This window comes from Geomonas sp. Red32, assembly GCF_023652955.1.
Taxonomy (GTDB): domain Bacteria; phylum Desulfobacterota; class Desulfuromonadia; order Geobacterales; family Geobacteraceae; genus Geomonas.
In genome coordinates, this window is sequence record NZ_JAKLOY010000007.1 from 288,358 (window position 1) to 330,565 (window position 42,208).

The window sequence follows — 42,208 nt, forward strand, 5'->3', positions numbered from 1 at the left end:
GATACCGCGCGGGTAAAAGCCGCCGAGCTCCTCCCCCGCATCGAGGCGCAGGCGCGCCGGTGCGAGCTCTGGCAGGGGATCTCCGAGGTCATCGGTTCCGCGGACGGCAAGAAGTTCCGCACCTACGCCCAGAGCCTCACCCTGGAGCTCCTGCTGGGATACGCCAACGAGCACCTGGCGTCCCTGGCCCCCCGCTACGCAGTAACCCGCGTCCCTTCCTCCGAGATGGAGCTGCAGATCGTCGACCGCGACATGGGGGACGAGATCCGGAGCGTCAACAGCCTCTCCGGCGGCGAGAGCTTCCTGGTTTCCTTAGCCCTCGCGCTCGGGCTCTCCTCGCTCTCCTCCGCCTCCACCACGGTGGAATCGCTCTTCATCGACGAGGGGTTCGGCTCCCTCGACCAGGACACCCTGGAGGTAGCGCTTGCCACTCTCGACTCCCTGCAGGCCTCCGGCCGCAAGGTCGGCATCATCTCCCACGTCCCCGGCCTCGCCGAGCGCATCGGCGCCCGCATCGAAGTCGTCCCCCTGGGGGGCGGCCGCAGCCGGGTGCAGGTGCGGTAAAGGGGGAGACTTTCGCCTATTGGGGGGAAGGGCGAGGGGATACTGGCTCTCTTCCGCCCCGTGGAGCGGGGAGAACAGAGGCGGAAACGAATACACTATTTAATTGGTAGGGAAAATCTATTTATTTTTGTTGACTGAAAAGGTTTGTTTTTGTATGGTGCTTCTACACCAAGACGCGGTGGTATGTCTGAAAGGGTGGATGCGCCATGAATCTCAATCTTAAGAAGCTGAAAAAACTGACCATTGACCCGCCGCCTCTCTCTTCGGCAGACGAGCTGCGCCGCGTGGACAATGTCTTCTTCGTGGGGGGAAACCTTCCTGAGCGCCCGACGCTGGAAACCCTTTACGACAGCCATTACCAGTCCAACGCCTCCCTCTTTCACCTGACCTTCGGTCCCGAGGAGAACTTCGCCGCAGGCGAGGCGCTCGCCCGGACCATCAAGAAGAACTTCCACGTCTACCTGATGGCCCGCTTCGACTACGCCGCGCCGGCCTCCTTTATCGAGCGGGCCTATGCCGCCGGGGTCGATATCGTGGAATTTGGCAGCCCCGAGGATAACTCCCCCTCCCTTGCTCATGCCCGCACCGTCTTTCCCCGCTGGTCGACGGTTTGCACCCTCGAAGCAGGCAACGAGAACATTTCCCATTCCATTGAAGCCATCGAGCGCCTTCTGGACGACGGCGTCGTCCCCCTGGTCCGTATCGCTCCCGGTGCCGGAGTGGTCCCGGCGGACGCCCTGGCCATGCTGTTCGAAACGCTGGAAGGAGGATGGCTGCAACGCAGGGTGACCCTGAAACCGCTCCTCCCCTTGATCTATCTCACCACTCCGTTTGCCCCTTCCTCCTCGCCCGGGGCGCTGCGCGGTTTCATCGACTTGATCGACGGCCGACGTCTTCTGGCCACCTCCGACCTCCGCCGGGTCTTAAGGGTGAAAGAAGTGGAAGCCTCCTTCTCGTCCTCCGGTCTCTAGCCGCACCCGAATCGCCCCAAGCAAAGAAGGATTCCCGCCATGTCTCTTCCCGACGAGCAGCTCTTCGACAAGCCCCTCAAGATCGACAACCGCCCGATGTGGCTGATACTCCTCGATCGCACGGCCCGCTACCAGGTGATGGCCGCCGCCGCCCTGGTGGTCGCCTTCTTACTGCGGCTGTCGCCTCCCGAAGGGCTCTCCACCGATGGCTACCGCTCGCTGGTCCTCTTCGGGGGGACGGTCTTCTTCTGGGTTTCGGGGCTCCTCCCGATTGCCGTCACCGCGCTCCTCTCCATGGTGATGCTCCCCCTGCTCGGGATCATGGACGCCAAAAAGACCTACGCGATGTTCGGCAACGAGGCGGTCTTTTTCATCCTCGGCGCCTTCATCCTGGCCGCCGCCATGACCGGTACCGGCATCTCCGCCCGCCTGGCGCGCGCCATGCTGGCCCGCTTCGGCCGCACGCCTACCAGCCTGGCCATCACTGTCTTTCTTCTCTCGGCCTTTCTTTCCTTCATCATGAGCGAGCACGCGGTGGCCGCCATGCTCTTCCCGGTGGTTTCCGAGATCACCACCGCGCTCGGGCTGGAGAAGGGGAGAAGCAGCTACGGACGGCTTCTCTTCATGTCGCTCGCCTGGGGATGCATCATCGGCGGGATCGCCACCTTCCTGGGAGGCGCGCGGGCGCCCTTGGCCGCCGGTCTTCTGAAGGAGGCCACCGGTCTTCACTTCAGCTTCCTGGAATGGACCGGCGCCGCCTGCCTCATCGTCCTCCCCCTCATGGTGGTCGCCTTCCTGCTCCTGATCCGCTTCTTCCCGGTCGACATCGGCGACGTCGAGGTGGGGAGGAAGTTTCTCAACCAGAAGCGTCTGGAGACCGGGAAGATCGGCTATGACGAGATCCTGACCGCGGTGGTCATGGTCGCCACCGTCGCCTGCTGGATCCTCTTCGGGGAGAAGACCGGGCTGGCCGCCATTGCCATCCTGGGAGCGGCCGCTCTCTTCACCTTCAAGGTGATCAGCTGGCAGAAGATCGAGGAGTACGTGAACTGGGGGATCGTCCTCATGTACGGCGGGACCATCGCGCTCGCCTCGGCGCTGGAGAAGAGCGGCGCCGCCCTCTGGCTGGTTAAAAAGGGGATGGGGAGCTTCTTCGGCCACCCGCTGGCGGTGATCGCCGTCATCTCCCTGGTGGCCATCGCGCTCACCGAGTGCATCAGCCACGCCGCGGTGGTGGCCATTCTCATGCCGGTCGGGATGGGGATCTGCAAGAGTACCGGGATGGACCCGAAGGTGATGACCCTCTCCATCGCGCTCCCCGCCGGTCTCGCCTACTGCCTTCCGATGGGAACTCCGGCTACCGCCATTGCCTACGCCTCCGGTTTTCTGAAGGGACGCGACATCATGGTGGCCGGCGCCGTGGTCATGGTTATTTCCTGGCTGCTTTTCATGGCATCGGTACTGTTTGTTTGGCCGTTGATAGGGCTAAAAATCTGAGTTACAGTCAGTAAAACCCATTACTGAGTCAGTCATCCATTCTTTTGATTCAGAAATATTCTGCTATCTCATTCTTCATTGTTGACAAAGCACCCTTCATACTGTAAACACAAGATGCTTTGAAGTAGGTTGTATAATAAATTTTATTTAATTTAGGAGGGAAGTATGAAGAAGCTTGTCTGTCTCGCCGCATTGGCACTGTTTGCCAGCACCATGGTCGGTTGCACCCAGAGGATCACCGACTTCACCATCATTTCCTCCAAAAACATCGATCTCTCCAACGCTGCCCAGTTCAAGAGGGACATCAACAGGATCGAAGGCACCGACACCAAGCCGATCATCATCTTCCCGATCGGTATTCCGAACGCCAAGGAAGCCATGGACAACGCCATTCAGCGCGTCCCGGGCTGCGTTGCCCTGGTCGACGGCGTGCTCGAGCACGAGTTCTTCAGCTTCCTGTTCGGCTACACCAGGTACCGCGTGAAAGGCACCTGCCTCATCGACCCGAGCCTGCTGAAGTAAGCTCCCTTTCTCCGTATAAGAAAGCGCCCCCACCCCAGGGGGCGTTTTTTTTTTGCCTGCAGTCCTCCCGTTTTCCTGTCTTGGCGAACAATTCACCCGGCTGTAACAAACTCTCCACAAACCTCCTGTAGGAAGAGGATCATTCCGATTCCCAGTCGAGGTAGCGATGGACACGATTCTGATAGTAGAAGACGAGCGGGACCTGGCCGAGCTGGTGGCCTTCAATCTCCAGCAGGAGGGGTACCGGACCCTGATCGCCTCCGATGGCGCTTTAGGCCTGGAGGAGGCCGCCCGGTCCCTCCCCGACCTGATCCTTTTGGACCTGATGCTCCCCCGCCTGCCGGGGACCGAAGTCTGCAAGCTCTTGAAGATGGGGGAGAGGACCTCCTCCATTCCGGTCATCATGCTGACCGCCAAGGGAGAGGAGATCGACAGGGTGGTCGGCCTGGAGGTGGGGGCCGACGACTACGTCGTGAAACCGTTCTCCACCCGGGAGCTCGTGCTGCGGGTCAAGGCGGTGCTGCGGCGCTGCCAGTCGAAGGTGGAGAACGATTCGGTGCTGAGCGTGGGGCCGCTCTCCATCGACCCGATCCGCCACCGGGTGATCATCTCCGGTACCGAGATCCCCTTCACCAGCACGGAGTTCAAGCTCCTCCATACCCTGGCCCAGCGGCTCGGCCGGGTGCAAAGCCGCGAGCAGCTCCTGCGCGACGTCTGGGGGTACAACTACGTGGAGGATACCCGCACCGTCGACACCCACATCACCCGCCTGCGGACTAAGATGGGGGACGCCGGGGAGCTCATCAAGACCGTGCGCGGCTTCGGCTACAAGATGGAGTCCGCCTGACTCCTTGCCATCCGGTTGCGACAATGATATGAATTGGGCAGCTTTGGAGGCTGGAAACGGGGAAGGGGAGGGGACGTGCTCAAAGAGAAAGTGGTCAACGCCGTGAAGACGGTACTCAAGCAGGGGCTTGGGCCTGAGCAGATCGCCCTTACCGTCTGCCTCGGGAGCGCGGCGGGCACCATCCCGGTGGTGGGGGGGACCACGCTTCTCTGCGTCCTTTTGGCCGCCCGCTTCGGATTGAACCAGGCCGCCATGCAGGCGGTCAACTACCTCGCCTACCCGCTGCAGATCGCCCTGTTCGTCCCCTTTTTCCAGCTCGGGGAGCGCTTTGTCCCCTGGGGCCCCGCCGTTTCCCTCTCCATGCTGAAGGCGCTTTTGCACGGCCAGTTCACCGTCGGCTTCGCCCTCATCGGGTGGATCACCCTGAAGGCGGTGGCCGCCTGGCTGGTGACCGTTCCTCCCCTGGCTGGAATCCTCTACCCGGTGCTGGTGAAGATCCTCAGGCGCAACCGGCCGGAGTGCCCGCAGTAACCAAGGATTCACCTCCCCGAAACACGATCTTCATATTGACGGCGTACAAGACTTCCCGAGACAAGGTAACAAGGTCTGACAGGAGGTTCATTTGTCGCGTCAGTATGCAGCCCCCCCCCGCAATTCTCCCCGGCCACCGTCACCGGCTACGATCCCCATTACCAAAAGAACATCATGCAGCGGCTCCTCGAGCCGGAGAGGGCGGGACAGCCGCTCCTGGAACGGCTCCCCTTCGCCTTGGGAGACTGCACCGCGGGCACCGAGACCGAGCTCCAGGCGGCGGTGGCAGGCTAGCGGGACACGGTCGACCTCCCCCGCACCATCGAGGAGTCCGAATACTTCGCCAACCTGGTCAAGCGGGCGGCCTCCGGCGACACCCACAAAAGCCGCATCGACTTTCTCCAGCGCTACCTGGCCGCCAACAAAGACAATGTCTGGGAGAACAGCTGGGTACGGTTTCCCCGCCGGCTCCTTTCCCCCTTCGCCCAGCGGGTGCTGGAGGCCGACCTCCTGGCGGACAAGGGCGATCCCACCGCGGGCAAACGCTCCGATGCCGGGCGCTTCTTCCTCTCCGGTCCCGGCGGCGAAGAGCTCTTGAGACTCCCCATCAGCTATCTCCTGAAACTCTCCCTGGCCGACCTGGTCGGCTCCCAGAAGCTCCCCGCCGAGCTTCGCGCCACCGGGGAGCGGCTCATGGGACATTACCTGAACGACAACACCTCGCCGGAGACCTTCTCCTTCCACGTGGTCCCGCTGACCAGGGAAGGGGGGATGGGGCGGGCGGTGGCCCGCGAGACCTCCAAGCGCTTCCTCTTCACCCAGCTCCTCGTCCAGTACGCCAACGAGCACCTCGGGCTCGCCGACAGCGGACAGCGGGCCCTGGTCCACTTCGCCCCTCATCCCCCCCTGCGCCAGAAACAGCTGAACGACCACATAGCCGACGCCTTCTACCGCGAGCTCTTCATGAGCCCCTGCCTGTCGGGATGGGACCGGGGAGAGGAGAAGTACCGGTACATGCAGCTATGCCATCAGGTGCTCTCCCGCAGCCAGCTGAACGCGGTGGCCAAGCTCAGGGAGGCGGGGATCATTACCAGCAACCTGGTGGTGCTCCCCAACGTCTCCAACGTGAGCCTCGCCAACAACGGCACCCACGTAAGCCTCGGGAGCCGCAAGCTCGGCCGCCTCCTCTCCGATCCTTCCTCCGGCTTCAGCCATCTCCACGAGAAGTACTGCGGCGATCTCGCCATCAAGATGGCGGAGCACTTCCTCCCGCTCTTCGTCGGGACCTACTCGGCGGCCCCCTATCGCCTCGGGTACACCGACTTCCACCCCGAGCGCGCGCTCGGCTACCTGCCTCACGAGCTCGATTTCACTCACCTGAGGATGCTCTGGCGGAGGTGGCAGAAGAAGGCCTCCCTCACCGTCTTCGGACAGCCGGTCACCCCGTTCGGCCCCCCCTGGATCGACCGGATGGTGAGCGCCGCCTGCGGGCTGAAAGGCGACTTCGTCCCGGACTTCCGGCTGATCGACTACCTGATCTGCCTCCTCTCCACCCCGCAGAGCCCCGCCCTGGACGGCCGCCCCGGCAGCAGCGAAAAGCTCAAGCGCGACTTGAGCGAAATGGGGGTATTCGACCGGCAGATGTCGCTGTATCTCCTCTACAAGCTCAGGGAGTTCAACGTGATGGGGTTCTCCGGCTTCGAGGGGAGGCACTACAGCCAGTTCGACAGCCTCGAACAGGATCTCGGGCGGGCCACCGACCTGCAGGCGCTCATCAACGCAGTCGCCTTCAAGTACTTAGCGGACGGTACCCTCAGCCGCTCCGAGATCCCGGACGGGCCGGCCCTGGAGAGCGAGCGGAGACAGATCTTCTTCGCCGCCGCCATCGGCGTCCCGACCTTCTACGTGAAGAAGAACACCGAGAACCGGTTCCTGATGCGGATCGTTTCCCGCACCCGAGAGGTGCGCGGCAGCGGCCGCTACCCCGGCTATCTCCGCGTCAAGGTGCATCACTACCGCCAGGCACTGGTGGAGCTCCTCAAGGAGGAGGCCGGCGATCTGATCGAGATGATGGGGCTTTGGGAGACCATCGGCGACCTGTCGCGGCGGCTCGCGGAGCCGGACGAGTATTCGGCGGCCGGGAAGCTGACCAGGGGGATCCTGGGGGAGATCGACGCCACCTCGCCGATGCGGGCGGCGGCCGACGACTTCAACCGGGGAGCGGAGCGCTACTACCGCGGCCCGCTCAGGCGGCGCCACATGGAGGAGGGGCTTCGCTTCCTGCGCGAGGACTTCCGCTCCCTCGACCGCCTCGCCGCCGGTGGGGACCAGATGGTGCGGAGCACCCTGGCGGCCCTGGAGGTTGAGGATGGCGCGGAGGCGCTCCTCGACACGGTGGGCGCCGACTTCCTCCACGACCGGCTGCGGGGGGAAGGGCTGCTGCGGCTGATCAACGTGGTCCTCCTCACCGTCGCCCGGGATAGCGGCGCGGGAATGCGACCAACCACAGGAGAAGAGCATGCAAACCATGCAGCACCAGTACATCGAGCGGGATAGCGGCGCGGTCCGCACCGAGCCTCTCTTCGGCGACCGGGTCGTTAACCTTCTCTATCACCGGGTGCGGGAGAGCGCCCCGTCCCTTTTCAGGCTGGTCACCAGCTCCCGGATGACCGATCTCCTCGGCTTCGTCAACTACGACCTTCCCTTCGTGGGGGGATCGGCAACTGCCAGGTTTTTAGGGGAGCTGCAGGTCGACCTTGGCGAGTGCCTCGATCCTCCCGGGGCGCTGCGAACCCCCCGCCAGGTGTTCGAGCGCCGGATCCGCTTCGAAACGTGCCGCCCGATGCCGGGCGAGCGCGGGGCCGTGGTCTCCCCGGCCGACGCCCGGGTGCTGGTTGGCTCCCTCTCCGATGACTCCCTGCTCCTCATCAAAGACAAGTTCTTCGCCTATCCGGAGCTCCTCGGGCACAAGCTCTGGATAGGCGCCTTCAGCCGCGGCGATTTCGCTCTCTTCAGGCTCACCCCCGACAAGTACCACTACAATCACGTCCCGGTCTCCGGCCAGGTGATCGACATCTATGCGATCGACGGCTCCTTCAATTCGTGCAACCCCGGCGCCATCGTTGCGGAGGCGACCCCCTATTCGAAAAACCGCCGGGTGGTGACCATTATCGACACCGACGTCCCCGGGGGGACCGGGGTAGGGCTGGTGGCCATGATCGAGGTGGTGGCCCTCATGATCGGGGATATCGTCCAGTGCTACAGCGAGGAGGGGTACTGCGAGCCGCGGGAGGTGAAACCGGGGATGTTCCTGAAGAAAGGGCAGCCGAAATCGCTGTACCGCCCCGGGAGCAGCACCGACATCGTCATCTTTCAGCGGGGGCGGGTGCGGTTCGCCGAGGACCTGGTAGCCAACCAGTACCGGATGGACGCGGCCAGCCGTTTCAGCCAGGGCTTCGGACGCCCGCTGGTGGAAACCGACATCAGGGTCCGCTCGCTTTTGGCAACTTCCACCAACTGACGTCTACATTCCCTCCCCCCCGGAGGGGGAGGGGTAGGGTGGGGGGGAGGCAGGCTTCGGCACTCTGTAGAAGCCTCCCCCACCCCCTGGCCCCCTCCCCCAAGGGGAGGGGGAAATCTCGAAACGCTGCTCGCAACTCGATTAACGGAGGAACGGTATATGACCCAATTCACCTTCATCACTCTCTTGGCCTTCGTCTCCGCCCTCTATCTCTACTGGGGGATCAAGAAACTCCCCCACGAGAGGATGCAGATCGCCGCCGCGGTCCCCTTGAAGAAGGATGCTGCCGGCCGCTGGCAGGGGCTCAACCTCACCTGGTACGGGATCCTGACCGCCAATGCCTACGTGGCCGCCGTCGTCGTGGCCCTCGTGCTCATGAGATCCGCCGGCATCTCCTTCAACGCCATCGCCGCCATCGTCTTCCTGCTCCTGGCCGTCTGCGTCCCCGCCTCCCGGCTCGTTGCCCAGGTGGTGGAAGGGAAACGCAACACCTTCACGGTGGGGGGGGCGGTCTTCGTCGGGACGCTGGTTTCGCCTTGGGTGGTCGAGCTGGTGAATCAGATCCCGGTCGGCGACGGGGGGCTGCTGGTCCCGGTGCTCCCCGCCCTGGCTGCCATCTCTATCGCTTACGCCTTCGGCGAAGGGTATGGAAGGCTCGCCTGCATCAGCTTCGGCTGCTGCTACGGCAAGCCGCTCTCCTCCTGCCGTCCCGCTCTCGCCAGGATAGCGGCCCCCTTCGCGCTGGTCTTCACCGGCAGCACCAAGAAGATCGCTTATGCCTCCGGTCTGGAAGGGGTGAAGGTCTTCCCGGTGCAGGTCGTCACCTACCTCCTCTATACCGCCACCGGCATTGGGGCCACGGCCCTCTTTCTCAACGGCTACTTCGGCGGGGCCTTTCTCCTGTCGCTCGCGGTGACGCAGTTGTGGAGGGTGGCTTCGGAATTCCTGCGCGACGACTACCGGGGGGGAGGGAGGATCTCCGCCTACCAGTGGATGGGTGTGATTGCGGTGGTCTACGGGTGCTGGGCCGTCCGGCAGTTTGAGGATGGCGGCCGCCTGCCGGATCTCGCCGCCGGGATGGACGGATTCTGGAGTGCCGGGGCGATGCTGCTGGTGCAGGTCGTCTGGGTCGCCATCTTCCTCTACACGGGGCTCAGCAGGGTAACCGCCGCCACCCTGAGCTTCCATGTGAAGGCGGAGAAGATTTAGCGATGGTAAGAGCGAGCCTCCCCCCGTCCCTACAGGGGAAAGGGGAGGCCTTTGCGGCGGCGGCCAAAGAGAGGGTTAAAGGTTTTCCGAAAGACGCCGATACTGCTCGCAAGAGTGTCGTTGAGGATCTGGAACTCTCCGGATCCTCTCAGTACTGAAGCCGGAATGAGTTTGCCCCGGGATGTAAGCTACCGGTCACACCCCTGATTGCATCGCCCGCCCCCTCAGACTCTACACTTCCAGTATCTGCCGCCATCGCGTACCAGTTGCATATCCGGGGGTGAGTATGACTATCGTGCTGGGATTGTGGAAACTTTTGAGGGGAATAGGTCTCTACTCCTTTATTGCCGTCATCGTCGCCTTCGTCCTGCTGATCTCCTTCGTGACCCGCCCCTTCGCCGGCGACGGCCTCACCGGCCGCCCCCACCATCGCCTCCCCGGCCAGGCATAACCGCCAAACCTGAGCCAACCGATTCCCCCCTCATCCGGCTCCCGGCTACCCCCGGCTTCAAATTCTACTTCAACACGGCTCCCGGCTACCCCCCGGCTTCAACCTGCTCTACTTCAACACCATGGCCCGCATTGCCCACGCAAAAAGGGCCCGTCCCGTGGGGGATAGGCCCTTCCATCTGCGCACAATCAGCCCCATCCTGGCGGCGGGCTGAAGCTGGTTACTTTCGCGCCAGCACCTCCGTCACTCTCCGGCGCAGGCCGGGAACGTCCCCTTTGCTGATGTAGCCGTGGACTCCGTGGATGGCGACCAGGTCTCTCAGCATCGCCTCGTCGTTGGAGGAGTAGAAGAAGATCGGAATCTCCCGCTCGACGCAGAAGGGTTTCAGGTGGTTGACCAGGTTGTTCCCGGACAGGGCCGGCATATTGATGTCCAGAAGGACCAGGTCCGGGTTGCAGCTCCTCACGAAGTTGGTGGCGCCGAAGGCCCCCTGGTAGGTTTCCACTTCCAGGTCCTCCGCTTCCAAAAGTGCCTTGGCGGTGTAAAGGTGCATCTGCTCGTCGTCTATTACCAGCACTTTCTTTCTCTTACTCACTGAAACTCTCCTTGGTGTCGGTTAGCGGCAGGGACAGCGTGAAGGTGGTTCCTTCCCCGTACCTGCTGGTTAGTTTGATCGATCCCCCCAACAGCCTGGCCAGCTGGTTGCTGATGGCCAGCCCGAGGCCGGTCCCCTCCCGAGTCTTGGTGGTCGCGTCCTCGATCTGCCCGAAGGCGCTGAAGAGAAGCGACAGGTCTTCGTCCTTGATGCCGATGCCGGTGTCGGCCACCGTTACCCGGAGCTCGTCTTCGGCAACCTCCGCGGCGAGGGATATCTCTCCCCGGTCGGTGAATTTTGCGGCGTTGCCTGCCAGGTTCAGGAGGATCTGGCGAAGCTTCATTCCGTCGGTGACCACCATCAGCCCGTCCGGCGCCGCGAGGCGCACCTCCACCGGCTTCTCTCCCACCAAAAGACGCGCGGTCTCGGCCACCTCCTCCAGCAGCGGCCCGATCTCTACCTCCTTGTGCGATACTTCCATCTTCCCCGCCTCCATCTTGGAAAGATCGAGGATGTTGGTGATCACCGTCCTCAGGTGGGACGCGGTCGACATCAGGAAGGTGAGCCGCTCGCTGATCTGCTCGACCGATCCGGCGTCGGCGGCCATCTTCATGAGGTGGGTGAGGGCGACGATGGCGTTGATCGGCGAGCGGAGCTCGTGGGTGACGTTGGCGAGGAAGTGGGCCTTGACCTGGTTGACCCTTTCCAGCTCGCGGCTGCGCGCCGTGGCGACCTCCTGGATCAGGACACTCCTGGTGAGGGCGAGGTTTTGCTGGATGATCAGCTCTCTCAGCGGCAAAAGCCCCAGGAACGAGCCGTCCGAGGCGGCCACCACGATCTCGTCGTAGACGTCGGCGGGGGCCCGGCCGCAGGCCTTTTCGACCACGGAATCGAGGAGCTCCCCCTCGTCCACCATGAGGGGAGAGCGGTCGGCCAGCGTGATGATGGGGGCCTTGGCGTGGAGCTCGTATCCGAAGCGTTTGGAAAGGGTGAAGAGGAGCTTGGTCCTGGTGATGAGGGCCAGCGGACGGCCGCCGTCCACGACCCCGAGCGCCTCGAGGCTTGGGTCGGCGCGGAAGAGATCGTAGACGCCGGTGACGGTGGTGCCGGGCTCCACCTGGCGGCCGGAGAGGGCGAGCTGGCCGACGGTGAGCAACTGTTCCTGGGCGAGGGGTTCGTGCATGCGGGTATCCTGTCGGGCGTGATGTTGCTGCGGATGCTCAGCATCTGCGCCCATACAGGATCACCCTGCGACATTACAGTCTCTTGCCCCCCTTGTTACAGTTGGGCAAAAAAACGTAGCTACCTGATCTGCACTTTGTAGTTGACGGAGAAGGAGGCGCCGGAGGGGTTCATGGTACCGGTCATCGGGATCTTCCAGTTGGTGACCTTGGCGTCGTATCCCGCATTGGCGCCGCCCGCTCCCGAGGTGGGGGTATAGCTCCAGGTGGAGCCGTTGTCGGAGGAGTACGCCGGGGCCCCCATGGTAAGCCCTGAGGGGGTGGTGCCGTCGTTGAACTGGAACGGGACGCCGGTTCCGTAGCTGTTGAGGCCGAACGCCGTGTAGGGGCTCACCGTGTCGGTGACCACCACCGTGGTGGCGTAGCCCCCGCTCGGGTTGGTGACGGTGCCGGTGTAGGTGATGACGTCCCCCGGTTTGCCGGCGGTCGGATTGGCCGTCTTGACCACCGAGAGGACCGGCGTGCCGGTGACCACCATGCCCGCCGGGGCGGCGGAAGCGCTCCCCGCGTTGGTGGTGGAGATGGCGACCGGGCCGCTGCTGTTCTGGTAGCTCCCGGTGGCGGTGGCGGCCACGTTGACGTTGACCGTGCAGGTGGCGCCCCCCGAAAGCGTCACTCCCGACAATACCAGCGAGGTCCCGTTGGCGGCGGCGGTGACCGACCCGGCCGAGCAGTTGCAGATGGTCGAGGTCGCGGAGCAGGTGGTGGTGGCGGAGGAGAAGTTGTAGAGATTTCCCGGGTAGCTGTCGGTGAAGGCCAGCCCGGCGATCGGGATGGAGTTCGGGTTGACGAGGGTGAAGGTCAGCACGGTAGCGCTGTTCACGAGCGTCATGGCCGGGGCGAACTGCACCGTCGCGGTAGGGGGCTGCAGGACGTTCAGGGTCCCCGAGGCGCTCTTGCTCCCGGCATTGGTGGTGGTGACGGTGAGGGAGTTCAGGAAGCTCCCGGCGTTGGGGCTGTTGACGTTGAGGGTGATGGTGCAGGTGCTCTTGGCGGCGATGGTCCCCCCGGAGAGGGAAACCGAGAGGTTGTCGGCGGCTACCGTGGCGGTGGCGCCGCAGGCGGCCCCGGTGGAGATGCTGGAGGGGGAGGAGGCCTGCATCCCGCTCGGGAAGCTGTCCGTGAAGCTCACCCCGGTCAGGGAGATGCTCGAGTTCGGGTTGTAGATCGAGATGGTCAGTTGCGAGTTGAGCCCCTGTCCCACCTGGCTCGGCGAGAAAGACTTGGTGACGGTCGGGGCGGCCACGGCGGCCACCACGAGCTGTCCGCTGGCTGCCGCGGCGGTGGCGGCATTCGAGCTGGTGATGGTGCTGGTGGTGTTGGTGTAGGTGCCGATGGTGGAGGCGGTGACCGGCACCGAGACGTAGCAGCTTCCGCCCGCGGGGATGGTGCCGCCGGAGAGCGAGATTCCCTTGTTGGTGTTGATGACCCCCGTGGAGCCGCCGCAGTCGCTGGTGATCACCCCGTTCACCGTCATCTGCGCCGGGGAGGTCGGGAAGGTGTCGGTGAAGGCAACCCCGTTGATCGAGATGGTGTTGGCGCTCGGGTTGGTGAGCGTGATGGTGAGGGTGGCGCTCCCGCCGGTCTCGATCTGGGTGGGGGAGAAGCTCTTCACCACGGTGGGCGCGGCCTGCTGGGTGGCGGTCAGCGTGGCGCTCGCGGTGGTGCCGGTGAGGGCGACCGGGCCGGTGCCGGTGGGGGCCCCGGTGGTGTTGGTATAACTCGCGTTGGTGGTCACCGTCTGGGTGATGGTGCAGGTTCCTCCCGCCACGATGGTCCCGGTGTTGAAGCCGATGGCGGTGCCCGCGTTGGCGCCGCCGGTCAGGGTGGCGCTCCCCGCGCCGCTGCAAGCGACGCTTCCCGTGCCGCTGTTGACCAGCCCGCCGCTGTAGCTGTCGGAGATGCTCACCCCGGTGATGCTCCCGGGATTGGCCGCCGGGTTGGTCACCGTAATGGTCATGGTCGAGGTACCCCCGGCCGGGATGCTGCTCGGGGAGAAGGTCTTGGCGACGGTCGGGGGCGCGTAGACGTTGACCGTGTCGGTCGCCCCCACCGTGTTGCTCCCCGCCGTCGTCTGGAGGTCGCCCACCGCGACGGTGTCGTTCCCCGATCCCGCCACGGAGCTCACGATGTTGACGACGATGGTGCAGCCGCCGGCCGGAATGGTGCCCCCGCTCGCCATGGTGAAGCTGGTGGCGCCGGAGGTGGCGGTGATCCCGCCGCAGGTGCCGGTGCTCCCCGCGGTGCCTATGGTCATTCCGGCGGGGAGGGTGTCGGTAAAGGCGCTCGTCAGGGTGATCGGCCCGGCGTTGGTGTTGCCGAGGGTGAGGGTCAGGGTGGTGGAGGCCCCGGTCGCCAGGTTGGTGGCGGCGAAATCCTCGGTCACCGTCGGTGCAATGGGATTGACCGTCAGGGTGGCCGATGCCCCGGGTCCCGTCAGGGCGACCGGTCCGGTGGCGGTGGGGGCACCGGTGGTGTTGGCGTAGGTGGCGGTCGCCGAGAGGCTCTGGGTGATGGTGCAGGTCCCTCCGGGGACGATGGTGCCCGCGGTGAAGCCGACCGAGTTGCCGCCGCTCCCCCCGCCGGAGAGGGTAGCGCTCCCCCCGCCGCTGCACGCGACGCTTCCCGCCGCCGTGTTGGTGAGCCCCCCGACGTAGCTGTCGGAAAGCGCCACCCCGGTGATATTGCCGGGATTGGCCAGCGGGTTGGTGACGGTGATGGTCATGGTCGAGCTCCCGCCGAAGGAGACGCTGGTGGGAGAGAACGCCTTGGTGACGGTGGGTGGGGCGTACACGGCCAGGGAAGCGCTCACCGCAGTCTGGTTATTCCCCATCGAGGTCTGCAGGGCCCCCGCCGCGATGGTATCGACCGCCGTTCCCGCCGTCGAACTGGTGACGGTGACCACGATGGTGCACCCGCCGACCGGGATGGAGGTCCCGTTGGCCATGGCGATGCTTCCCGCCCCGGCGGTCGCGGTGACCCCGGTGCAGGTCCCGGTGTTACCGGCGGTGGCGACGGTCATGCCGGTTGGGAAGGTGTCGGTAAAGGCGCTGGTGAGGGTGATCGGGATCCCGTTGGTGTTCCCGATGGTGAGCGTCATGCTGGTGGTCCCCCCGGAGGCCAGGCTGGTGGTGCCGAACACCTTGGCGATGGTGGGGGGCTGGGGTCCGTTGAGGGTGGCGGTGGCTGCCACCGTGTTGGAGCCGGAGTTGGTGGTGGTCAACGCTCCCGCCGCGATGGTGTTCGCGTAGGTGTTCGAGGAGGTGATGGTGGTGTTGACCGTGATGGTGCAGCTCGAGTTAGCCGGGATGACCCCGGAGGCGAGCTTGAGGCTCGTACCGTTATTGGCGGCGGTCAGCGTGCCGCTGCAACCGGTCCCGGTGATGACGGCGCCCGCCGAGGTGGTGTTTTGCAGCCCGGTCGGGTAGCTGTCGGTGAAGGCCGCCCCGGTGATGGCGACCGTGTTGGGATTGGTCAGCACCACGCTCATCACTGAGGTCGATCCCACGTTGATGGAGTTGGGGGAAAACGACTTGGTCACCGCCGGGGGAGCCATCGCGACGAGCGTACCCGAGGCCGAGTTCCCGGTCCCCGCGTTGGTGGTGGTGACCGCCCCGGTGGCGTTCGTGTAGCTCCCGGCGGTAGGACTCGTGGTGGTCACGGTAACGGTGCAGGAGCCGCTGGCGGGGATGGTCGCCCCCGCGAGGGAGAGGGTGCCGCTGGTGGCGCCGTTGGTGGAGCCGGAGATACCGCCGGTGCAGGTGGTCGCATCGTTGAGCGCCGCGGTGTTGAAGAGACCGGCCGGGTAGCTGTCGTTGAATGCGGCCCCCGTGATGGCGGTCGCATTCGGGTTGGTGAGGGTCACCGTCATCGCCGAGGTCCCTCCCGGGAGGATGGTTCCCGGGGAGGCGAAGGCCTTGGTGACGGTCGGGGGATTGAGGACCAGGAGGTTGACGGTGGTTCCCGCCGCGACGCTGGTGGTGTTGGTGGTGGTCACCGCCGGGGTGCGGTTCGCGTAGGTCCCGGCGGTGGCCGCGGAGACGCTGGCGGAGAAGGTGCAGGTGGTATTGGCGGGGATGGTCCCGCCGGTCAGCGCCAGCGAGGTCCCCCCCGCGTTGGCGGTGAGGGTGCCGCTGCACCCGCTCCCGGTGATGGTGGGGGAGGGGGTGGCGGTGTTGAGGAGGTTGGCCGGGTAGTTGTCGGTAAAGGCCACCCCCGTGATGGGGACCGCGTCCGGGTTGGTGACGGCGATGTTGACCGAGGCCGGGAGGTTGACCCCCACCTGGTTGGGGGTGAAGGTCTTGACCACCGTCGGCGGGCTCATGACGGTGAAGGTTGCCGTCGCCGCCGCGGTGTTGCTCGGCAGCGTGGTGGCCGTGGTGGCGAGGGCTCCGGCAGCGATGGTGTTCGTGTAGGTGGCGCCGGCGGTGGCTCCCTTGACGGTGACGGACGCCGTACAGCTCCCGTTGGCCGGTATCGTGTTGCCGGTCCCGGTCAGCCTGAAGGTGCTCCCCCCGCCGGTGGCCGAGACGGTTCCCCCGCAGGTGGTGGAGGCGGCCGGGGTGGTCGCATTGGTGAGGCCGGTCGGGAAGGTGTCGGTGAAGGTGACCCCGGTGGCCGGGATGTTGTTCGGATTGGACAGGGTCACCGTCATCACCGAGGTCGTGGCGGTGGCGGTGACCGTGGAGGGGGAGAACGCCTTGGTGACCGTCAGCGGAGAATACGAGTTGATGGTGGCGGTGACGTTGTCGTTCCCCGAGTAATAATCGGTGATCGCCCCCGGAATGGTGAGGCTTGCCGTGTTGGAAAAGGAGTTCCCGATCGGCACCGAGTTGACGGTGGCGTTGACCCGGAAGGCGACCGATCCCCCCTTGGTGAGGTTGACCGTGGTGTTTATGCTGCCGCTACCCGAGGATGCGCCGCAGGCGGTGGCGCCCCCTGTCGAGGATCCGGCGGTCACCACCGAACAGGTCCACGCCCCCGGAGTCACGTTGGAGGGGAATATATCGGTGACCCCGACCGCGGAAGCGTAAATGTCGTTGGGGCCGTTGTTGGTGGCGGTCAACAGATACTGGAACGACGAATTGAGGTTCGCGTTGGTTATCTGGGTGGAGGTGCCGCTGCTCACCGGGACCTTGGTGATCCCGAGGTCGATGGAGGTGCTTTGCCCGAGCGAGGTGATCAGGAGGTTTCGCACGTCGTGGTAGTTGTTGGCCCCCCCGGTACTGGCGCCGAAGCCGACCCTCAGGGTCTGGGAGGGGGAGATGGTGGGGAGCGACTGGTTGCTCACCACCTGCACCGGGATGGTGTTGTAGCCGAACTGCACCCAGGCGTTCAGGACCGGGTTGGGGGCCGGCGATATCTGGATCATCACCTTGCGGTACCCGGTGCCGGTCTGGCTCGGACGCGAGGAGACCCCACCGGTATAGAGCCCGCCGTAGCCGGTGGTGGAGGATGAGGTGGCGACCCAGGGATACGACGAGGCGTCCAGCGTGGAGCCGACCGCTCCGTTGCCGAAGCCTACCACCGAGCCGCGGACGGTGATGGTATTGGCGTCGAGGTTCGAGGAGTTGGTGTTCCACCCCATGAAGCGCCCCTCGGTGCAGGCCGCGTAGTTGCCGTACTCGTCGATACCGATGCCGACGTAGCCGCCGCTCACCCCGGGGACGGCCGGCGAGACGCTGGTGCCGCCGTTGCAGATCGGGTTGTTGGCCATCTTCTGCGCGTAGCCGAGCGAGCCCCCGAAGGCGCCGATGTTGAAGGTGGGGACGTTGGAGTCGAAGAGAAAGACGCTCGTGCCGTCGGCACCGCTTCCCCCCCAGGCCGCGTAGTCGAACTGGATGAGGACCCCGGCGGAGAGGTCGAAGGAGGTCGTGTTGTAGGCGAAACCGGTCTGGTTGCCGTTGGTGTTGGTGAGTCTCAGCCACCCCTGTCCCACCGGGTCGTAGGTGGGGGACGCCCCTCCGGTGCCGGTCAGGTAGGCCGAGGCGGGATTTCCCCCAAGGACCCACCCCGACGCGTTGGTATCGGTCATGGGGGCGTTGATGATGATATAGGCGTGGAGGGTGCCGGGGATGAGCAGCAACAGCAAGAAGGCGAGCGACACCGCGCTCCAGGCCGCACGGGCGGCACGGGCGGCACGGCGGCGGATTACTGCGGTCAAGTTATCTGTCTTGGTCAGGAGCACGGGAGGGTCTCCGCGGGGCCGGTACACACGGTAGGGATATCGCTAAGTGATTAAACTTTGGGCCAAAAAATTGCCGCCAATCATATAGGATCTCACAGGCATATTCAACGATGAATTAGCTTTGGTTGAAAATTTCGATAGAAGCCGGTCTGGGGGAATTGTCCTGGCTGGGTGAAAAATAGGGAAGGTTGGGGCATTTCACCCACCGTGGGGCTGCGGGAGGGAGTGGGGGAGTTGCCCCACCCCGGGAGTGGCTGCCGTCGGCCGCAGGAGCCAACCGGCGGTAATTCAGCCGGTTGCCGCCGGCCGGGCGCCGTATTCTCCGCCGGGAGCGGGGGAGGGCGCCGGTTTGGCAAGCATCGTGCACATGAGACGATAAACCGCCGCTATTACGGAAGCACCTTCATCGCTGGTGGGTGGCCCGGTCTTCAAAACCGGTGAGGGGGATGAGAAATCTCCCTGGTGGGTTCGATTCCCATGTGCTTCCGCCAAACTCGTCAAGGCCCCTGAACTCTTCAGGGGCCTTTGCCGTTTCTAGGAGCGGCGGGGCTGCGTCCACCCCGGTCCACCCCGGTCCACCCCGGTCCACCCCGGTCCACCCCGGTCCACCCCGGTCCACCCCGGTCCACCCCGGTCCACCCCGGTCCACCCCGGTCCACCCCGGTCCACCCCGGTCCACCCCGGTCCACCCCGGTCCACCCCGGTCCACCCCGGTCCACCCCGGTCCACCCCGGTCCGCGGAATTTCCCCCAACCATTTCCCCCACTGCCGGGTCAGATCACCCTCATGTGTTTCTAATTCATTTGAAATTACTACTTTTCCGCCGGTGTCACCTCCAACAATATCAGTCACTTGCCGCGATGAGCTCTCGAACTCGCGCTGGCCCGGTTATTGCTCTGTGTACGTGGACTTGAATCTGATAATGAAAGGAGGTGAAGGTTGCAGCCGCATCAAGAGTCCCGCAGCAAACCCCCATCCGCCTGGAGGTTGAGGAGGTTGGGGAGCAGCAACCATCCAGCTACCCGAGTAGCTGCGAATACTACAAAGGAGAATGACACCATGAAGAAAATCTTGGCAATTGCGGTAGTCGCTGGACTCTCCGCCGCTGGAACCGCTTTCGGCGGTCTTCCGGCCGGCACGGGGGTCAACGGCTCCCTGCACGACATGACGGTGGTGGTTGGGCCCCAGGCTGACTCGATGGCTCGAGTCTGCGTCTTCTGCCACACCCCGCACCACGCCCAGTCCTCGGACGGGGGCTACAACCTCCCGCTTTGGAACCACGACATCCCGGACGTCACCACCTACACCCCCTACGCCTGGGCAACCCCGCTCAACTCCAACAACGGCGAGTTCACCATCACCGACCCGCTGGCCGGCCCGAGCCGTCTCTGCATGAGCTGCCATGACGGCGCCGTCGCCGTCGACGAGCACAACTCTGCCTTCGGCAAAAACGCCAGCCAGGCCACCACCTCGATCGCCAACGTGACGACCTACACCAACCAGCAGGGGCGCGGCGCCCTCGGCAAGGACCTCACCCAGACCCACCCGATCGGGTTCGACTACGTGGAGATCGCCGCCTGGCGTAACTCCAACTCCCAGAACGGTGCCCTCGACTCCAACCACAACCCGACCGGCGACACCGAAATCGTCTCGGCCGACAAAGGGTACGCCCTTTCCATCACCGTGGAAAACACCACCCAGGGCAAGTACAACTACGTGCAGCGTAACGTGGGCGGCAAGCGCATCGTGGACAACCTCTACGGCGCCAACATCATGACCTGCGCCACCTGCCACGAGGTCCACAACAAAGAGAACGCCACCCAGGACAACTTCACCGACGGTCCGAAGAACCTCACCGTCAGCGGCACCACCTACCCGATGGCGGCCCCGAACTACTTCCTGTACGCGAAGCAGAGCGAGTCGCTCATCTGCCTCTCCTGCCACGTCAAGTAGGCAGGCCGGCCGGCGCGGGCCGGCTGGGAACGTTGCCTGAAGGGCAACTTTGATGCGATGTGAATTTCATTTTTTAAAGGGGACTTACGACATGAGAAAAGGACTGGCTACATTGGTCTGTTTATCTCTGGTGTCGGCGATATGGGCGTGGGTAGCCACGGCCTACACGACGTACTGGGTAGAGACCAAAACAACCACAGCCGGTGGCTCCATCACCGTGGCGAACGCGCCGAGCCTCGCCGGTGTCGGTGCCATCCGCTTTACCAGTTTCACCACCGCCAATGCGGTTCCGGTGACGGTAACGCCGGCTTCCGGCTACAAAATTTCCTCGGTCACGGTTGACAACGTCACCCAGACCGTACCGGCCTCCGGCTCCTTCACCTACACCGGCCTGCAGACTCCGAACCACACGGTGAAGATCTTTGCCGGCTTCGTGGGCGCCAACGCCACCAACGCCGCCACCAAGACCTGGCAGCTCCAGATCCAAAACGGCAGTGCCGGCGGCACCATCTCCGCCGCAGGGCACTCCGTCGGCTCTTACGGCATGAAGATGTACAACTACTCCGACACCACCCCGATTCCGGTCACCGTCGCTCCGGCCGCCGGGTACTACGTGTCGAGCGTGTACGTGAACAGCGTGCTGCAGACCGGCTTCCCGGTCACCGGCGGGTCCTACACGGTCCAGCCGTCGGCCGCCGGCAAGGTGTTCAACGTCACCGCCAACTACAAACCGGTCGTCTACACCGTGACCACCAATGCCGCCTCCGCCGCCAACGGCATCCTTCCGGTTAACCCGAAGGTCGCCTACGGCAAGGACGTCAAGCTGGTGGTTGCCCCCCTGGCTCCCTACAACTCGGTCTCCGCCATCTCCCTCTCCGGTACCTACGGCGCGGTGACCATGGTCGACGCCCAGGGGAACACCACCGCTCCCTGGAAAGGGTCGGTCGTGGTGACCATCTCCAACGTGACCGGGAACCTGAGCCTCGGCTACACCCCGGGCACCGACAACACCGGCCAGATGCAGGGCTGCACCAGCACCTGCCACCTGACCGCCTCGGCCGCAGTCCAAGCGACCGCCACCGACTGGGCCCTCTCCGGCCACAAGGCCAAGGCCGTCGATTGCGTGACCTGCCACAGCACCATGCCGGGTCCGGTCGTCAAGGCCTCGGTCGACGCCGCGAGCTTCAAGGTAACCGGCGCCAGCGCCGGCACCGTCGGGAGCATCTACTGCGCCCGCTGTCACGCCCAGACCGTAGCAACCGTCCAGGCCTCGCTCCACTACACCATGCCCTCCCAGCCGCTGGTCTGCACCGACTGCCACGACGCCAGCCACAATCCGAAGGGTAACCGCACCGCCTGCCAGGGTTGCCACACCTACGTGGACAACCACACCGCCCAGACCATGGGGACCAAGGCCTGCGTGGAGTGCCACGACAAGCACAATCCCAAAACCGTGACCGCCACCCTCGGGACCCCGAGCGCCCACCCCGCGGTCACCCTCTACACCTTCGAGGAAGTTGGCTACCAGATGAACAACGGCCAGCCCGTCCCCGTCCAGGTCGACGCCAACGGCAAAGGTCTGCCGTACTCCCCGAAAATGACCTGCGGTACCTCCGGGTGCCACGTCAAAAACGGGGTGGATTACACCTACGACAAGATTTCCGACCATGCCTTCCACTCCGGGCAGGGGCGCAGCGAGTACCAGGACAGCGCAACCGGGAAGTTCGACGCCACCAAGAACAAGCCATGGCTACAGTCAACAGCCATGGTCGGCAAGTGGTGAAGCCCCTCGCTTCGCCAGTTGGCGAACTTCATGAATCAGACCCCCGGCTCCAGCTCCATCTCCGCACTGAACTACGTTAACAACCTGAGCAACTTCGTTTCCGGCAGCAGCAACATCGTAACCCCCGGCACCACCCCGAACACCGGCAGCCAGTTCACCATGGTCGACGCTTCGGCCTGGGATCTCTCCACCACCTGCGGCAGCTGCCACCCCGGCGGCGGCTTCGTCGAGAAAGACAGAAACGGCAAACGCTTCAGCATGATGAACCCGGCGATCGACGGCTACACCCCCTACACCATGACCGTCTTCGACCAGTACGACCCGAACACCGGCATGCCCAACCATCAGCTTATGGGCGCCCCCTGGTCCTACCCGATGTACAACGGCCAGACCCCGGTCATCACCCCGGGCGGCTGGGGACAGGCCAACGCCGACGGCAGCCCGTTCATCATCACCATGCCCGACGGCAGCCAGATGCCGATCTTCCAGGGCCAGGTCATGATGCCCAACGTCAAGGAGATGGACTGCCTCATGTGCCACCTCCAGGGCTACAGCAACATGAAATCCTCCATCATGGCCTACTCCGGCGCACACAACGTCACCCCCTCCTTCGGCTCGGGGCTGATGAACATGTTCACCCAGGCCTACGACTTCACCACCGGCATGATCGCCAAGGACGCCAACGGTGTCGTCTCCCTCACCCCGGCCTTCTTCTCCAAGATGAAAGCCCAGCCCGACAGCCAGAACTGCCGCAACTGCCACATGCCTTCCGGCCTGAAAGACCTGCCGGACATGTTCAACGACTTCCTGTCGTCGGCACCGATGCAGTACGTCAACCAGTTCACCCAGTCCTTCACCGGCCTCTCCATGCCGGCCTACGACTTCGGTGCCGTCTTCGGTTCCAGCCCCGACTGGACGCTGGGGATGGGGAGCTTCCAGACCTCTCCGGTGGTCTTCATGACCCAGACCGGCATGGGGAGCACCCTTCCCGGTTACTCTCCGGGCATTCCGGCCGGCTGGCCGAGCGCCATGGGGAGGACCCCGTACAACCAGGCCGCCTTCGACAACTTCTCGGCCTCCAACCCCGGCATGAAGCAGTACTTCGTCGGCGGTGGCAACCCGGCAGGGATTGGGCTTGGCCCGATCTTCTACCAGGCCTTCACCCCGCAGGGTAACTACGACCAGAACTCGCTCAAGAAGAGCGTGGTCCCCTTCCCGAGGGCCGAGTGGTTCAAGCGCGGCGACATGTGGGCTCCGGGCTACGACGTCCACTTGAACCTCGAGTGCTCGGGCTGCCACATGAACACCAACACCACCAAGACCGACGTGTTCACCAACCCGACCAGCGCCACCAACGCGTCCACCATCTTCGACGGCAAGAGCCTGTGCGACCCCGGCAAGGGGTACGACAGCGCGGCCGGCGTCGAGGGTAACGCCGCCAAGCGGGCGACCGTCAACAGCCAGAACACCGTCAAGCGGTGCGAAAACTGCCACGTCACCGGCCGCAACGCCGACGGCATCGCCATCGACACCTACGGCGCTCCCAACCCGAACGCCGCTCACCAGGCCGCCGGGCTCCTCAAGAACGTCACCCAGGCCCTCAAGACCACCGACGGCACCAACGAGGTCGCCTTCACCGGCAGCCACCTCGACGTCCTCGATTGCACCGTCTGCCATCTGGCCCGCAAGCAGATGGTGGTCCGCGAGCTCGACGCCACTTCCGGCAACCGCTACCCCAATATGCTCGGCTTCGACACCTCCCGCGGCATGATGGGCATGTTCTCCGACCCGATGGGGATGGGCGCTCCGGTTGGCAACAACCTCACCGAGTGGCAGCCCCTGTACACCTGGCAGAAAAACGGCAACTACTGGAAGACCAAGGACGACCACAGCATCAACGCCGATTGGCGCCGCAAGGTCTACGCGGTCAACATCATCACCGCCGGTATCTGGAACAACACCGATCCCACCGTCGACGCCAACGGCGACGGTGTGGCAGGCGCGCCCCCCATCCACCACGCAGGCGACTACCCGGGGACCGTCACCGCCAACTACGATCCCTGGATCGCCCGCGACATGAAGGCCGGCATCAACTACGGGCCTTCCGGTTTCGCCCCGATCCCGGTCGGCTTCGGCAACGGTGCCTACCAGGCCGCCTACGACAACACCGGCGCCTTCACCGGTGCCTGGACCTACGTCGGCGTCTACGGCGGCAACATCCTCTTCTCCACTCCGGAGGAGATCACCAACTACAAGGCCTACCGCGAGCAGATCAAAGGCGCGGTCGACAACAAGTCCTGGGCCGGTACCCAGCTCGCCTTCATCGGCGGGCCGTACAAAGTGACCCACGGCATCCGCCCGGTCGGCACCTTCGTTCTCGGCAAGAGCTGCACCGACTGCCACTCCGCCACTCCGAAGGCGCAGCTCTTCTCCGGCGACTTCGACATGCTCGGCACCGCCATCAAGGCTACCGCGGGCGGCCAGTTCATGAACAGCCCGGCCGAGCAGTGGAAAGTCGTCGGCAAGGCCGCCGACATCGAGACCGGCGCGGAACTCTCCACCAAGGCCGGTGGCGCTCTCGAAATCAAGTTCGACGAGCTTGGCAACTGGGATCCCGCCACCAAAACCTTCACCCCCGCGGCTGACGGGGCTTACAAGAGCGTGAAACCCCTCGACCGGTCGGAAGCCATGTACCCGATCGAAGGGGCCTTCACCGACGTTCTCGGCAGAACCTACGCCAACCGCGCTGCCTGGATCCAGTACCTCACCAACCCGACCGCCATCTCCGGCGCTGCCAGCCAGCTGGCTCCCTGACGGTGAGAAGTAGTTTGCAGCTGTAATGACATGTGCCCGGTGGCTTCCCGCCACCGGGCACCTCTTCAGGGGCTAGCCCCAAAGGATTGCTATGCAGAGACGTGCGATGTTGAAGAGGATGGTGGTGGCCGGGGCGCTCTGCGTCGCGGCCATGGCGGCCGGGGAGCCGGCCCGCGCCTTCGACGGGATCGAGATCGCCCAGGTGAAACAGCGCGCCGAAAAGGGGGACGCCGCGGCCCAGTCGAAACTGGGGGTGCTCTACTCGACGGGAGTGGGAATGAGGATGGACAAGAAGGAAGCGGTGAAGTGGTATCGAAAGGCTGCCGACCAGGGGTACCCGGTCGGGGAGTGGAACCTGGCCTTCATGTACGTGAGGGGGGAAGGGGTGGAGGCCGATCTGGTCAAGGCCCGGGAGCTCTTCACCAGGGCCGCCGAGACGGGCTTCGCCAACGCCCAGTACGACCTCGGGGTCATGTTCCTCGACGGACTGGGGGGAACGCAGGACCGGGACGAGGCGAAGAAATGGTTTTCCAGGGCCGCCGGGCAGGGGTACCGGGATGCCAAGAAGATGCTCGAGGAGCTCAACGCGCCCCTCACGGTGGCACAACAGAAGCAACCAACGACGGCCATAAGCACCCCCAAAGGGGAGTGACGACATACGCATGAAATTATCAACCTGGAGGATACTGTGATGAAATTGGCAAGATACGCGAAAAAGGTGATGGCGGTAACCGTTGCGGCGATGACGCTGGCCGGCTGCTCGGTGGCGGCAAGTAACGTGGCTCCCTCCAATCCCGGGTTCGCTTCGGCCGGCTTGGCCAAGGCGGTCGCCCGGGTGAACGGGACCGAGATCACCGCCCTCGAGCTGAAAAGAGCGGAGCAGATCCTGCTGGCCAACAAGCCGGGGATGCAGGTTCCCCCCCTTCTTCAGAAGGATTTCCGGCAGCAGGCCTTGAACCAGCTGATCAGCACCGAGCTCCTCTTCCAGGCGAGCCAGAAGCTCAAGATCGACGACCTCGACCACCAGGCCGAGCTGAAGCTGGCCCAGGTCAAGGCGGGTTTCCGCGACCCCGCGCAGTACAGCCGGGAGCTCGAGAAGATCGGCATGGACGAGCGGGCCTTCCTGACCTCCATCCGGCGGGACCTCTCCATCGCCTATTTCGTCAACACCGAGATCGCTTCCAAGGTCACCGTCACCGACGGCGAGATCGACAAGTTCTACCAGGACAATCCCGACAAGTTCAAAGGGGAAGAGCGGGTGAGGGCGAGCCACATCCTGGTGGCGGTCGACGCCAAGATGAGTGACGAGGAGAAAAAGGCCGCCCGGCAAAAGGCCGGGATGCTCCGGGAGCGGGTAGTCAAGGGTGAGGATTTCGCCAAGGTGGCCCAGGAATTCTCCGCCTGCCCGAGCTCCAAGCAGGGAGGGGATTTGGGCTATTTCGGCAAGGGGAGGATGGACCCGGTTTTCGAGAAGGCCGCCTTCGCCCTCACGCCCGTTGCGGTGAGCGAGGTGGTGGAGAGCCGCTACGGCTTCCACGTGATCAAACTCGTGGAGAAAAAGGCGGCGCAGCCGATCTCGCTTGCCCAGGCGCGCGAGAGTATCCGCAGCTACCTGCGGACCAAGAAGATCAACGATGCCAACGAGAAGTTCGTGGGTGATGCGAGAAAGGCCGCCAAGATAGACGTCATGCTGTGATGGTAAAGGAAGGTAGGGTCTCCCCTCCGCTTGGGTCTCGGGCCTAAGCGGAGGGGGGGATCTTTGCGGGAAACGGCGGAGGAGGGCCGGATATGGAACAAAGAATGGAAAAAAAGGTAATGAGCTCGAACTGCCTGACCTACATCGCGCTGCTGGCGGCCCTCAACTTCGGGATCCTTCTGTACGCCTCCCGGACGGTGGCACACTACCTCACCATCGACACCGCCATGGAGCGGGTGGCCCTGGAGGCCAAACCCGCCTACGACCCGACCCTGGCTACCCCCTGCGCAGTACCCGCTTGTCACCGCTCCGGATGGTGAGTCTCTCCTGATCGAAGTATTCCAGTAGCGGAATCATGAACTTCCGCGACAGTCCCGTAAATTCCCTGAACTCGGGCGGGGTGATCTCCCCGTGTTCCCTGAGGTAGCCGGTCAGCCTGCTGCGGATGTCGGCCAACGGCGCCGGCGCGTAGTAAAGATCGCTCCTCACCTTCACCACCCTTCCTTCCCGGATGAGGTGGTTCAGGTGCTCGTAGAGCTCCTTTTCGCGGCAGCTCAGGCGCTCGCAGAGCTCCTTGACCGCCGGCGGCTCCATGGCCGAGTCTATAAGGGCGGTCTCGAGCTCGCGCTGGAACTCCGCCTGGTCGCGGCTCACCTCGGCGCTTCTCCCCGGCAGCCGGACGAGATCGCGGTCCGAGACGGCCAGCCCCTCCTTCTCCATGCTGGCGAGCAGCGGCCCGAAGAAGCGCGGATCGCTCCTTTTCGGGATGCGGGACTTGAGCTCCTCCTTCCCGATCCCCTCCTGCATGGCGTTCTCCCTGAGGAAGGTGACGAGCTCGTGGGAGAGCTTCTCCTTGAGCTGGTCGAACGAGGCGCGCCCGAGGAAGATGCGGGGCTCCTTGACCATCTGCACGATGGCCCCGGAGGTGAGCAGGGGAGGGAGGAGGGTGTCGAGCTTGCGGGCCGAGAGCCCGCTGCGGCTCATGAGCTCCTCCAGGGAAACCCCCGACAAGAGCGAGGATTCCACCATCAGCCGGATGCGGTCCTGGTCGCACCCTGCTTCCACCGCCTCTAAAAGCATGAGCGCCTCGGTCGAGCGGCGGCGGCGCCGCGGCGGGGCCGGGTCGAGCACGGCGCCCCCACCCAGGGTCGCCTGGGGGGAGAAGGTCCGCAGCACGAACGGGTCCCCCGGGAGCAGGAGCACGGGGCGGGCGAGCCTTAACTGCGCGTAGCAGCTCTCTCCGGGCTCAAGGGCGCTCCGGTCGAAGAGGATCACTTGGGCGGCTACCTCGTAGGTGGCCGAGTGGAGTCTCAGGGTGGAGCGGTGTACCAGCTCGCGCGGCGCCGAAGGGAGGTGGTTGAGCTTGACGTCCACGGCGCGGGTAGGGCGGTACACGCCGCGCGGGGTGACCACGTCTCCGGGAGAGACCTCGGTATGCTCCACCCCCTGCAGATTGACCGCCAGCCGCTCGCCACCGCCCCCACGCTCCACCTTGCTCCCGAAGGACTGCACGCCGCGGACGCGGCAGGAGAGCCCGCCGGGAAGGAGCTCCACCTCGTCCCCCACCGATACCTGCCCGCTCAAAAGGGTCCCGGTCACCACGGTCCCGAAACCGGTCACCGTGAAGACCCGGTCCACCGGGAGGCGGAAGGCGGCGTCGCCCCGCTTTTGCACCGTCTCGGCGGCCGCGAGCTTCAGCTCGTTCTTCAAGAGCTCCAGCCCTTCGCCGGTGCGGGAGGAGACAGGAATGACGGGAGCGCCGTCCAGGAAGCTTCCCCCCAGGTACTCCCTGATCTCCTCGGCCACCAGGTCGAGCCATTCCTTCTCCACCAGGTCGCACTTGGTCAGCACCACCAGCCCCCGCTTGACCCCGAGGAGGTTGCAGATCTCCAGGTGCTCGCGGGTCTGGGGCATCACCCCCTCGTCGGCCGCGATCACCAGGAGGACCAGGTCCATCCCTCCTACTCCGGCCACCATGGTGCGCACGAAGCGCTCATGCCCGGGGACGTCCACGATGCCGAAGCGGACCTCGCCGGGGAATTCGAGGTGGGCGAAACCGAGCTCGATGGTGATCCCGCGGGCCTTTTCCTCCTTGAGACGGTCGGTGTCGACCCCGGTCAGTGCCTTGACCAGCGAGGTCTTGCCGTGGTCGATATGGCCGGCGGTGCCTAAGATGAGATGCTTCATGACGCTCCTTTTGGTGCCACAGGGCGGGGACCGGCAGCCCTCACCGCCAGTGGTAATACTCCGGCTGCGGCTCTTCCTCGCCAGGCTCCTCGCTGGGGAGGGGAAGTCCGTCCCCCTCTTCCCGTCCCGATTCGGAGAAGCCGAACTTCTTCATCCGGTACCGCAGGGTGTCCCTGCTGGTCTTCAGGAACTTGGCCGCCTTGGTCTGGTTTCCTCCCGATTTCTTCAGCGCCAGCTGGATGAGCTGCTTTTCCAGCTCCTCGAGGGAGATGCCGTTGGCGGGGAGGACGATGTGCTCGCCGTTCTCGTCGGTCCTGATGGCCGCCGCGCCGCTGTTACTCTTTTGTTCGCTCCCCCACCGGCTGATTTCGGGGGGGAGGTGTTCCACCGGAAGAATCTTCTCCTGCCCGAGCATCATCAGCCGCTCGATGCAGTTTCTGAGCTCACGCACGTTCCCCGGCCAGTCGTAGCGGGAGAGTTGCTCGAGGGTCTCCGGCGCCGCGCCCAGCACGTTTCTTCCGTACTCCTCGTTGAGGCTCTCGACGAAGTACTGGACCAGGGCCCCGATGTCCTCCTTGCGCTCACGTAGCGAGGGGAGGGCGATGTGCATCACGTTGAGCCGGAAGAAGAGGTCCCCCCTGAACTTTCCTTCCTTCACCATGGTGGGGAGGTTCTGATGGGTAGCGGTGATGATCCTGACGTTGGCCTCGACGTCCTCCTGTCCCCCCAGCCGGCGGAACCTTTTGGTCTCCACCGCCTTGAGGATCTTGGCCTGCATGGCGAAGGGCATGTCCCCGATCTCGTCGAGGAAGACGGAGCCCCCCTCCGCCATCTCGAAGACCCCCTTGTGGAGCTTGGAGGCGTCGGTGAAGGCCCCCTTTTCGTGGCCGAAGAGCTCGTTTTCCAGGAGGTTCTCCGGGATGGATGCGCAGTTTATCTCGATGAAGGGGGCGTCGGCCCGGGCGCTGTGGTAGTGGATGGCTTTCGCCACCAGCTCCTTGCCGGTGCCGCTCTCCCCGGTGATCAGCACGGTCTTGGCGTCGGTGTCCGCGCAGATCTTGATCATCTTGAAGACCTCGATCATCTTCTGGCTGTTGCCGACCAGCTTGTCGTGCTCCGATTTTTTCCGCAGTTCCCGGCGGAAGTAGTCGACCTCCTTGCGGAGCCTCCGCTTTTCGAAGGCCCGGTGGACCACGTGTTTGATCGCCTCGATGTTGAACGGCTTGCCGAAGAAGTCCTCCGCCCCGTCCTGCAGCGCCTTGACCGCGGAGTCCGCGTTGGCGTAGGCGGTGATCATGATGACGTAGAGGTCCTCGTTGGCCTTCTTGAATCTTTTGAGGAGCTCAAGGCCGTCCAGGTCGGGAAGGCAGATGTCCAGAAGGACCAGCTCGGGCCGGAACGATGAGAACTTGGCCAGGGCCTCGTGCCCCGAGGCGGCGGTTTCCACGTCGAAACCTTCCTTCTTGAGCATGGCCGCCAGGGACCACGCGATCAGCTTTTCGTCGTCAACTACGAGGACGCGGTTTTTACTCATCGATTTGTCCTTCCTCGCTATCGGTTCCGCCGTTGGCACTCATTGCATTGGCAGATATGCATACATGGATCTCAAAGCCTGTGACTTTCCCTGCCCAGGCTCCGTCATGGCCCCGGCTGGTCAGACTGGTCAGACTGGTCAGACTGGTGGGGGCAATTCCCCCAGTGGTGGGTCATATCACCCACTCGGGCCGTGCCTACCGTTCAGACTGGGGATTTTTACCCAAACCGCCTCGCCGGCACCCTAGATGGGGCAAATCGCGCAGAAATTCCCCTGAAAGCTGGTCAAAAGACCACCTGCGGCTGGTCGGCCGCTCCCGGGCCTGCGGCCATTGCATTCAAAAATACTTATATATTCGGACCCTTGAAGGAGTGGGCCTCGAAGAGCTGGTTCGCGGCCAGCTCCCCTAAAATACAACGGTTTATTCATGAGCATAATCTGTGCCGATTGTAGCCTGCCTGTAATCTGTATACATGCGCGGCGGGGGGAGGCTCGGGAGGAATTTGATTTGGCAGGGTTAATGCACCGCCAAACGGACGCGGCTGTATCTCCCGTGAGGAAGAGGCCGGCCCATGCCGCCTCGCCGCAGACCTGATCGGAGTATGTTCCATGCCTGAAACCCACAATTACCAGCTTCTTATAGCTTCCGAGGACGCAGACATTCCCGCCACCGAGGTGATAGATCGCGGGTTCCCCCTTCTTGACCTGCTGGAAAACGCCAACGACCTGATCCAGAGCGTGGACGAGCACGGATCGTTTCTCTTCGTCAACCGCGCCTGGAAGGAGGCGATGGGCTACAGCGACGAGGAGATCGCCCGGCTGAGGGTGTTCGACGTCATCAGCCCGGCCTGCCGGGACCACTGCTCGTTGCTCTTCCAGGAGATCATCCAGGGGAGGAGTGTGCGGCGTGTCGACGTCCAGTTCACCGCCAAGGACGGGAAGGTGGTGGAGCTCGAGGGGAGCATCAACTGCAGCAAGACTGAGGGGAGACCTGCCATCACCCGCGGGATCTTCCGGGACGTGACCGACCGCAAGATCATGGAGCGTGAGCTTCAGCAGAGCGAGGACCGCTACCGCAAGCTCTTCCAGCACGCCCCCGATGCCATCGTCGTCCATTGCGACGGCACCTTCATCGATCTCAACGACGAGGCCTGCCGCCTGTTTGCCATCGATTCCCCCGGCCAGGTGATCGGAACCCCGATCGTGCCCTGGATTCACCCCGATTCGAGGGAGTCCGTCGCCAGCAGGATCCGGTTGAGCCAGGAGACGGGCGAGACCTCGTCCCTCCGGGAGGCCACGGTGGTCCGCCGGGACGGGAGCACGGTCGACGTCGAGGCGACCGGTACCATCATCATGTTCCAGGGGAGATCCGCCTCGCAGGTCATTCTGCGCGACATCACCGAGCGCAAGCTGGCCGAAGCGAAGAGAGCCGAGTGGAACGCCCTGCTGGAAAGAAAGGTCGAGGAGAAGACCCGCCACCTCAAGGAGGCCCAGACCAAGCTCATCCAGTCCGAGAAGATGGCCACCCTCGGCGAGGTCATCTTCGGCGCCGCCCACGAGCTCAACAACCCGCTGGCGGGCATCCTGGGGGCCATCCAGGTATTGCGCAAGTCCGCGCTCTCCCAGCCGATCGTCGACGAGCTGATGGAAGGGGTTGACGTCCTGGAGGACATCGAAAACGCGGCCCTGCGCTGCCAGAAGATCGTCGACGACCTGACCCGGTTCTCCACCCAGGCACGCTGCAACTTCAGTCAGATGGACCTCAACCAGGTCCTCCGCGACACCCTCGATGTCATGGAAGAGCAGTTCTCCGAGATGAGCATCCAGGTCCAGTGGAACACCGACGCGAGGCTTCCGCTCATCGACGGCGATTTCGTGAAGCTCCTCGAGGTCTTCGTGAACCTCCTGCAAAACGCCCGCAGCGCCCTTTCCCACCGGGGCACCCTCGAGATCGCCACCCGCGTCATCAAGAAGTACCACGAGGCGCCCCAGGTAGCGGTCAGCATCCGGGACAACGGCTGCGGCATTCCCGCCCACAACCTGAAGAAGATCTTCGATCCCTTCTTCACCACCAAGCCGGTCGGAAAGGGACCCGGACTGGGACTCACCGTCTGCTATGGGATCATCAAGCGGCACGGCGGGGAGATCGAGGTCAAGAGCGCAGTCGGCAAGGGGACCGAGGTCACGGTCATTCTTCCGCTCTGCCAACCGAAAACGGGGTGATGGTCCCTCCTGTCCATCATCCCGCCGAGGGCTGCGCTTTCCGCGCAGCCCTCTTTTTTTGTCCGGCGCTTCGAGTTAAACCCTCGCCCCTGCAGTGAAGTGAAGAATAGCAGCGTTGTCAGCTGGCGTCCGACCGCAGTCGGCTGGCGTCTGACCGTTGTCGGCTGGCGTCTGACTGCAGTCGACTGGCGTCTGACCGTTGTCGGCTGGCGTCTGACTTCAGTCAGCTGGCGTCTGACTGCAGTCGGCTGGCGTCTGACTGCAGTCGGCTGGCGTCTGACTGCAGTCGGCTGGCGTCTGACGACGTGCATAACACCGTACAATCATTGACGGTTTAGATGTCGAGTCGCATGCACTCTTGTCACGCGCCAGCTGACAGCTGTCAAACGCCAGCTGACAGCTGTCAAACACGGGGTGATCGCTGGCAAACGAAGGGGGAGCTGGAGCATTATCGGAGGACTGCCGATGGGACCTGAATCTCTCTTCGGGGATGGCGCGAGAAAGGCAAAAGAGGCTGCCGGAGCTGCCACTGCATCTAGTCAACTCCTCCGGAATATGGTATTGCATCTGTCTGACGCTGCAACCCCGGCGCAAAAGGAGATTGCATGGTCGATGAACGACGTCTGGTGACGACCTTCCTGGAGCTTTGCTCGGTCGACTCCGAGCCTTGCCGGGAGCGGCTGATGGCCGATCACCTGATCGCTCTGCTGAAGAAGCTCGGTTTCGAGGTGGTCGAGGATGATGCAGGCGGGAAAACCGGCGGCAACGCGGGTAACCTGACCGCGCGCCTGGCGGGTAACGAAGACCTGGCTCCGGTCCTGTTCTGCTGCCACATGGACCGCGTGGTCCCCGGGATGGGGGTAAAACCTCGCCGGGAGGGGGATCTCCTGGTCGGCGACGGCACCACCGTGCTCGGTGCCGACGACGCCTCGGGTCTCGCCGCCATCCTCGAAGCCGTGGCGGTGCTGACGGCTCGCGGTGGTGACCATCCCCCCATCGAGCTCGTCTTCACCGTCGCCGAAGAGCTCTCCCTTCTTGGCTCAGGCGTTTACGACCTAAGCCGCCTCTCCGCTCCCTACTGCTTCGTCCTCGATGCCTCGGGCTCGGTCGGGGAGATCGTCCTCCGGGCTCCCGAGCATGTCAAATTCCGCGCGGTCTTCCACGGTTGTAAGGCCCACGCCGGTTTCGTTCCCGAGCAGGGGATCTCCGCCATCCAGATGGCCGCTGCCGCCATCGGCCGGATGGAGCTTTTGCGGATCGATGTCGATACCACCGCCAACATCGGGAGCATCTCCGCAAGCGGTCCCACCAACATCGTTCCCGACCGTTGCGAAATCCTGGGCGAGGCGAGATCGGTCGACCGTGGGAAGCTCGAACGCCATCTGAAGCGATTGACCGGCGCCATGGAGCAAGCCGCCTCCGAGTTCGGGGGAAAGGTAGAAATCACCCTCACCACCTGTTACAAGACCTACACCCATTCCGAAGAGGCCCCCGTAGTCCAAAGAGCCGCCCGGGCAGCTGCCGCCTTAGGCGTACCCGTTGTTTTCAAAGCGACCGGAGGTGGCTCCGACGCCAATATCTTCAACGACCGCGGCCTTCCCACCGTGGTCTTGAGCTGTGGCTATCAAAAGGCCCACACCACCGAAGAGTCGCTTCCCGTCGATCAACTGGTCCGGCTTGCGCAATGGACGCTGGCCATCATCGAGGACCGCTGATTCAAAGCGGCCTTTGTGACTTTGTCCCCAACTCCGGCCCTGACGAGCGAACCGCTCGCTTTCTCTCCTTCCTCGGCACTTGAGGAAAGGTATTCACGTACCCCTGTCCGCTGTCCCTCCCTTGCAAGGGGAAGAGCAGGCCGGACCATGGTGGTGGAGGCAGTAATATGCTTCTTTGGAAAATCTTCGTACTCTACACCCGTGTCGCCCTGTTTTCCTGGGGGGGCGGCCCCGCTTCGCTGGCGCTGATGCAGCGCGAGACCACTGCAGCCCTCTGGATCCCGCCCGGGGGCGCCCATCCGGTCCCCTGGTGTACGCCGCTGGAGTTTTCCGATGCCGTCGCGGTAGGGAACGCGCTTCCCGGCCCCATCGCGCCCCAGGTTTCCGCCTACATCGGCTACAAGCTTGCCGGCCTCCCCGGCGCCGTTGCCGCCGCCCTCGGAACCGTCCTGCCGACTACCTTGCTGATGCTGGTCATGGTCATCTACTTCTTCAAGATCAAGGACAGCGGCGTGGTCAAATCGATGCTCAAGGCGGTCCGCCCCGTGGTCGTCGGGCTCTTGCTCTGGACCGCCTACGACATGGCCTACAGCGTGTTCGGCACCAAGAGCTGCGGCTGGGGGAGCGCGATACCTCAAGGATGGGACAAGCTCGCCTTCATGCTGGTCAGCTTCGCCATCCTGACCTTCACCAACATCAATCCCGCCTTTGTCATCTTCGGTGCCGCCTGTGTCGGCGGCATCGTGTACCGGGGCTAGCAGGAGTTAAGCGATGAGCACGAACAGCACCTTCGATTTCGACACCGTCATTGACCGGAGCAACACCGGCAGCGAAAAGTGGGACAAGTACCTCGGCCGCGACATCATCCCGCTCTGGGTTGCCGACATGGACTTCCGCTCTCCTCCCGCCGTCATCGAAGCCTTGCACAAGCGCGTGGAGCATGGTGTCTTCGGCTACAGCTATCCCGATAACTCGCTGGTGGAGGCCGTGCGGGGAGCCCTGAAAAGGGATTACGACTGGGAAATTGAAGAGGAGTGGATCGTCTGGCTTCCCGGGCTGGTCTGCGGGCTGAACGTACTCTGCCGGGCGATCGGCGAGCCGGGGGACGAGGTGGTGACCCTGATTCCGGTTTACCCGCCGTTCATGTCGGCGCCGGTGTTGACCGGGCGCACGGCGATCAAGGTGCCGCTGGTCCTGGAAGAGGGGAGGTGGGTAACCGATTTCGAGGCGCTGGAGCAGGCCATTACCCCGGCCACCAAGCTCCTTCTCCTGTGCAACCCGCATAACCCGGTCGGCCGTGCCTGGACCCGGGAGGAACTTCTGCGTTTCGCCGATGTGGCGCAGCGTCACGGGCTGGTGATCGGCAGCGACGACATCCATTCCGAGCTCATCCTCGATGACGTTCGCCACCTTCCCATCGCCTCGCTCTCCCCGGAGATCGCCGAGCGGACCATCACCCTGCTCGCGCCGAGCAAGACCTACAACGTTCCGGGGCTCGGCTGCTCCTTTGCCGTGATCTCCAATCCGCAGCTTCGCCGTCAATTCCGCCAGGCGATGGGGCGGCTGGTGCCGCATGTCAATACCCTGGGGTATACCGCCGCCGAGGCCGCCTATCGCGATGGAGCCGGGTGGCGGGCGGCGCTCCTCGACTATCTGCGGGGGAATCGTGACCTGGTTGAAGCCGAGGTGGCCGCGATGCCGGCCCTCAAGATCACCCATGTGGAGGCCACCTACCTGGCCTGGATCGATGCGAGAGAATTGGGCGTGGAGAACCCGGGGCGTTTCTTCGAGGAAGCCGGTGTCGGCCTCTCCGACGGCGCCGATTTCGGCGCCCCCGGTTTTGTCAGGCTCAACTTCGGCTGTTCGAGGAAGCTTTTGAGTAAAGCGCTGGCGAGGATGAGGCAGGCCTTGCCAGGGTGACCGCTATCTCCGCGGTCCCTACCGTCCTGTTGTCCCATCAGATTCTTCCCGGGTTGACCACCCCGGCCCCGGATGGTAAAACTTTCCCTTGAGCATTCAGCTGCCTTGGAGGCCCCCCTTTTGACACGAGACCTGATCGAAGACTGGAAGAACCTGCAAACTGCCGTCGAGGTGCATGATCGCGCCCCCCTCGTCGGCTCCCTGTTCGTCAAAATCTTGGTGGCCGCCGGATACTCCAACAGCGAGATCCGCCTGGTCGCCTCCACCATCTCCACCTACGTCGAATAGCCGCCCCGGGACCTTTCCCGAGGCGGCTACCGTTACTGCAAATCCCTCAACAACCTCCTGATCCTGTTCGCCTGACACGGTTTTTGCCACAGCTCGCTGATCCCCGCCTCCGTCGCCCTTACCAGCAGTTCCGGTGACACGTCACCCGTCAGCATTACCACATTGAGATCGGGCGCGATCTTCTTCGCCTTTACGGTGAGTTCCAGGCCGTTGGTCCCCGGCATGGACATGTCGGTTATCATCAGCCGGTAGCGGCTCGCCTCCAGCAACCGCAGGGCGTCGTTTGCGCTGACAGCCGTGTCGGCGGTATATTCCATCTGCTCGATGATCGACTTCATGAGGTTGAGGTAGACGGCATCGTCGTCCACCACTAGGATGCTTCTCCTGTCCATTGCGTACCTCCCCTTATTGCGGCGGTCTGGTCTCGTCCGCAACGGGCGGCATGCCGCCGGGGGGATTGCCGCCCCCGTCCTGCGGCGGCCGGTCCGGAACCAGCGCGAGAGCGGAACCGGACCCGAACGCTTTGCAGGTCCCGGTAATGACTTCTCCGTTTCGCCCCTTGGCCTCGGCGCTCGCCCCTTCGGTGAGCCCCACGCAGGCCTCGAACGCCTCTTTGGGCGGCTGCCGGTCCCCCTGAGAGCCTGGTCCCGTGGATCCCCATGCGCAGGTTGCCGCTAGCGCAACGACGATCGTTCCTGCCGTTACGATTGCCTCTCTCTTCGAGTACACCCGTCTTTTCATCTCCCCACCTCCACATTGATTGTTTGAAAAACCGGCTCCGTCCCATGCCTGTTTCACTCTTTGACCGACGGTTGGTGACATAGTAGATGCGCCCGGCGTTAAGTTGGATAAAGAGATGTAGGAATAGGTTAAGTAATGCCTGACCGCCGCCTTACCCTTCTTTACAAAACTTGACTCCTTTCTTCACACTCGATTCCCTATACTCCGGTTCAAGCGAATGAGGGCGAGCTCTCTTCCTCGGCAATGTCTCCCGGCAGCTATCCGCTTATCTCTCAACCGCAAACGTAACCCCCCTCCAGTAAGTTCTCCCCTCCCTTTCCAGGGAGGGGAGGGGTGAGGATGGGGGCAGGGAGTTTCGAACCCATGTCATCCAAAAAAGTAATTGCCGCCGCCGTCGCCCTGCTTGCCCTGACCGGCGCCGGAGTTGCCGCGGCCAAGGTCTGGCTCGCCAAGCCCAAAACCACCTACGTCACCGCAGAGGCAGTGAAGACGGATCTCGAAGAAAGCGTGCTGGCCACGGGCACCCTGAAGGCCTACAAGACGGTGGCCGTCGGCGCCCAGGTTTCCGGCCAGTTGAAGACCCTCCACGTCGCGCTTGGCGATCTGGTGAAGAAAGGGCAGCTCCTTGCCGAGATAGACCCGGTGCTCCAGGAAAACACGCTGAAAGACGCCGAGGCACAGGTCGATAACCTCCGGGCCCAGAAGCGCTCCAAGGAGGCGATGCTGAAGCAGTACCGGCTCTCGTTCCAGCGTCAGCAAGAGATGGCCGCCAAGGACGCCGCCTCCCGCGCGGACCTGGAAAGCGCGCAGGCCCAGATGGAGAGCACGCGCTACGACATCGCCTCCCTCGATGCCCAGATCAAGAAGGCGGTCATCGCGGTCGATACCGCGCGGGCGAACCTCGGCTACACCCGCATCACCGCCCCCATGGACGGAGTGGTCATCTCCATCGACACCGAGCAGGGACAGACCGTGGTATCCACCCAATCGGCCACCACCATCCTGACCCTGGCCGACCTCGATACCATGACCATCAAGGCGAAGGTATCCGAGGCCGACGTCACCAGGATCCGTCCCGGTCTTCCCACCTATTTCACCCTGCTGGGCGACAGCGACCATCGCTACTACGGAACCCTGCGCGCCATCGAGCCCGGACCGGTCTCCAGCTCAACCTCCTCCACCGCCAGCAGCTCCTCTACCTCGGGAAGCAGTTCCGCCATCTACTACTACGCTCTTTTCGAGGTTCCCAATCGCGACCATCGCCTGCGGGTCTCCATGACGGCGCAAGTGGCGGTGGTCCTGAACCAGGCGCGCCAGGCGCTCTGTATTCCGCTCTCCGCGCTCGGCGACAAGAAGGACGGCCGCTGCACCGTGAAAGTCCTGAAAGGGGAATCGGTCGAACGCCGCAGCATCCGCACCGGGATCACCGACAACGTCCAGATCCAGGTCGTGGAAGGACTTGCCCCCGGCGAGAAGGTGGTGGTCGGCGACAGCAGCATGGTCCCCGCCACCACCACCTCGCAGCAGATGGGGCCGCCTCCCGGGAGGCATTGATGGAAGACGAAGCGTTACTCGAGTTGAGCGGAGTAGGACGGCGTTTCGTGACCGGCGGTCAGGAGATCAGCGTGCTCAAAGGGATCGACCTCACCCTGCGTGCCGGCGAGATGGTGGCCATCGTCGGCGCGTCCGGTTCCGGGAAATCGACCCTGATGAACATCCTCGGTTGCCTCGACCGCCCCAGCGAAGGGAGTTACCGGATCGCCGGCCGGGAGACCGCGGACCTGACTGGCGAAGAGCTCGCGAGGCTTCGGCGCGAACATTTCGGATTCATCTTTCAGCGCTACCACCTGATGCCGCACCTGAACGCCGTTCAAAACGCCGAGATCCCGGCGGTCTATTCCGGCATCTCCAAGGAAAAGCGCCGGGCCCGGGCCCGCGAGATCCTCGAGCGGCTGGGGCTTGGCGACCGTTGCCACCATCGCCCCAACCAGTTATCCGGCGGGCAGCAGCAACGGGTGAGCATCGCCCGCGCCCTCATGAACGGCGGCGACGTCATCCTGGCCGACGAGCCGACCGGAGCGCTGGACAGTAAGAGCGGCAAAGAGATGATGGAAGTCCTCCACGAGTTGCACCGCCGCGGCCACACCATCATCCTGGTGACCCACGACCTGGAAGTTGCCCGCCACGCCGAGCGGATCGTGGAGATCAAGGACGGCGAGATCGTCCGCGACGAGCCGAACCTGTCCACGTTCCTGCTCACCCCACTTGGCGCCGAGACCTCATTGTCCTCTCGCTCCATTGGGGGAGAGGGTGCCCGAAGGGCGGGTGAGGGAGGTTTATTGTTCGCCGCCTGGAGCCGTTTCGCCGAAGCCTTCAAGATGGCCCTGATCGCCATGGCATCCCACCGGATGCGGACGCTTTTAACCATGCTGGGGATCGTGATCGGCATCACCTCCGTCGTCTCGGTGGTGGCCTTGGGGCAGGGGGCCCGGCAGAAGGTCATCAACGACATCTCCGCCATGGGGACCAACGTGATCGACATCAACCCCGGCAAGGACTGGGGAGACGAGGACGCCTCAGCCATCGAGACCCTGGTTCCAGCCGATCTGGAAGCGCTCAAGGGGCAGGTCTACGTCGACAGCGCGACCCCTTCTGTCAGCGGTTCCCAACTCCTTCGCTACCGTAACCTCACCGCCAGCGCCTCGGTGAACGGGGTAGGGGAGCAGTACTTCCGGGTGCGGGGCTACGAGATGGCCAAGGGAACCGCGTTCGACGCCGCCGACGAAAACCGGCTCGCGCAGGTGGTCGTCATCGACAAGAACACCGCCGCCAAGTTTTTCAGGAACGAGGAACCGATCGGCAAGGTCATCCTGGTGGGGACGCTCCCCTGCCGGGTGACCGGGGTGACCAAGGAAAAGGAGGGGCCGTTCGGCAACAACCAGAACCTGGAGGTCTGGATACCGTACAGCGCGGCCATGAGCAGGCTTCTAGGGCAGCAGTATCTCAACTCCATCACCGTCCGGGTGCGCGACGGCGTCTCCAATCAGATCGCCGAGCAGAGCATAATCACGCTCCTCAAACAGCGCCACGGCCGGAAGGATTTCTACACCAATTCAAGCGACAGCATCATGAAGACCGTCACCAAGACCACCCAAACGCTGGCCATGATGATCTCGGCCATTGCCGTCATCTCGCTGGTGGTGGGAGGGATCGGGGTGATGAACATCATGCTGGTCTCGGTGACCGAGAGGACGCACGAGATAGGGATCAGGATGGCGGTGGGAGCCCGCCAGGAGGATATCATGCAGCAGTTTTTGATAGAGTCGGTGCTGGTCTGCCTGATCGGCGGGATGATCGGGATCGGACTCTCCTGGGGAGTGGGGGGGATCTTCTCCATGGTCGTCTCCAGCTTCTCCATGAAGTTTTCGGTGGCCTCCGTCGTCTCCGCCTTCCTCTGTTCGACGCTGATCGGCGTCCTCTTCGGCTTTCTCCCCGCGCGTAACGCGGCGCGTCTCGACCCGATCGAAGCGCTGGCGAGGGAATAACATGACAAGGAAACGGACGGTAACGGTAATCTCCCGCATCCTTCTCCTGGCTGCCCTGTCGTTGATCTTTACCGGCTGTGCAGGCATCTTGCCCCGAGGCCTGTATGCGGCACCGAAAGTCGATCTCCCGGAAACGTGGCAACAGGGAAAGGCCATCACCAGCGGTTCGGCGGTCGCCAAGGGTGAGACGTGGTGGAATAACTTCCAGGATCCTGCCTTGAGCAGTCTGATCGAGCGGGCACTCTCCAGCAACAACGACTTGGCCGCCGCGGCCATCAAGGTACGACGGGCCCAGCTCAACGCAGCTCTCACCGGCACCAACCTCACCCCTTCGGTTGCCGTTTCCGCCGCCACTACCTTGCAGAAGGACCTCACACGGGGCACCACGGTCAAAAGCTCGGGCGTGACGGGCACCGTGAGCTACGAGCTCGACCTTTGGGGTAAGCTATCCTCGGCCCGTGACGTAAGCCGGTTCGAGGCGCAGGCCACAGAATCCGACCGCCGCGCCACCGCGCTTGCCCTGATCGGGACGGTGGCGACCGACTACTGGCAGATCGCCTACCTGAACGAGAGGATAGCGACGGCGGGCGAGAGCATCGCCTATGCCGAAAAGGTTCGGGATCTAGTGGCGGTGAAATACGGGGCAGGGGCGGTAACCGCCCAGGATCTTTACCAGGCCAAGCAGACGGTGGCGAGCCAGAATGCGGAGCTGGCGGATCTTCAGCGGCAGCGGACGGAGGCGCGCAATGCGCTGGCCATATTGTTCGATCAGTCTCCCGAGCACGCGGTTGCCGAAAGGGACCGCCTTCCGGGCGGCCAGCTACCCGCCGTGCAGCCCGGGCTTCCGGCGAAGATCCTTGCACGCCGTCCCGACCTCCAGTCCGCCGAGCAGCGTCTCAGGAAGTACCTGGCTGCCATCGACAACACCCGGGCGAGCTACTATCCCTCCTTTTCCCTGACCGGGGCCTTAGGGACGAGTTCGACCACGCTCCTCGATGTGCTTCATAACCCAGTCGCCTCGCTTGGTGCCGGGATCACGCTCCCTTTCATCCAGTGGAACACCATGAAGCTCAACGTGGAGATCTCCCGGACCGATTACCAGGAGGCAGTGGTGAACTTCCGCCAGACTCTGTATCAAGCACTTGCCGATGTGGAGAACGCCCTCGCTGGACGTGAACGTTACGCCGAGGAGGCCACCCAGTTGGAAGAGTCGCTGGTGCTGGCGAAAAAGGCCGAGAGCTTGGCTGAGATTCGTTATCGCTCCGGTGCGACCCAGTTACAGTCCTGGCTCGACACCCAGGAGAGCAGGCGGAGCGCCGAGAAGTCCCTGGCCCTGAACCGCCTCAACCGTCTAAAAAACCAGATGACCCTCTACCAGTCCACCGGCTGCGGCACCGATTAAGAGCAAAGCTGGCTATATAACAGGGACCATATAGAGAAGTGAGACCGCTACCGCCAGCCCAAGGTCCCCCCCTTTGTGAAGGTTCATCGGGGCGTTCCGGGGCATAACAGGTCCCCCTCTTTGCGAAGGGGGGACAGGGGGGATTTGATCTTGCCCAGCAATAACGGACACGAAATTAAGCGGCTTGTCTGGCCTCAAACGCTGCCGGGCTGATGTTGCCATTGGCGCTATGACGGCGGTTACGGTTGTAGTCAACCTCGATGTATTCAAAA

Annotated in this window: 31 protein-coding genes and 1 tRNA gene (1 of these 32 cut by a window edge); 25 read left to right on the plus strand and 7 right to left on the minus strand. The window is 63.8% G+C overall.

The window, feature by feature from the left end:
* The 10 genes from L4X63_RS18295 to L4X63_RS18340 all read left to right on the plus strand — a co-directional run.
* Positions 1-564 carry the 3' end of an AAA family ATPase gene (locus tag L4X63_RS18295; RefSeq protein WP_250680093.1) on the plus strand. 3,150 nt of this gene lie to the left of the window's left edge, so only the last 564 of its 3,714 coding nucleotides appear in the window; its start codon lies off the left edge, out of view; the stop codon is at positions 562-564.
* A gap of 206 nt (positions 565-770) precedes the next feature.
* On the plus strand, positions 771-1,535 hold the full coding sequence (locus L4X63_RS18300; RefSeq protein ID WP_250680094.1) for a hypothetical protein: 765 nt from the start codon (positions 771-773) through the stop codon (positions 1,533-1,535).
* A gap of 39 nt (positions 1,536-1,574) precedes the next feature.
* Positions 1,575-3,032 (plus strand): SLC13 family permease, encoded by a 1,458-nt coding sequence (locus tag L4X63_RS18305; RefSeq protein ID WP_250680095.1) that lies wholly within the window; start codon positions 1,575-1,577, stop codon positions 3,030-3,032.
* Between the two features lie 165 nt (positions 3,033-3,197).
* Positions 3,198-3,554, plus strand: coding sequence for a hypothetical protein (locus L4X63_RS18310; protein ID WP_250680096.1), 357 nt, complete (start codon positions 3,198-3,200; stop codon positions 3,552-3,554).
* A 166-nt stretch (positions 3,555-3,720) separates the two neighbouring features.
* Complete coding sequence (locus L4X63_RS18315; RefSeq protein WP_250680097.1) at positions 3,721-4,401, plus strand: winged helix-turn-helix domain-containing protein; 681 nt, start codon at positions 3,721-3,723, stop codon at positions 4,399-4,401.
* A 75-nt stretch (positions 4,402-4,476) separates the two neighbouring features.
* Entirely contained in the window at positions 4,477-4,932 is a 456-nt protein-coding gene (locus L4X63_RS18320) for a DUF2062 domain-containing protein (protein ID WP_250680098.1), read from the plus strand.
* 492 nt (positions 4,933-5,424) lie between these two features.
* Positions 5,425-7,488 (plus strand): hypothetical protein, encoded by a 2,064-nt coding sequence (locus L4X63_RS18325; RefSeq protein ID WP_250680099.1) that lies wholly within the window; start codon positions 5,425-5,427, stop codon positions 7,486-7,488.
* A complete protein-coding gene (locus L4X63_RS18330; RefSeq protein ID WP_250680100.1) occupies positions 7,451-8,452 on the plus strand; it encodes a phosphatidylserine decarboxylase in 1,002 nt (333 codons plus the stop codon). The genes L4X63_RS18325 and L4X63_RS18330 overlap by 38 nt, the downstream gene beginning before the upstream one ends.
* A 159-nt stretch (positions 8,453-8,611) precedes the next feature.
* Positions 8,612-9,661: a prolipoprotein diacylglyceryl transferase family protein gene (locus L4X63_RS18335; RefSeq protein ID WP_250680101.1), complete on the plus strand. Its 1,050-nt coding sequence runs from the start codon at positions 8,612-8,614 to the stop codon at positions 9,659-9,661.
* Positions 9,662-9,947: 286 nt separating this feature from the next.
* Positions 9,948-10,112 (plus strand): hypothetical protein, encoded by a 165-nt coding sequence (locus L4X63_RS18340; RefSeq protein ID WP_250680102.1) that lies wholly within the window; start codon positions 9,948-9,950, stop codon positions 10,110-10,112.
* A 220-nt stretch (positions 10,113-10,332) separates the two neighbouring features.
* Here L4X63_RS18340 and L4X63_RS18345 read toward each other — a convergent pair whose 3' ends face one another.
* The 3 genes from L4X63_RS18345 to L4X63_RS23740 all read right to left on the minus strand — a co-directional run bounded on the left by L4X63_RS18345 (position 10,333) and on the right by L4X63_RS23740 (position 18,111).
* Positions 10,333-10,707 (minus strand): response regulator, encoded by a 375-nt coding sequence (locus L4X63_RS18345; RefSeq protein WP_250680103.1) that lies wholly within the window; start codon positions 10,705-10,707, stop codon positions 10,333-10,335.
* On the minus strand, positions 10,700-11,890 hold the full coding sequence (locus L4X63_RS18350) for a sensor histidine kinase (protein WP_250680104.1): 1,191 nt from the start codon (positions 11,888-11,890) through the stop codon (positions 10,700-10,702). Before L4X63_RS18350 ends, L4X63_RS18345 begins: the two co-directional genes overlap by 8 nt.
* Positions 11,891-12,009: 119 nt before the next feature.
* The gene (locus L4X63_RS23740) at positions 12,010-18,111 is read right to left on the minus strand and encodes a DUF7933 domain-containing protein (protein ID WP_284694699.1); all 6,102 of its coding nucleotides are present in this window, start codon (positions 18,109-18,111) and stop codon (positions 12,010-12,012) included.
* Between the two features lie 417 nt (positions 18,112-18,528).
* Here L4X63_RS23740 and L4X63_RS18365 point away from each other — a divergent pair.
* The 7 genes from L4X63_RS18365 to L4X63_RS18395 all read left to right on the plus strand — a co-directional run bounded on the left by L4X63_RS18365 (position 18,529) and on the right by L4X63_RS18395 (position 26,701).
* A tRNA-Sec gene (locus L4X63_RS18365) sits at positions 18,529-18,626 on the plus strand.
* 568 nt (positions 18,627-19,194) lie between these two features.
* Positions 19,195-20,088: a cytochrome C gene (locus L4X63_RS18370; RefSeq protein ID WP_250680105.1), complete on the plus strand. Its 894-nt coding sequence runs from the start codon at positions 19,195-19,197 to the stop codon at positions 20,086-20,088.
* A gap of 130 nt (positions 20,089-20,218) precedes the next feature.
* On the plus strand, positions 20,219-21,871 hold the full coding sequence (locus L4X63_RS18375) for a cytochrome c3 family protein (RefSeq protein ID WP_250680106.1): 1,653 nt from the start codon (positions 20,219-20,221) through the stop codon (positions 21,869-21,871).
* A gap of 30 nt (positions 21,872-21,901) precedes the next feature.
* Positions 21,902-24,685, plus strand: coding sequence for a cytochrome C (locus tag L4X63_RS18380; RefSeq protein WP_250680107.1), 2,784 nt, complete (start codon positions 21,902-21,904; stop codon positions 24,683-24,685).
* A 106-nt stretch (positions 24,686-24,791) separates the two neighbouring features.
* Positions 24,792-25,337, plus strand: a complete 546-nt coding sequence (locus L4X63_RS18385; RefSeq protein ID WP_250680108.1) for a tetratricopeptide repeat protein — start codon at positions 24,792-24,794, stop codon at positions 25,335-25,337.
* 39 nt (positions 25,338-25,376) lie between these two features.
* The gene (locus tag L4X63_RS18390; protein WP_250680109.1) at positions 25,377-26,381 is read left to right on the plus strand and encodes a peptidylprolyl isomerase; all 1,005 of its coding nucleotides are present in this window, start codon (positions 25,377-25,379) and stop codon (positions 26,379-26,381) included.
* Between the two features lie 92 nt (positions 26,382-26,473).
* Positions 26,474-26,701, plus strand: a complete 228-nt coding sequence (locus L4X63_RS18395; protein WP_250680110.1) for a hypothetical protein — start codon at positions 26,474-26,476, stop codon at positions 26,699-26,701.
* Here L4X63_RS18395 and selB read toward each other — a convergent pair.
* Together selB and L4X63_RS18405 are read right to left on the minus strand one after the other, a co-directional pair.
* The gene (gene selB, locus L4X63_RS18400; RefSeq protein WP_250680111.1) at positions 26,658-28,568 is read right to left on the minus strand and encodes a selenocysteine-specific translation elongation factor; all 1,911 of its coding nucleotides are present in this window, start codon (positions 28,566-28,568) and stop codon (positions 26,658-26,660) included. The two genes, L4X63_RS18395 and selB, sit on opposite strands and share 44 nt — an antisense overlap.
* Positions 28,569-28,608: 40 nt before the next feature.
* Positions 28,609-30,102: a sigma-54-dependent transcriptional regulator gene (locus L4X63_RS18405; protein WP_250680112.1), complete on the minus strand. Its 1,494-nt coding sequence runs from the start codon at positions 30,100-30,102 to the stop codon at positions 28,609-28,611.
* A gap of 609 nt (positions 30,103-30,711) precedes the next feature.
* Between L4X63_RS18405 and L4X63_RS18410 the strand changes: the two genes are divergently transcribed.
* From L4X63_RS18410 to L4X63_RS18430, 5 genes are all read left to right on the plus strand, one after another.
* Positions 30,712-32,325: a PAS domain-containing sensor histidine kinase gene (locus tag L4X63_RS18410; protein WP_250680113.1), complete on the plus strand. Its 1,614-nt coding sequence runs from the start codon at positions 30,712-30,714 to the stop codon at positions 32,323-32,325.
* 605 nt (positions 32,326-32,930) lie between these two features.
* Complete coding sequence (locus tag L4X63_RS18415) at positions 32,931-34,040, plus strand: M20/M25/M40 family metallo-hydrolase (protein ID WP_250680114.1); 1,110 nt, start codon at positions 32,931-32,933, stop codon at positions 34,038-34,040.
* A gap of 167 nt (positions 34,041-34,207) precedes the next feature.
* Positions 34,208-34,798: a chromate transporter gene (locus L4X63_RS18420; protein ID WP_250680115.1), complete on the plus strand. Its 591-nt coding sequence runs from the start codon at positions 34,208-34,210 to the stop codon at positions 34,796-34,798.
* A gap of 13 nt (positions 34,799-34,811) precedes the next feature.
* Complete coding sequence (locus L4X63_RS18425) at positions 34,812-35,960, plus strand: MalY/PatB family protein (RefSeq protein WP_250680116.1); 1,149 nt, start codon at positions 34,812-34,814, stop codon at positions 35,958-35,960.
* A 120-nt stretch (positions 35,961-36,080) separates the two neighbouring features.
* The gene (locus L4X63_RS18430) at positions 36,081-36,248 is read left to right on the plus strand and encodes a hypothetical protein (protein WP_250680117.1); all 168 of its coding nucleotides are present in this window, start codon (positions 36,081-36,083) and stop codon (positions 36,246-36,248) included.
* Positions 36,249-36,280: 32 nt separating this feature from the next.
* Here the strand turns inward: L4X63_RS18430 and L4X63_RS18435 are convergent, their stop codons facing one another.
* Positions 36,281-36,640 carry a response regulator gene (locus tag L4X63_RS18435; RefSeq protein WP_250680118.1) on the minus strand — a complete coding sequence of 120 codons (360 nt, stop codon included), beginning with the start codon at positions 36,638-36,640 and terminating at the stop codon, positions 36,281-36,283.
* Positions 36,641-36,653: 13 nt separating this feature from the next.
* The gene (locus tag L4X63_RS18440) at positions 36,654-36,989 is read right to left on the minus strand and encodes a hypothetical protein (RefSeq protein ID WP_250680119.1); all 336 of its coding nucleotides are present in this window, start codon (positions 36,987-36,989) and stop codon (positions 36,654-36,656) included.
* A gap of 363 nt (positions 36,990-37,352) precedes the next feature.
* Here L4X63_RS18440 and macA point away from each other — a divergent pair, with 363 nt between their 5' ends.
* Genes macA through L4X63_RS18455 form a run of 3 tightly spaced genes read left to right on the plus strand, consistent with a single transcriptional unit; the run spans position 37,353 to position 41,936 of the window.
* Positions 37,353-38,543: a macrolide transporter subunit MacA gene (macA, locus tag L4X63_RS18445; RefSeq protein ID WP_250680120.1), complete on the plus strand. Its 1,191-nt coding sequence runs from the start codon at positions 37,353-37,355 to the stop codon at positions 38,541-38,543.
* Complete coding sequence (locus L4X63_RS18450; protein WP_250680121.1) at positions 38,543-40,534, plus strand: MacB family efflux pump subunit; 1,992 nt, start codon at positions 38,543-38,545, stop codon at positions 40,532-40,534. Before macA ends, L4X63_RS18450 begins: the two co-directional genes overlap by 1 nt.
* A gap of 1 nt (position 40,535) precedes the next feature.
* Entirely contained in the window at positions 40,536-41,936 is a 1,401-nt protein-coding gene (locus L4X63_RS18455; protein WP_250680122.1) for an efflux transporter outer membrane subunit, read from the plus strand.
* Positions 41,937-42,208: the final 272 nt, after the last annotated feature.

Bases quoted from the DNA above. Each gene is read 5' to 3' on its own strand.
- L4X63_RS18390 (WP_250680109.1), top strand. From the start codon at position 25,377: ATGAAATTGGCAAGATACGCGAAAAAGGTGATGGCGGTAACCGTTGCG.
- L4X63_RS18300 (WP_250680094.1), top strand. From the start codon at position 771: ATGAATCTCAATCTTAAGAAGCTGAAAAAACTGACCATTGACCCGCCG.
- L4X63_RS18415 (WP_250680114.1), top strand. From the start codon at position 32,931: ATGGTCGATGAACGACGTCTGGTGACGACCTTCCTGGAGCTTTGCTCG.
- L4X63_RS18435 (WP_250680118.1), bottom strand. From the start codon at position 36,640: ATGGACAGGAGAAGCATCCTAGTGGTGGACGACGATGCCGTCTACCTC.
- L4X63_RS18425 (WP_250680116.1), top strand. From the start codon at position 34,812: ATGAGCACGAACAGCACCTTCGATTTCGACACCGTCATTGACCGGAGC.
- L4X63_RS18340 (WP_250680102.1), top strand. From the start codon at position 9,948: ATGACTATCGTGCTGGGATTGTGGAAACTTTTGAGGGGAATAGGTCTC.
- L4X63_RS18335 (WP_250680101.1), top strand. From the start codon at position 8,612: ATGACCCAATTCACCTTCATCACTCTCTTGGCCTTCGTCTCCGCCCTC.
- L4X63_RS18370 (WP_250680105.1), top strand. From the start codon at position 19,195: ATGAAGAAAATCTTGGCAATTGCGGTAGTCGCTGGACTCTCCGCCGCT.
- L4X63_RS18380 (WP_250680107.1), top strand. From the start codon at position 21,902: ATGAATCAGACCCCCGGCTCCAGCTCCATCTCCGCACTGAACTACGTT.
- L4X63_RS18310 (WP_250680096.1), top strand. From the start codon at position 3,198: ATGAAGAAGCTTGTCTGTCTCGCCGCATTGGCACTGTTTGCCAGCACC.
- L4X63_RS18385 (WP_250680108.1), top strand. From the start codon at position 24,792: ATGTTGAAGAGGATGGTGGTGGCCGGGGCGCTCTGCGTCGCGGCCATG.
- L4X63_RS18440 (WP_250680119.1), bottom strand. From the start codon at position 36,989: ATGAAAAGACGGGTGTACTCGAAGAGAGAGGCAATCGTAACGGCAGGA.
- L4X63_RS18330 (WP_250680100.1), top strand. From the start codon at position 7,451: ATGCAAACCATGCAGCACCAGTACATCGAGCGGGATAGCGGCGCGGTC.
- L4X63_RS18420 (WP_250680115.1), top strand. From the start codon at position 34,208: ATGCTTCTTTGGAAAATCTTCGTACTCTACACCCGTGTCGCCCTGTTT.
- macA (WP_250680120.1), top strand. From the start codon at position 37,353: ATGTCATCCAAAAAAGTAATTGCCGCCGCCGTCGCCCTGCTTGCCCTG.
- L4X63_RS18395 (WP_250680110.1), top strand. From the start codon at position 26,474: ATGGAACAAAGAATGGAAAAAAAGGTAATGAGCTCGAACTGCCTGACC.
- L4X63_RS18455 (WP_250680122.1), top strand. From the start codon at position 40,536: ATGACAAGGAAACGGACGGTAACGGTAATCTCCCGCATCCTTCTCCTG.
- L4X63_RS18305 (WP_250680095.1), top strand. From the start codon at position 1,575: ATGTCTCTTCCCGACGAGCAGCTCTTCGACAAGCCCCTCAAGATCGAC.
- L4X63_RS18405 (WP_250680112.1), bottom strand. From the start codon at position 30,102: ATGAGTAAAAACCGCGTCCTCGTAGTTGACGACGAAAAGCTGATCGCG.
- L4X63_RS18410 (WP_250680113.1), top strand. From the start codon at position 30,712: ATGCCTGAAACCCACAATTACCAGCTTCTTATAGCTTCCGAGGACGCA.
- selB (WP_250680111.1), bottom strand. From the start codon at position 28,568: ATGAAGCATCTCATCTTAGGCACCGCCGGCCATATCGACCACGGCAAG.
- L4X63_RS18350 (WP_250680104.1), bottom strand. From the start codon at position 11,890: ATGCACGAACCCCTCGCCCAGGAACAGTTGCTCACCGTCGGCCAGCTC.
- L4X63_RS18450 (WP_250680121.1), top strand. From the start codon at position 38,543: ATGGAAGACGAAGCGTTACTCGAGTTGAGCGGAGTAGGACGGCGTTTC.
- L4X63_RS18315 (WP_250680097.1), top strand. From the start codon at position 3,721: ATGGACACGATTCTGATAGTAGAAGACGAGCGGGACCTGGCCGAGCTG.